This is a genomic window from Streptomyces sp. NPDC048734, assembly GCF_043198675.1.
In the GTDB taxonomy this organism is placed as follows: domain Bacteria; phylum Actinomycetota; class Actinomycetes; order Streptomycetales; family Streptomycetaceae; genus Streptomyces.
Genome location: NZ_JBICUZ010000002.1, coordinates 277,289 through 334,959 on the forward strand (window position 1 = coordinate 277,289; position 57,671 = coordinate 334,959).

General features: G+C 72.2%; 48 protein-coding genes (1 of these 48 cut by a window edge). 19 read left to right on the forward strand and 29 right to left on the reverse strand.

The annotated features are described in order from the left end of the window. From ACGFQC_RS06470 to ACGFQC_RS06495, 6 genes are all read right to left on the reverse strand, one after another. On the reverse strand, positions 1–737 hold the 5' portion of the coding sequence (locus ACGFQC_RS06470; protein WP_363092455.1) for an ABC transporter permease. It extends 193 nt beyond the left edge of the window; 737 of the gene's 930 nt are visible here — the first part of the coding sequence; it begins with the start codon at positions 735–737; its stop codon lies off the left edge, out of view. Positions 738–927: 190 nt separating this feature from the next. Further along, complete coding sequence (locus ACGFQC_RS06475; protein ID WP_363092454.1) at positions 928–2,547, reverse strand: ABC transporter substrate-binding protein; 1,620 nt, start codon at positions 2,545–2,547, stop codon at positions 928–930. Between the two features lie 604 nt (positions 2,548–3,151). Next, the gene (gene typA / locus ACGFQC_RS06480; protein WP_363092453.1) at positions 3,152–5,059 is read right to left on the reverse strand and encodes a translational GTPase TypA; all 1,908 of its coding nucleotides are present in this window, start codon (positions 5,057–5,059) and stop codon (positions 3,152–3,154) included. Positions 5,060–5,221: 162 nt separating this feature from the next. After that, positions 5,222–7,435 carry an ABC transporter family substrate-binding protein gene (locus ACGFQC_RS06485; protein ID WP_363092452.1) on the reverse strand — a complete coding sequence of 738 codons (2,214 nt, stop codon included), beginning with the start codon at positions 7,433–7,435 and terminating at the stop codon, positions 5,222–5,224. A gap of 531 nt (positions 7,436–7,966) precedes the next feature. Further along, positions 7,967–8,905 carry a class I SAM-dependent methyltransferase gene (locus tag ACGFQC_RS06490; protein ID WP_363092451.1) on the reverse strand — a complete coding sequence of 313 codons (939 nt, stop codon included), beginning with the start codon at positions 8,903–8,905 and terminating at the stop codon, positions 7,967–7,969. 187 nt (positions 8,906–9,092) lie between these two features. After that, positions 9,093–10,367 carry a hypothetical protein gene (locus ACGFQC_RS06495; RefSeq protein ID WP_363092450.1) on the reverse strand — a complete coding sequence of 425 codons (1,275 nt, stop codon included), beginning with the start codon at positions 10,365–10,367 and terminating at the stop codon, positions 9,093–9,095. Positions 10,368–10,458: 91 nt separating this feature from the next. Here ACGFQC_RS06495 and ACGFQC_RS06500 point away from each other — a divergent pair, with 91 nt between their 5' ends. Continuing rightward, positions 10,459–12,231, forward strand: coding sequence for a hypothetical protein (locus ACGFQC_RS06500; RefSeq protein ID WP_363092449.1), 1,773 nt, complete (start codon positions 10,459–10,461; stop codon positions 12,229–12,231). Positions 12,232–12,257: 26 nt separating this feature from the next. Here the strand turns inward: ACGFQC_RS06500 and ACGFQC_RS06505 are convergent, their stop codons facing one another. The 7 genes from ACGFQC_RS06505 to ychF all read right to left on the reverse strand — a co-directional run bounded on the left by ACGFQC_RS06505 (position 12,258) and on the right by ychF (position 20,797). Beyond that, positions 12,258–14,900: a SpoIIE family protein phosphatase gene (locus ACGFQC_RS06505; protein WP_363092448.1), complete on the reverse strand. Its 2,643-nt coding sequence runs from the start codon at positions 14,898–14,900 to the stop codon at positions 12,258–12,260. A 346-nt stretch (positions 14,901–15,246) separates the two neighbouring features. After that, entirely contained in the window at positions 15,247–15,654 is a 408-nt protein-coding gene (locus tag ACGFQC_RS06510; RefSeq protein ID WP_363092447.1) for an ATP-binding protein, read from the reverse strand. 202 nt (positions 15,655–15,856) lie between these two features. Continuing rightward, positions 15,857–16,300, reverse strand: coding sequence for a (deoxy)nucleoside triphosphate pyrophosphohydrolase (locus ACGFQC_RS06515; protein ID WP_363092446.1), 444 nt, complete (start codon positions 16,298–16,300; stop codon positions 15,857–15,859). Between the two features lie 54 nt (positions 16,301–16,354). Continuing rightward, positions 16,355–16,522, reverse strand: coding sequence for an SPOR domain-containing protein (locus ACGFQC_RS06520; protein ID WP_363092445.1), 168 nt, complete (start codon positions 16,520–16,522; stop codon positions 16,355–16,357). A gap of 516 nt (positions 16,523–17,038) precedes the next feature. After that, positions 17,039–17,791: a GntR family transcriptional regulator gene (locus ACGFQC_RS06525; protein WP_363092444.1), complete on the reverse strand. Its 753-nt coding sequence runs from the start codon at positions 17,789–17,791 to the stop codon at positions 17,039–17,041. A 147-nt stretch (positions 17,792–17,938) separates the two neighbouring features. Further along, on the reverse strand, positions 17,939–19,156 hold the full coding sequence (locus ACGFQC_RS06530; protein WP_363092443.1) for a DUF4190 domain-containing protein: 1,218 nt from the start codon (positions 19,154–19,156) through the stop codon (positions 17,939–17,941). A 552-nt stretch (positions 19,157–19,708) separates the two neighbouring features. Beyond that, positions 19,709–20,797: a redox-regulated ATPase YchF gene (gene ychF / locus ACGFQC_RS06535; protein ID WP_363092442.1), complete on the reverse strand. Its 1,089-nt coding sequence runs from the start codon at positions 20,795–20,797 to the stop codon at positions 19,709–19,711. A gap of 541 nt (positions 20,798–21,338) precedes the next feature. Here ychF and ACGFQC_RS06540 point away from each other — a divergent pair. Then, the gene (locus ACGFQC_RS06540) at positions 21,339–21,725 is read left to right on the forward strand and encodes a DUF6542 domain-containing protein (protein WP_363092441.1); all 387 of its coding nucleotides are present in this window, start codon (positions 21,339–21,341) and stop codon (positions 21,723–21,725) included. Here the strand turns inward: ACGFQC_RS06540 and ppgK are convergent. Next, entirely contained in the window at positions 21,722–22,471 is a 750-nt protein-coding gene (gene ppgK, locus ACGFQC_RS06545; RefSeq protein WP_363092440.1) for a polyphosphate--glucose phosphotransferase, read from the reverse strand. The two genes, ACGFQC_RS06540 and ppgK, sit on opposite strands and share 4 nt — an antisense overlap. Positions 22,472–22,500: 29 nt before the next feature. After that, positions 22,501–23,526: a 4-hydroxy-3-methylbut-2-enyl diphosphate reductase gene (locus ACGFQC_RS06550; protein WP_363092439.1), complete on the reverse strand. Its 1,026-nt coding sequence runs from the start codon at positions 23,524–23,526 to the stop codon at positions 22,501–22,503. Between the two features lie 101 nt (positions 23,527–23,627). Here ACGFQC_RS06550 and xseA point away from each other — a divergent pair, with 101 nt between their 5' ends. From xseA to ACGFQC_RS06565, 3 genes are all read left to right on the forward strand, one after another. Then, positions 23,628–24,851, forward strand: a complete 1,224-nt coding sequence (gene xseA / locus ACGFQC_RS06555; RefSeq protein ID WP_363092438.1) for an exodeoxyribonuclease VII large subunit — start codon at positions 23,628–23,630, stop codon at positions 24,849–24,851. Then, complete coding sequence (locus tag ACGFQC_RS06560; protein WP_363092437.1) at positions 24,848–25,078, forward strand: exodeoxyribonuclease VII small subunit; 231 nt, start codon at positions 24,848–24,850, stop codon at positions 25,076–25,078. Before xseA ends, ACGFQC_RS06560 begins: the two co-directional genes overlap by 4 nt. Positions 25,079–25,244: 166 nt before the next feature. Beyond that, positions 25,245–25,835 (forward strand): malonic semialdehyde reductase, encoded by a 591-nt coding sequence (locus tag ACGFQC_RS06565; protein WP_363092436.1) that lies wholly within the window; start codon positions 25,245–25,247, stop codon positions 25,833–25,835. A gap of 116 nt (positions 25,836–25,951) precedes the next feature. On the opposite strand, the gene ACGFQC_RS06570 is transcribed toward ACGFQC_RS06565, so the two are convergent. Continuing rightward, on the reverse strand, positions 25,952–26,479 hold the full coding sequence (locus tag ACGFQC_RS06570; protein WP_363093087.1) for a DUF4245 domain-containing protein: 528 nt from the start codon (positions 26,477–26,479) through the stop codon (positions 25,952–25,954). Between the two features lie 124 nt (positions 26,480–26,603). Here ACGFQC_RS06570 and glpX point away from each other — a divergent pair, with 124 nt between their 5' ends. Then, complete coding sequence (gene glpX, locus ACGFQC_RS06575) at positions 26,604–27,638, forward strand: class II fructose-bisphosphatase (RefSeq protein WP_363093088.1); 1,035 nt, start codon at positions 26,604–26,606, stop codon at positions 27,636–27,638. 193 nt (positions 27,639–27,831) lie between these two features. Here glpX and ACGFQC_RS06580 read toward each other — a convergent pair whose 3' ends face one another. Both ACGFQC_RS06580 and ACGFQC_RS06585 read right to left on the reverse strand, forming a co-directional pair. Beyond that, positions 27,832–28,206 (reverse strand): WhiB family transcriptional regulator, encoded by a 375-nt coding sequence (locus ACGFQC_RS06580; RefSeq protein ID WP_363093089.1) that lies wholly within the window; start codon positions 28,204–28,206, stop codon positions 27,832–27,834. A 105-nt stretch (positions 28,207–28,311) separates the two neighbouring features. Then, positions 28,312–29,001 carry a DUF1707 domain-containing protein gene (locus ACGFQC_RS06585; protein ID WP_363093090.1) on the reverse strand — a complete coding sequence of 230 codons (690 nt, stop codon included), beginning with the start codon at positions 28,999–29,001 and terminating at the stop codon, positions 28,312–28,314. 168 nt (positions 29,002–29,169) lie between these two features. On the opposite strand from ACGFQC_RS06585, the gene ACGFQC_RS06590 reads away from it, so the two are divergent. The 4 genes from ACGFQC_RS06590 to ACGFQC_RS06605 all read left to right on the forward strand — a co-directional run bounded on the left by ACGFQC_RS06590 (position 29,170) and on the right by ACGFQC_RS06605 (position 35,529). Continuing rightward, entirely contained in the window at positions 29,170–30,837 is a 1,668-nt protein-coding gene (locus ACGFQC_RS06590) for a fumarate hydratase (protein ID WP_363093091.1), read from the forward strand. A gap of 151 nt (positions 30,838–30,988) precedes the next feature. Beyond that, a complete protein-coding gene (locus ACGFQC_RS06595) occupies positions 30,989–32,374 on the forward strand; it encodes a class II fumarate hydratase (protein ID WP_363093092.1) in 1,386 nt (461 codons plus the stop codon). A 72-nt stretch (positions 32,375–32,446) separates the two neighbouring features. Further along, complete coding sequence (locus ACGFQC_RS06600) at positions 32,447–33,139, forward strand: DUF402 domain-containing protein (protein ID WP_363093093.1); 693 nt, start codon at positions 32,447–32,449, stop codon at positions 33,137–33,139. Positions 33,140–33,435: 296 nt separating this feature from the next. Further along, positions 33,436–35,529 carry a SpoIIE family protein phosphatase gene (locus ACGFQC_RS06605; RefSeq protein WP_363093094.1) on the forward strand — a complete coding sequence of 698 codons (2,094 nt, stop codon included), beginning with the start codon at positions 33,436–33,438 and terminating at the stop codon, positions 35,527–35,529. 248 nt (positions 35,530–35,777) lie between these two features. Here ACGFQC_RS06605 and ACGFQC_RS06610 read toward each other — a convergent pair whose 3' ends face one another. Further along, positions 35,778–38,192: a transglycosylase domain-containing protein gene (locus ACGFQC_RS06610; RefSeq protein ID WP_363092578.1), complete on the reverse strand. Its 2,415-nt coding sequence runs from the start codon at positions 38,190–38,192 to the stop codon at positions 35,778–35,780. A gap of 294 nt (positions 38,193–38,486) precedes the next feature. On the opposite strand from ACGFQC_RS06610, the gene ACGFQC_RS06615 reads away from it, so the two are divergent. The 5 genes from ACGFQC_RS06615 to ACGFQC_RS06635 all read left to right on the forward strand — a co-directional run bounded on the left by ACGFQC_RS06615 (position 38,487) and on the right by ACGFQC_RS06635 (position 43,717). Further along, positions 38,487–39,434, forward strand: a complete 948-nt coding sequence (locus tag ACGFQC_RS06615; RefSeq protein WP_363092579.1) for an SPFH domain-containing protein — start codon at positions 38,487–38,489, stop codon at positions 39,432–39,434. Then, complete coding sequence (locus tag ACGFQC_RS06620) at positions 39,431–39,697, forward strand: hypothetical protein (protein WP_363092580.1); 267 nt, start codon at positions 39,431–39,433, stop codon at positions 39,695–39,697. Before ACGFQC_RS06615 ends, ACGFQC_RS06620 begins: the two co-directional genes overlap by 4 nt. A gap of 470 nt (positions 39,698–40,167) precedes the next feature. After that, on the forward strand, positions 40,168–40,692 hold the full coding sequence (locus tag ACGFQC_RS06625) for a PadR family transcriptional regulator (RefSeq protein WP_363092581.1): 525 nt from the start codon (positions 40,168–40,170) through the stop codon (positions 40,690–40,692). Further along, positions 40,689–41,378: an ABC transporter ATP-binding protein gene (locus ACGFQC_RS06630; protein WP_363092582.1), complete on the forward strand. Its 690-nt coding sequence runs from the start codon at positions 40,689–40,691 to the stop codon at positions 41,376–41,378. Before ACGFQC_RS06625 ends, ACGFQC_RS06630 begins: the two co-directional genes overlap by 4 nt. Further along, positions 41,375–43,717: an FtsX-like permease family protein gene (locus ACGFQC_RS06635; RefSeq protein WP_363092583.1), complete on the forward strand. Its 2,343-nt coding sequence runs from the start codon at positions 41,375–41,377 to the stop codon at positions 43,715–43,717. The genes ACGFQC_RS06630 and ACGFQC_RS06635 overlap by 4 nt, the downstream gene beginning before the upstream one ends. 289 nt (positions 43,718–44,006) lie before the next feature. Here the strand turns inward: ACGFQC_RS06635 and ACGFQC_RS06640 are convergent, their stop codons facing one another. Continuing rightward, on the reverse strand, positions 44,007–44,966 hold the full coding sequence (locus tag ACGFQC_RS06640) for a hydrogen peroxide-inducible genes activator (RefSeq protein WP_363092584.1): 960 nt from the start codon (positions 44,964–44,966) through the stop codon (positions 44,007–44,009). A 133-nt stretch (positions 44,967–45,099) separates the two neighbouring features. Here ACGFQC_RS06640 and ACGFQC_RS06645 point away from each other — a divergent pair, with 133 nt between their 5' ends. Further along, the gene (locus ACGFQC_RS06645; protein WP_363092585.1) at positions 45,100–45,654 is read left to right on the forward strand and encodes a peroxiredoxin; all 555 of its coding nucleotides are present in this window, start codon (positions 45,100–45,102) and stop codon (positions 45,652–45,654) included. Between the two features lie 6 nt (positions 45,655–45,660). Next, positions 45,661–46,194 carry an alkyl hydroperoxide reductase gene (locus ACGFQC_RS06650; RefSeq protein WP_363092586.1) on the forward strand — a complete coding sequence of 178 codons (534 nt, stop codon included), beginning with the start codon at positions 45,661–45,663 and terminating at the stop codon, positions 46,192–46,194. A 25-nt stretch (positions 46,195–46,219) separates the two neighbouring features. On the opposite strand, the gene ACGFQC_RS06655 is transcribed toward ACGFQC_RS06650, so the two are convergent. From ACGFQC_RS06655 to ACGFQC_RS06690, 8 genes are all read right to left on the reverse strand, one after another. After that, a complete protein-coding gene (locus ACGFQC_RS06655) occupies positions 46,220–47,623 on the reverse strand; it encodes an AI-2E family transporter (RefSeq protein ID WP_363092587.1) in 1,404 nt (467 codons plus the stop codon). Between the two features lie 137 nt (positions 47,624–47,760). Then, on the reverse strand, positions 47,761–48,486 hold the full coding sequence (locus tag ACGFQC_RS06660) for a transglycosylase SLT domain-containing protein (RefSeq protein WP_363092588.1): 726 nt from the start codon (positions 48,484–48,486) through the stop codon (positions 47,761–47,763). Between the two features lie 59 nt (positions 48,487–48,545). Next, entirely contained in the window at positions 48,546–49,232 is a 687-nt protein-coding gene (locus ACGFQC_RS06665) for a transglycosylase SLT domain-containing protein (protein ID WP_363092589.1), read from the reverse strand. Between the two features lie 408 nt (positions 49,233–49,640). After that, positions 49,641–50,966: a PhoH family protein gene (locus ACGFQC_RS06670; protein ID WP_363092590.1), complete on the reverse strand. Its 1,326-nt coding sequence runs from the start codon at positions 50,964–50,966 to the stop codon at positions 49,641–49,643. 503 nt (positions 50,967–51,469) lie between these two features. Beyond that, complete coding sequence (locus ACGFQC_RS06675; RefSeq protein ID WP_363092591.1) at positions 51,470–52,243, reverse strand: isoprenyl transferase; 774 nt, start codon at positions 52,241–52,243, stop codon at positions 51,470–51,472. A 1,000-nt stretch (positions 52,244–53,243) separates the two neighbouring features. Next, positions 53,244–54,068, reverse strand: a complete 825-nt coding sequence (locus tag ACGFQC_RS06680) for a methyltransferase domain-containing protein (RefSeq protein ID WP_363092592.1) — start codon at positions 54,066–54,068, stop codon at positions 53,244–53,246. Between the two features lie 11 nt (positions 54,069–54,079). Continuing rightward, a complete protein-coding gene (locus tag ACGFQC_RS06685; RefSeq protein ID WP_363092593.1) occupies positions 54,080–54,955 on the reverse strand; it encodes an LLM class flavin-dependent oxidoreductase in 876 nt (291 codons plus the stop codon). A 40-nt stretch (positions 54,956–54,995) separates the two neighbouring features. Then, positions 54,996–55,595, reverse strand: a complete 600-nt coding sequence (locus ACGFQC_RS06690) for a dihydrofolate reductase family protein (protein WP_363092594.1) — start codon at positions 55,593–55,595, stop codon at positions 54,996–54,998. 178 nt (positions 55,596–55,773) lie between these two features. On the opposite strand from ACGFQC_RS06690, the gene ACGFQC_RS06695 reads away from it, so the two are divergent. Further along, the gene (locus ACGFQC_RS06695; RefSeq protein ID WP_363092595.1) at positions 55,774–56,220 is read left to right on the forward strand and encodes a DUF192 domain-containing protein; all 447 of its coding nucleotides are present in this window, start codon (positions 55,774–55,776) and stop codon (positions 56,218–56,220) included. Between the two features lie 10 nt (positions 56,221–56,230). On the opposite strand, the gene ACGFQC_RS06700 is transcribed toward ACGFQC_RS06695, so the two are convergent. After that, on the reverse strand, positions 56,231–57,052 hold the full coding sequence (locus ACGFQC_RS06700) for an NAD(P)H-binding protein (protein WP_363092596.1): 822 nt from the start codon (positions 57,050–57,052) through the stop codon (positions 56,231–56,233). An 87-nt stretch (positions 57,053–57,139) separates the two neighbouring features. On the opposite strand from ACGFQC_RS06700, the gene ACGFQC_RS06705 reads away from it, so the two are divergent. Next, positions 57,140–57,559 carry a helix-turn-helix domain-containing protein gene (locus ACGFQC_RS06705; RefSeq protein WP_363092597.1) on the forward strand — a complete coding sequence of 140 codons (420 nt, stop codon included), beginning with the start codon at positions 57,140–57,142 and terminating at the stop codon, positions 57,557–57,559. Positions 57,560–57,671: the final 112 nt, after the last annotated feature.

A 57,671-nucleotide genomic window follows, 5' to 3' on the forward strand; every position in this document is an offset into this window, starting at 1 on the left:
ATGAGCGTGCCGAGGTCGGTCCCGAGGAAGGTGACGACGGGGATCAGCGAGTTGCGCAGGAGGTGCACGCCGACGATGCGGCGCCGGGGCAGGCCCTTGGCGACGGCGGTGCGGATGTAGTCCGAGCGCAGGTTCTCGGCGACCGACGTGCGGGTGAGGCGGGCCACGTAGGCCAGCGACAGCGCGCCGAGGACGGCTGCCGGCAGCAGCAGCTCGTTCATGTTCGCCTCTAGGGACACGTTCGGTTCGATGAGGTCGAGCTGGAACGCGAAGAAGTACTGGGCCAGGCGGCCGAGCACGAAGGAGGGCACCGAGACCAGCACCAGGGTGATGAACAGCAGGACGCGGTCGCGGACGCTGTTGGGGCGCAGACCGGCGATCACACCCAGGACGATGCCGATGACCGTGGTGAACACCGTGGCGAACAGGGCGAGCTGGACGGTGACCGGCCAGGCCTCGGCGATCACGTCGGAGACCTCGCGTCCGGAGGCGATCTGCCGGCCGAAGTCACCTTGCACCAGACCGGCCAGATAGTCCCAGTACTGGACCCAGAGCGGTTTGTCCAGACCGAGTTCGGCCTTCAGGCGGGCGATCTGTACGGGGTCCGAGTACTGTTCGCCGGCGAGAGCGCGCACGGGGTCGCCGGGCAGCGCGTACATCATCAGGAACACCAGAGCGGTGGACCCGATGAAGACGGGGATCATCTGGAGCAGTCGTCTGGCGACATAGTGCCCCATGGGTGCCTCCATGGTCGGGGGGTTGAATCGCGGGATCCTCCGGAGCACCGGGAGGTGAGTCCCACACGTCCGGCGCGCAGGGCCCGGGTGGGCCCTGCGCGCCGGACGGTCGTACTGGGCGACGCCGCGCGGTGCGTGGACCGGGGCCGTCAGGACAGGCTGTCGTACCGGACAAGCCGTGTGGCGTACGTCACTTGGCGGTGACGTCGTACAGCTTGTACTGGCCGTGCCAGTCGATGTCGACGCCGTCGACCTTCTCGCCGTAGCCACCGTTCATCTCGTAGAACCACAGCGGGATGGACGGCATGGTGTTCAGCAGGTCCTTCTCGATCTGCTGGTAGGCCTTGACGTAGGAGGCGAGGTCCGTGGAGGCGTCGGCCTTGGTCATGGCGTCGTCGACGGCCTTGTTGGAGAACTTACCGTTGTTGGACTCGGCCTTGGAGTGGTACAGCTCCTTCAGGAAGTTGCCGTTGAGCGGGTAGTCGCCCAGCCAGCCACCCCGGTACATCGACTTGACCTGGTTGTTGTCACGCGCCTCGAGGTCGGTGGCGAAGTCGGCCTTGGCGTCGCCCGCGCATGCCACACCGGTCGCCTTGGTGATGGAGTTGCAGACCGCGGTGACCCACTCGGCGTGACCGCCGTCGGTGTTGTACTGGATGTAGACCTTGTTGCCCGGGACCCCGCCGCCCTCCTTGATGAGCTGCTTGGCCTTGGCCGGGTTGTAGGTGAAGACGTCGGTGCCCAGGTCCTGCTTGCCCTGCGCGCCCGGCGCCACCCAGCCGTCGGCCGGGGTGCGGGTGCCCTGCAGCACGGTCTTGGTGATCGTGTCGCGGTCGATCGCCATCGACAGACCCTGGATGACCTTCACGTCGACGCCCTTGAACGTCTTCGAGTAGAAGGCCGGCACGAGCGTCTGGATGCCCGCGTACGGCTTGGCGATGGCGCGGTCGCCGAGGTCCTGCTCGTACTTGGACAGGTCCGTCGGGCCGACCTGGTCGATGATGTCCAGGTTGCCGGAGAGCAGGTCCTGGTAGGCGGCCTCGGGCGTGGAGTAGGCCTTGTACTGGACGCCGGCGTTCTTCGCCTTGTTGGCGCCCTTGTAGTCGGCGTACGCCTTGACCTGGAAGAGCTTGTTGTGCTCCCACTTCTCGAACTGGTACGGGCCGTTGCCGACCGGCTTCTCCGCGAACGCCTTCGGGTCCTTGAAGAAGGACTCGGGCAGGGGGGCGAAGGTCGAGTAGCCGAGCTTGTACTCGAAGTACGGCAGGGCCGACGTGGTCTCGATGGTGAAGGTGGTGTCGTCCACGACCTTCAGACCGGACATCGTCTTGGCGGTGGGCTTGGCGCCCTCCTTCGCCGGGTGGACGTCCTCGTAGCCGACGATGTCCGCGAACCAGAAGGAGTTCTGCTGGGCGTTGTCGACGTTGGCGGACCAGTTCCAGGCGTCCACGTACGACTTGGCCGTGACGGGGGTGCCGTCGTGGAACTTCCAGCCGCTCTTGAGCTTGACGGTCCAGGTCTTGGAGTCCTCGGACTTGATGGACTCGGCGTTCAGGTACTCGATACCGCCCTTCTCGTCAAAGGTCAGCAGACCGGCGAACAGGGCGTCGAGGATGTAGCCACCATTGGACTCGTTGGTGTCAGAAGGAATGATGCCCTTCTGCGGCTCACCGACGTTGATGGAGACGTACCGGCTCGAGCTCGAGCCCTTCCCCTCGTCGTCCTTGTCATCGCTGCCACCACAGGCGGTCGCGCCCAGCGCCACAACCGCGGCTATCGCGACCCACTTGGAGCTTTTCGCACCGCGCATGGGTTCCTCCTCTGAGAGAGTCCATTGGTTCACCGCTCGGGGGCACACGAAGGTCCGCCGCTGCCGGCGACCGAGTTGGTGTGCGCCCCCCGCTCGTGAGTCGGAGCCACACTGCGCCACACTGCGCGTGCTCCGTCGACCCGAGCTCTACGCGCCTAACTATCTGCCATGCGCGGTGGCCGAACCACACCCCTGAGGTCTCGGTTCGATCACACCTGACGTGCACTTCTTCCAAAATCCGGACAAACAGTTTGCAGAAAGATCCCTGCGAAACGGACTTGTTACACATCTATCGGGGTCGAGTGTCCGCATTCCGGACGCAAGGGTGGAAAAAATCACTTGCAAACTCCGCCGGAGTCTGCTGAGGCGCCGGATCTGCCTGATGCCGTGTCAGTTGGAGACGGTCGGCCGGTGATGCCACAAGACGCACGGAACGTCCACCCACACAGCACATTAGTAGGAAACCGGCGTGTCGTGCGGCGCCGGGACAAGTCCGAGGGTTTTCCCTACGTGGCCCTCGCTCCCGCGGGCGCGCCGGGAAAACGCGCGGGCCGGGCACCCCGCACGAGTGCGGGGTGCCCGGCCCGGTCGGCCGGTCGGCCGGTCAGCCGTGCTTGGCGCGGCTCGCGGTGCGGGCGCGGTCACGCTGGTCGAGGACGACCTTGCGGATGCGAACCGCCTCCGGGGTCACCTCGACGCACTCGTCGTCGCGGCAGAACTCCAGCGACTGCTCCAGCGACAGCTTGCGCGGCGGGACGATCGCCTCGAACGAGTCGGCCGAGGAGGACCGCATGTTCGTGAGCTTCTTCTCCTTCGTGATGTTCACGTCCATGTCGTCGGCGCGCGAGTTCTCGCCGACGATCATGCCCTCGTACACCTCGGTGCCGGGCTCGGTGAACAGCACGCCGCGCTCCTGGAGGTTCGTCATCGCGAACGCGGTGACGGCACCGGCGCGGTCGGCGACCAGCGAGCCGTTGTTGCGGGTCGTCAGCGTGCCGAACCACGGCTCGTGGCCCTCGTGGATGGAGTGGGCGATGCCCGTGCCGCGCGTGCCCGTCAGGAACTCGGTGCGGAAGCCGATGAGGCCGCGGGAGGGGACCACGAACTCCATGCGGACCCAGCCGGAGCCGTGGTTGGACATGTTGTCCATCCGGCCCTTGCGGACGCCCATGAGCTGCGTGACGGCGCCCATGTGCTCCTCGGGCACGTCGATCGTCATGCGCTCGACCGGCTCGTAGACCTTGCCGTCGACGAGCTTGGTGACGACCTGCGGCTTGCCGATGGTCAGCTCGAAGCCCTCGCGGCGCATCTGCTCGACCAGGATGGCCAGCGCCAGCTCGCCGCGGCCCTGCACCTCCCAGGCGTCGGGGCGCTCGGTGTCCAGGACACGGAGGCTGACGTTACCGATCAGCTCGCGGTCGAGGCGGTCCTTCACCTGGCGGGCGGTCACCTTGCGGTCCTTGACCGCCGCCTTGTTGTCGGCGCCCTTGCCGGTGCCGCCACGGCCGACCAGCGGCGAGGTGTTGGTACCGATGGTCATCGAGATGGCCGGCTCGTCGACCGTGATGAGCGGCAGCGCGACCGGGTTCTCGGGGTCGGCGAGGGTCTCACCGATCATGATGTCCGCGATGCCGGCGACGGCGCAGATGTCACCCGGGCCGGCCTTCTCGGCGGGCTTGCGGGTGAGCGCCTCGGTCATCAGCAGCTCGGTGATGCGCACGTTGGCCATCGTGCCGTCGCGCTTGATCCAGGTGACGGTCTGGCCCTTGCGCAGCTCGCCCTGCTCGACGCGCAGCAGCGCGATGCGGCCGAGGAAGTTGTCGGCGTCCAGGTTGGTGACGTGCGCCTGGAGCGGAGCCTCCTCGTCGTACTCCGGAGCCGGGACGTGCGACAGGATCGTGGTGAAGAAGGGCTCCAGGTTGTCGCTGTCCTTCGGGACCGTGCCGTCCTCCGGCTTGGTCAGCGAGGCGACGCCGTCCCGCGCGCAGGCGTAGACGATCGGGAACTCGATCTGGTCCTCGTCGGCGTCGAGGTCGAGGAAGAGGTCGTAGGCCTCGTTGACGACCTCGTCGATGCGCGAGTCCGGGCGGTCCGTCTTGTTGATGCACAGGATGACGGGCAGGCGGGCCTGGAGCGCCTTGCGGAGCACGAAGCGGGTCTGCGGCAGCGGACCCTCGGAGGCGTCCACCAGCAGGACGACGGCGTCGACCATCGACAGACCACGCTCGACCTCACCGCCGAAGTCGGCGTGACCGGGGGTGTCGATGATGTTGATGGTCACGACGTCCCCCCCGTCCTTGGGGTGGTACTTCACCGCCGTGTTCTTGGCGAGGATCGTGATGCCCTTCTCACGCTCCAGGTCGTTCGAGTCCATCATGCGGTCGTCGAGCGACTCTGCGGCGTGCGCGGCGAAGGCGCCGGCCTGCTTGAGCATGGCATCGACCAGAGTCGTCTTGCCGTGGTCGACGTGGGCGACGATGGCTACGTTGCGAATGTCGTGGCGCGTGGCCATAAAGCGGCGATCTCCCGGAGTGTGAGGGCGGCCCTGCTGCGTACGTCTGTGTTACGCGGGCCCTGCCGGGCTTGACACGCCACGGCCTCACCCCATCGTACGTGGCCCGGCGGGGGACGGCCTCCGCAGGGCCGAACGGTTCATCCGGTGATCACCGCGCGCTCACTTCTCCGAGGGGCTCGCGGAGGCCTTCGCACCCTTCTTCAGGAAGCCCATGTCCTCGTAGACGGGGGTCTGGAAGCCGAAGGCACCGGCGTTGACCACGGTCTTCCGTACGGCCGTGAGCTGGGGGCGCTGGTAGAGGGGAATCGATCCGGCGGCCGCCCAGATACGGGCGTCGGCCTTGCGGATCAGGGACCGGCCCTCCTCCTCGTCCAGGGTGGAGACCGCCTGATCGAACAACTGATCGATATGGTCGGTGCCGACCCTCGTGTAGTTCTGCTGGACGCTCAGCGACCCGTCGGCGCCCGGCACCGGCTTGGCGTAGATCGGGCGGGCGTCGGTGGCCGGGAAGACGGAGGCGGGCCAGGAGTACAGGGCCAGGTCGTACTCGCCGGAGGCGATGTGGTCCTTGAAGTAGCTCTCGTCGGAGACCTTGGTGGTCTCGCTACGGATGCCCACCTTCTCCAGCATCCGCGTGATCCGCCCGGCCACCAGGTGCAGGGACTCCGAGCCGGGGCCGGTCGGCAGCACGAACCGCAGGGTGAGCGCCTTGCCGTCCTTGGCCAGCGTCTCGCGCGCGGCACCGGCCGGGGCGGCGGTGCCCATGGGCGCGTAGGCGCCGGGCACGCCGGGCCGGTTGAGGTACTGCCTGCCGTCCTGGGCGAGCCGCCTGCCGTGGTCCTCGTGGCCGGGGCCGTGGTCCGCGCGTGCCTTGCCGTCCTGACCGACGATGTACGTGCCGTCGTCGCCGCCCTCGGACTTGTCGTCGCGGTCGGACTTCTCGCCGTCCTCGGGCTTCCTCTCGCCGTCCTCGGGCTTCTTCTCGCTCTCTGACCCGGCGGCCTTCTCGCCCTTCTCGCCCTTGTCCACCGGGCCGCCGGCCACCCAGCCGGCGTCCGCGAGCAGTGCCTGCGCCTCCTCGGTGTCCTGGCCGCCGAGCGTGCCGCTGTTGTCGGCGTACGCGGCCTGCCCGGCGAGCGCCAGGTGGCTGCCGACCGGCTCGGCGGGCAGGCCGAGCGGCTTCAGCACCGCCTTCGCCAGCTCCTTGCGGTCGAGCGCCCTGGCCACCGCCCGGCGCACCCGCTCGTCGGCGAGGGGCCCGTCGGCGCCGTTGAGGGCCAGCTGCGTGTAGGCGGGCTCCAGGGACCTGCGCACCTCGTAGTCGCGCAGCTCCTTCTGCTGCCGTTCCCGGGCGGCGACGGACCTGCGGAGCTTCTCGCGGGCGTGGATCTCCTCGTCGGCCGCGTCCTCGTCGGTGCCGTCGGCGACGGCCGAGGAGCGCGGTGCCTTCGCCGCGGTGCGGCCGGCGCCGGACCCCGGGAGCGGCCCGGCGGCGCCCGCCGCGCTGTCGACGGCGCGGGCGGCGGCCGGGTCGATCTCGGCCAGGTCGAGATCGCCGTCGGCGAGCCGGGCGGCCCGCTCGTCGCGCGGTACGGCGGTCAGCTCGATCTCGGTGAGCTTGGCGGGCCTGCCCCACCAGCGCGGGTTGCGGGTGAGCCGGATCCGGTCGTTCTCGCGGTCGACCTCCTTCACGGCGAACGGCCCGGCGGTGACCTTCAGCTTGCGCCGTGCCCCGTCGTTGAAGGCGTCGGGGGTGCCCATGACGTCCTTCGGGTACAGCGGGGAGAACAGCGACCGCCAGTCGGCGTAGGGGCGGGCGAAGGTGACCCGGACCTCCAGGTCGTTGTCGCCCCGCTCGATCTTCTCGATGCGGTCGTAGCCGGCGTTGCGGGCGGTCCAGTAGGCGCTGTCCTTGCCGGACAGGGCGCGCCACTGGGCGGCGAAGTCGGCGGCGCCGATCTCGCGGCCGTCGCTCCACACGGCCTGCTGGGCGAGCCGGTACAGGACGACCTGCTTGGGCTCGGTGTCGACGACCTCGGCGGACTCCAGGAAGTCCGGGTTCGGCCGGGGCCGCCCGGTCGCGTCGATCCGGTACATCGACGGCAGGACGGCCTGGGCGACCCGGGTGGTGGTGGCGTCGGCGTCCGACTGGAAGGTGTTGAAGGTCTCCGGTACGGCGTCCACGGCCCAGCGCAGGGTGCCGCCGTCGGTGATCCGGTCGCGTGCGGCGGGGGCGATGTCCTGGGCGGCCGGCGGTTCGCCGGCCTCGTCCTCGGAGGAGCAGGCGGACAGCAGGGGCACCGCGAGCGCGCCCGCGGTGAGGAAGGCGACCGAGCGCATGAGCGCGCGGGGTCCGGGGCCGTCGTGGGACATCTCTGCTTACCTCCGGGAGCCGCGGGCGCAATGATCACTTTTGGCGGTATATGGAGCTGATCACATCTATGCGGTCACTGAAGAGGAAAGGATTCGGCAGCGGTCGACGACACGGCGACGGCGGCCGGGAAGCCCACCCGTGCGGCGCAACGCGCCCGGGGCGCACCCGTGCGTCCCGGGCGTTCGGCGCGTGTTCCTCCGGGTCGGCCGGTGCGGCGCGCGGCACTCGCCGGTGCGTGACCGTGCCCCAGGGCGCCCCTCCGCCGACGGAAGCGAGGCACGTCCTGTCCGTGCCCGGCGCGGTGAGGCCGGTGCGGTGAGGCCGGTGCGGTGAGACCGGTGCGGGGAAGCCGGTGCGGCGCTGCCCCGGCGGCCTGCCCCGGCCTGCCGCCGCCCGGCCGGGGCAGCCGGGCGGCGGGCTCGACACGCGCCGCGCGTACGACCCGCGCGTGTGGCCCGCTCGTGTGGCCCGCTCGTGTGGCCCGCCCACGGGATCAGACGGCGGAGCCCCCGGAGCGAGGGCCGCCGGATTCAGGCGGAGGCCCGCAGATACCCCGAGTGCGCCACGCTCCCGAGGAACGTGAACCGGGTGTCGCCCGCCATGTGCTTGTCGAACGCCTCCTTGATGCCGGGCCACTTGGGGTGTCCGAAGTCGTCCAGCACGACGATGCCGCCCGGCGCGACGATCCGCTCGGCCCACTCCAGGTCCGCCGCGACACCGGCGGCGGAGTGGTCGCCGTCGACGACGATCACGCCGTAGGAGCGGTCGGAGACCAGGGCGCGCACCTCGGGGTCCTCGGAGAAGCCCTGCCGGATCCGGGTCGCGGCGCCGGCCGCGCCCGCCAGGGAGAGGTTGGTGCGCACGGCGGCCTCCCGCACCGGGGTGCCCGAGGCGTCGTCCGACATGGTGGTGCCCGGCTGCAGCTGCGTGCCGGCGAGCGGGTCGACGATCGTCAGGCGGGGGTCGCGGCCTGCGCGCTCCATCATGCGGATGAGGGCCGCGCCGAACATCCCGTACAGGGTGCCGATCTCCAGCATGTCGTCGTTCGGCGGATCGAGCAGCGGTACGGCGGACAGCTTGCCGACGATGTTCATCGTGCCGCCGGCGATCCGGCCCACGCCGAGCGCCTCCAGGGCGAGGAGCAGCCGGAACGCCTGGGCGGCACCGCGCTCGGCCTCGTCCCGGTTCCCGGTCACCGCGGCCAGCTCGTCGACCAGCTGGTCCAGGTGGGTCGCGGACGGCATGCGCGCCATGCCGCGTCCGGTGCCGTCGAAGAAGAGTTCCAGGGGGCGCTGCCGGTTGCGGAGCGTCTGGAGTTCGTTCCGCATCGCGTCGAGGGAGACGTCGGCGGTGGCGCGCCCGTTGTCGCGGACGGCGCGGCGCACCTGACGTTCGATGCGCTGGTCGATGAGTTCGGCCACCGGGCGCAGGGCGCGGCGGACGGCCTTACGGGTGAGGAGCGATCGCATCAGAGTGTGACCCTTACAGGGATGGGGGCTGTGGACGCTAGGGCGCTCACAGCCCCCGCACAACCAACGCCGGTGGCCCCGGAGGCGAAGGCCGCATGACGTCCGGGCGACGCGCCGATGGCGTCGCAGGTGGCGCGGCGACGGCCGCGCCCCCACGGCACGACGGCCCGGTCACCGGCGCCGGGCGTCAGCGCACCCACCCGTCGCGGTACGCCGTCCAGTCCGCCTCCTCGGCCGCGAAGTCCACGTACAGCGCGACCCCGAAGTTCGCGCGGTCGGCGTCCGTGCGGGACAGGCCCAGGCGGACGCCCCGGACCCCGGCGGGGACGGTCTCGGCGTGGTTCCAGTGGCCGAACCGGTTCTCGTGGTAAAAGGGCAGGCCCATCAGCAGGTCGGTGGTGGGCGGGGTGACCTCCAGCGCGAGGGAGGTCTGCTGGGCGACGTAGCCGCCGTAGGTGCTCTCCAGCGGCTGGATGGTGTCGTACGACATGACGGCGATCTGGTCGACGCGGCGGGCCACCTCACCGAAGAACTTCTGCGACCACCACTTCGGGTGGCCGGTGGTCGCGCCCCAGAAGGAGTGGAAGCCGGGCACCGGGTCGATCTGGTGGGCGGCGACGGACAGGGGCGCGTCCCGGGCGGCGGTGACGCGGTGCAGGGCGTCGAGGAGGGTCAGGTAGTTCCGGTCGCCGGAGTGCAGGGGCTCCAGGTCGAAGTGGACGCCGTCGAACCCGGTGGCGAGGATCTCGCGGGTGGACCGTACGACGGCCGCACGCGTCGCCGCGCGCTCCAGCCGCATGCCGTACGGGCTCTCGCTGGCGAGCACGTCACCGAGCCAGGCCTGGACCCGGACCTGCGGCATCTCCCGGTGGACGGCGGCGATGAACCAGCGGGCGTTCGGGTACGACGACACCGGAAGCGTGCCGTCGTGCTCCAGGGGCCCGGAGTGGACGTACAGGTCGCGGATGCCGGTGTCCTTCAGACGGTCGGCCAGGGCGGTGACGTCGGCGTCCTTCTTGCGGCCGTCCACCCAGGCGTGGCCGAGCCAGAGGGCGTCCTTGCCGCGGGTGTGGGTGCCGTCGGCCGGGTCGCCCATGTAGTTGACGCGCAGGGCGGTGAGGGCGACGAGGACCGGGAGCACGACGAGGAGGAACGGGACGGCCAGGGCGACGCGCACCGTCCGGCGCCGGCGCCGACGCCGGCGGAGGGCAGCCGCCTCGGCGGCCTCGTCGACCTCGGCGGTCGTGTCGGCATCGGTGGCCGTCCCGGCCTCGGTGACCCCGGTCGTCTCAGTGGCCGTCCCGGCCTCGGTGACCCCGGTCGTCTCAGTGGCCGTCCCGGCCTCGGTGACCGTCCCGGCCTCGGCGGTCGTCCCGGTATCGGCGGTCGTCCCGGCGTCGGTGGCCGGTGCGTCCGTGTCGGGCGTCGCCTCCGCGTCCGTACCGGTCGAGTGGTCCGTCACCTGTTCCCCCTCCGTGTCGCCCGTCCCCTCGTGCCCCGTCCCGGGTGCATCCCGGTCGCGTGGCCGCAGGGGCGGCCATACGCTCCCGAATGTGACGTCGTCCAAGCTCCGGAACCGGCCGCGGCGGGCCGGTGCGCAGGTGTCCGTGCGGGTGTTGCACGCCGTGCTGGGCGGAGCGACGGGCATCGTGTGGCTGGTGTTGCCGGGGATGACGACACGAACGGACGTTCCGGTTGCGATCACCCGTCCCCCCGCTTCCGCCGCGTCTGCCGTCTCCGCCGTCTCCGCCCCGGCCGCCGCGCCCGCGGAGGGCGGGACGTCCGCCACGGACCTGGTCCTGCCGCTCGTCGCGGTCGGCGCGGCCGGGGCCCTCGCGGGGTACGGCTACCTGCGCCGCGTCCGTCGCGCCCGCACCCGGACGACACCGGGTGGCGGTGCCGCCGCCCCCTCCCCGCACGCGGAGACGGGCGTACCCGAGGAAGGGGTCCGCGCGGCCCTCGTCGCGGCCGACGACCGGGTCCGCGCCGCCCGCGACGAACTCGGCTTCGTACGCGAGCTGTTCGGCCCGGAGGCGGCGGCTCCCTTCACCGGCGCCCTGCGGGAGGCCGAGACGGAACTGGCGGCGGCTTTCCGGATGCGGCAGCGTTACGACGACGGCGTACCGCGGGACGCGGCGGCCCGGCGGCAGGCGCAGGCCGGGATCGTCGGGCGGTGCGCGGAGGCGGTGCGGCGGCTGGACGCGGCGGCCGACGGCTTCCGGCGGCTGCGGGGGCTGGAGCGGGGAGTGGGCGGGGCGCTGGGAGTCGCGGAGGCGCGGTTCCGGGAGCTGACCGGTCGGACGGCGGCGGCGGAGACGGTCCTCGGCGGCATGCGGGCGGCGTACGCGGTCACGGCGAGCGCGTCCGTCGTCGGGTACGTCGAACAGGCCAAGGACCGGCTGGTGTTCGCCACCGTCCGGCTCAACCAGGCCCGTCAGGCGGACGACTCGAGCCGTCCCGGGGAGGCGGCCCGGCACCTGCGCGCCGCCGAGGGCGCCATCGCCCAGGCCGACGTCCTCGTCGAGGCGGTGGAGCGGACGGCCGCCGAACTGCGGGAGGCAGCCGGCCTGGTCCCGGCCGCGCTGACGGACGCGGAGGCGCGACTGGCTCCGCTGCGGGACACGGCCGGCCCCGGCGACGAGGCCTTCACCCACCTGCTGCACGCCGACTCGGTCCTGTCCTCCGTGCGCCGGGAACTGACCTCGGGCCGTCCGCACGACCCCCTCGGCATGCTCCGCCGCATCACGACCGCCACCTCGCGAGCGACCGGCGGCCGAGCCGACGCCCCCACGAACCCGGTGCCGGCCTCGGACCCGACGGCCGACGCCCCCGCGAACCCCGCGCCCTCCTCGGACCCGGCCGTCACCCACGCGACCCCGCCGAGCGCCCCGGGCGGGACCGGTACGCCGTCGCCCCCGAACCCGCCGTCGGCCCCGGAGCGGGAGCGGGTCGGCGTGGCCGGGGCCGTCGACCGGCTCGTCGCGCGCAGTGCCACCGCCGCGGCGGACGACTTCGTCGCGACGCACCGGGGGGCGGTCGGTGCCGCCCCCCGGACCCGCCTCGCCGAGGCCCGTCGGCTGCTGGCCGCGGGCGACCACCCGGGGGCCGACGCCCTGGCGCTGGAGGCCCGCGACCTGGCCGAACAGGACGTGCGGGTCCGGGGCAACCCGTACGCCGCGGCACCGGCCGCCCCCGACGCGGCCCGCCCGGTGCCCACGGCGGGCACGGCCGGTGCCGTCCTGGGCGGCATCCTCCCCGCCGACGACCCGGAGAACGCCGATCCGGCGGGCTTCGCGGGACGACCGCCCGGGACACCGCCCGGGTAGGGGCGACGGTCCGGCGGGGCCGCCCGTCAGAACAGGCTCAGCAACGCCTCCGCCGGGTCCGCGAGGCCCGTATCGCCTCCGGGGAGAGGGAGTTCGAACCAGACCGTCTTGCCGCGGGGGGTGCGGCGGGAGCCCCAGGCCGCGGAGAGCAGGCCGACGAGCTGGAGGCCCCGGCCGCCCTCGTCGGTGTCGCGGGCGCGGCGGCGGCGCGGCTGGACGAGACCCGCGTCCCACACCTCGCAGACCAGCGTGCGGTCCAGCAGCAGCCTCAGTCTGATCTCGCCCTCGCCGTAACGGAGCGCGTTCGTCACGAGTTCGCTGACGAGCAGTTCCGCGGTGTCGACCAGCGGTTCCATGTCCCAGCCGATCAACTGTCCGCGGGCGTACTCGCGGGCCCGGCCCACGCTGCGCGGCTCGCGCGGCAGGGTCCAGTCGCCGACGGACCCGGCGGGCAGACCCTGGACGCGAGCCATCAGCAGCGCGATGTCGTCCTCGCCGTGGTGGGTGTCGAGGGTGTTGAGGACGTGGTCGCAGACGTCCTCCAGGGGGCTCGCGGGGTCCGTCAGGGCGCCCACGAAGGCCTGGAGGCCCTCGTCGAGGGGGTGGTCGCGGGATTCGACGAGTCCGTCCGTGTAGAGGGCGAGCAGCGCGCCCTCGGGGAGTTCGACCTCGACCTCCTCGAAGGGCTCCCCGCCGACGCCGAGCGGCATGCCGGGCGGCACGTCGAGCATCAGCGCGGCCTCGCCGGGTTCGACCAGCACGGGCGGCAGATGGCCCGCGTTGGCGAAGGTGCACCTGCGGGTCACCGAGTCGTACACGGCGTACACGCAGGTCGCCAGGTACACCTCGGACAGGTCGGCCTCGCGGGGGCGGCGGGCGGCGCGGGTGGCCTGCTGGACGCCGCCGGGGGCGCCGAGGCCGCGCGCGATCTCGTCCAACGCGGAGAGCACCTCGGCCGGTTCCAGGTCGAGGAGGGCGAGGGTCCGTACGGCGGTGCGGAGTTCGCCCATCGCGACCGCCGCCCGCAGCCCGCGCCCCATCACGTCCCCGACGACCAGCGCCGTACGGTGGCCGGGGAGTTCGATGACGTCGAACCAGTCGCCGCCGACCTCGCTGGGGCGGCCCGAGGCGACGCTGCCGGGCAGGTAGCGGCAGGCGATGTCCAGGCCGGAGGCGACCGGGTCGCCCGGCGGCAGCAGCGACCTCTGGAGCATCAGCGCCCGCTCGTGCTCACGCCGGTACAAGCGCGCGTTGTCGATGCAGACCGCCGCCCGCGCCGCCAGCTCCACCGCGAGGTCCCGGTCCCGGTCCCCGAAGGGCTCGCTGCCCTTGGTCCGCGAGAACTGCGCGAGGCCCACGACCGTGTCGTGCGCGACCATCGGAACGGCGAGGGTGGACTGCACGAGGCCGCCCTCCTCGCCGGGGATGGCCCCCGGACGGGCGGTGCGCAGGGCGTCCGCGCAGGGCGAGTTGAACGGGAAGTGGTGGACCGCGCCGACCGTGACGTCCGAACCGCTGCCGGGGAACGGCGCGTCGGACACGGCGGACGAGAAGGCGACGCGGCGCAGTTCGGCACTGCCGTCGGCGAGGCCGGGCGGGGTCTCGTCGCCGGCGAGGAGCCCCTGGTAGAGGTCGACGGTGGCCAGGTCGCAGAACCCGGGCACGACGACGTCGAGGAGTTCGCGCGCGGTGGTCTCGAGGTCGAGGGAGTTCCCTATGCGGGCCCCCGCCTCGTTCAGCAGGGCGAGGTTGCGCCGTGCGGCGGCGGCCTCGCGGGCGGCCGCGCGGCGGGCGGTGATGTCGACGCCGAGCCAGGCGATGCCGATCGGCCGGCCGGAACCGCTGTGCACGCGGTACAGGTTGATGGACCAGTGCCGGCGTTCCTCGGAGCCCGGCACGAAGCCCGTGACGTGCATGTCCGTGATGGAGTCGCCGGTCTCCAGCACCCGGCGCAGCACCGCGCTGACCCGCTCGGCCTCGGGCCTCGGCAGGTAGTCCTGAACGCCCTTGCCGCGGTGGTCGTCGGGGGTGCCGCCGAAGATGGACGCGAACCGCTCGTTGGCCCGGCGGACCCTCAGTTCGGGGTCGATCAGCAGGAAGCCGAACGGGGATTGACCGAATATGGCCTGTGAGGCGGCCAGGTCGGTCTCGATGCTGCGCAGGGTGCGGACGTCGACGACGATGCAGACGGCGGCCCTCTCGCCCTCCTGGGTGCGCGTCGGCATGACGTACACCTCGGCCAGGCCCTGTTCACGGCGCGCCCCGCCCCCGCTGGCGGGCAGCCGGAAGGGGACGACGCCGGTCCACTCGCGGCCGTCGAGGATCTCGGCCATCTTCCGCTGGCCGCGCTCGCGCTGACCGGCGTCGACGAACGCGTCGATCGGGTCCATGCCGACGGCCCGGTCGGCGGGGATGCCGAAGATCTGCTCGGCGCGCAGACTCCACTGGTCGACGAGTCCGTCGGGGCCGATCGAGAAGGAGGCGACCTTGATGTAGTCGTAGATGGAGCCGGGCGGACTGCTCTGCCACAGCGCGTCACCGGCCGGCGTCTCGCCCTCGCCGTCGGCAAGGGTGCGTCCGGCGTCGCCCGCGAGCGCACCCGCAGTCCTCGCCCTCGCGCCGTCCGACGGGTCCTCGGACTCCGTGGCCTTCGCTGGTATCTCGCTCACGCGAACCGTCCCCTCCAGCTCACCGCGCCCGGCACCGGTCACCGGTTGCGGCTGCCCGCAGTATCCAGCACTACGGCGCCGCACGACACGGTGTTCACGATCACAGCACGGTCCAGGCTTTTTTCGGACCGTCCCGCGACAACACTCCCAGTCTTCTAACCAGCGGACACGTCGTCGAACCACCCCGGACGGCATGGTTCGCCGGACTGGTGTCCGGGCGGTCGGCGGCGGGACCGCGAAAGCCCGGATTCCCGGCCCGCTTCAGGCCTCGTTCCGGGCATCGACTCGGGCATCGACTCGGGCACGGGCATCGATTCCGGACTCCGGATCCGTGCGGGCGCGTACGTCAGCCGGGGACCGCCAGTTCGAACCACACCGTCTTGCCCGTGCCGCCGGGCCGGCTCCCCCAGCGGCGCGAGGAGGAGGCGACCAGTTGCAGCCCGCGGCCGTTCTCGTCATCGGGCCGGGCGGCACGTTCGCGGGGCGGGTCCGGCACCGGGTCGGAGACCTCCACGAGCAGCATCCCGGGGAGACCGGCGGGCCGCACCAGGCGGACTCCGATGGGACCGGTGGCGTGCCGCAGGGCGTTCGTCACGAGCTCGCTGACCAGCAGGGCGGCGACGTCGACGAGGCTGTCGAGGCCCCAGCGGCACAACTGCCCCCGTACCGCGGCGCGTGCGGCGCGCACCGCGCCGGGTTCCGCGGGGAACGTCCACCCGGAGCAGTCGCCTTCGGTGTCGATCACGCCGATCACTTCCCAGGTCGGCGAAGCACACCCACGTCCGATTAAGGGGTGTTGATGGTGACATACCCGGTATGCGGCGCGAAGTACCGTGCGGGACGGCGCACAGTGGTGCCGAGGGTGCACGGAGAGCGCGCGGGAGGGCGCGACGGCGATCGCGGGAGAGAGTGGCGGCGATGAGGTGACGGCGGCGACGGGGCGACGGCGACGGCGATCAGTGCGGGTCGGCCGCCACCGTCCCCGGCGGCTCCACGGATCCGCCGCCCAGCCGCGCGGCCACCTCCCGTACCGCCGGGACGTCCTGGTCGAGCCAGTCGACGTCCCAGATCTCCTCCGGCGCGAGCCAGCGCAGGCCGTCGTGGTCCTGGAGGGGGGCGGGAGGAGCGGAGACGGGCTCCAGACGGGCGGTCCACACCTGCAGGGCGTAGGGCGGCCTCAGCGGCCACTCCCCCGGGACGCGCTCCAGGGCTCTCGCGTCGACGCCTAGTTCCTCGCGCAGTTCGCGGACGAGGGCCTCCTCGGGACGCTCGCCCGGCTCCACCTTGCCGCCGGGCAGTTCCCAGCGCCCGGCGAGTTCGGGGGGCGCGCTGCGGCGTGCGGCGAGCAGGCGGCCGCCGTCCAGGAGGGCGGCTCCGACCACCACGATCCGTTCCGTCATGCGCGGGAGCCTACGGGAGCGGTCGGGGCGTCGGTTCCGTGCGCCGTCGCCGTGCTAGGCGATGCGTTCGACCCAGTAGAGCTGCTTGTGGCCGCGGCTGTCGAGGCTGTCCGCGATCTTCTGGGCCTCGGCTCGGGTCGCGTACCGGCCGACGCGGTAGCGATTGCCGTTGTCGTCCTGGCGTATGACGAGCCAGGGCAGAGAGACCGTGCTGTCGTTCATCGCGCCCCACGCCCCCTTCTCGCCCCGGCCGGGCCGGATCCCGTCCGTGGCGCGACCCTCGTCCCGCCCTGTGAGGAAACCGCAATCCGCATATGCCCGAGCGTACGCCCAACCTTTACGGAGCGAATACGGCTTTTCACAAACAGGTACGCAACCAGCCAACGCGCAGGGGGCGCACGGAACCGAACGCGCCGCCCGCCCATCGCGATGTCTCCGGTCGGCGCGCTGCCGGGTACCCGGCGGGCGACCTGCGGGAACGCGCGAGAACGACCGGATTACGACGGCTCGCGGGCGGCCGCGCGGCGGGCCGTTTCCGGGGGCAACTGCCAGGGGGGTGTGCGCTGTCACCGCAAAGGTGTGCGCCACTTCACCCCGGGCCCGGGCGGCGCCCGCCGGCGCACCGGGGCCGGGCGGCCCCGGCAGCACAGCGGACGGCGGCTCCGGCACCCCGTCCGGGACAGCGGCACCGGCATCACGGCGGACGGCGCCCCCGCCCCCACCGGCAGGGGCGGGCGGCTATCTCACCGGCAGGTGGTAGGAGACCCGGTAGCGGTCGGCGGGGATGACCACGTCCGCCGTCTCGACCGCGCGGCCGGAGGCGTAGTAGGTGCGCTGGACGACCAGGACGACGTGCCCCGGTACGCCGCCCAGGGCGAGGAGCTCCTCCGCGAGGCCGGGACGGGCGCCGACGTCCTCGGTGACGTTGTCCACGACGACGTCGATGGCGCGCATGCGCTCGACCACGCCCATGCCGCCGAGCGGCCCCTCCTCGGGCAGCATGACGGGCGTGCGGCCGGTGACCGCGAGGGGCTCCCAGGAGGTGGAGAGCATCATCGCCTCGCCCGCCTCCCGGAACACGTACCTGGTGCGCATCACTCGGTCGCCGGGCTTGATGCCGAGCCGCTCCGCCACGGCCCGGCCGGCCTCCACCTGCTCACTGCCGGACTCCCAGGTGCCACGCGCCCGGGCGTCCGCCTGCTCCTGCCGGAACGGGGTCGCACCGGACTCCGGGCGGTACCCGGAGCGGGCGATCCGGCGCGGCACCGGCCGCTCGCGCACGTAGGTCCCCGAACCGGAGCGGCCCTCGACCAGGCCCTCCGCCATCAGCACCTTGCGCGCCTCCAGCGCGACGGTGTCGGAGACGCCGTACTCCTCGCGGATGCGGGCCTGGGACGGGAGGCGGGTGTGCGGTGGCAGCGAGCCGTCGACGATCTGCTTGCGGAGATCGCCCGCGACCCGCAGGTACGCAGGCTGCTCACCGAATGTCACTGGCCGCTCCCATCAGCTTGTACAGACAGCAACAGCGTGGCAACCATCAGTTGTCCTGTGCAAGCAAAGGCCAGGGAATCACTCGAAGTGATGACTTATCCCGGGGAAGGGCTTTACGCAGGCGGTTTCTCCCCGCTATGGACGCGATCACACGTTCAGGCCGCCGTCGCTTCCCCCGGTGCCCCCGTCCTCGCCGTCCTCCTCGTACGCGGGCGGCCTGGTGACCAGCCCCAGAGCATTGCGGGCGGTGACGGTCGCGGCGCCGTCGACGTACGAGTAGGCGGTGTCGTAGTGCTCGTAGAAGGTGTCCGCGTCGGCTGCGGTCGCTGCCGCCGTCCACTCCTTGCCCGCCTTGCCCATGTCCTTGACCAGGGCGGCGACGGGCTCGCGGGCGCCGGTCCGCCAGGTGTGCCCGTCCAGCGCCCCGGCCTGCTCGGCGGTCGCGTCGGCGACGTCGCCGGCCCAGGTCCTGTTGGCGTCCAGGTCCTCCTCGGCGTAGTCCTCGGGCTCCTCGTAGAGCGCGTCGTCGAGGGCGTTCATCGCCTCGAGGAAGGCCAGCTGGTCGACGGTCAGGGTCGTGGCGTCGGAGCGCAGCGAGCCGGTCAGCGGGGACCGCTCGTCGGTGTGGGTGAAGACGCAGACGATCTGGCGGTCGCCCCACTCCCAGCTCTCACGGGTGGGCGTGAGGTGGTAGACGTCGATCTCCTCGGTCAGCGCCCAGGTGTCCATCGTGTACTCGGCCTCGAGGGTGTGGCACTCGTCCTCGGCCTCGTCCGCCACTCGGTCGTCGCCCGGGTAACTCCCGTCGGCCAGCGGGACGGTGCCGAACACCTCGCCCTCGTGCTCGCCGGCGCAGTCCACGGTGTCGACGTCGTAGACGTCCCCGCCGACGGAGTCGCCCGGCACGTCGAAGCAGTCGCCCTTGACCAGGGAGAGGCTGGAGTTGCCCCGCGCGCCCTCCTTGAAGCCCTCCCAGAAGGAGGAGGCGCCCCCCGTGGCGAGCGCCAGCACCCACAGCGCGAGCCCGAGCGAGGACAGCACGGCCCCGCCGATCGCCATGCCCGAGCCGCGCTCCCCGCGCTTCCTGATCTGCACCAGCGCGATGATCCCGAGCACCAGGCCGACGGCCGGCAGGAAGCACAGCACGCCCAGGACGAGCGCGGCGATCGCGACCCCGTTGACCGGCGCGGGCCGGTTGAGGGGCAGGTACCCCTGCCCCCAGACCGCGTACGGCGCCCCCGCGTACGGTCCCTGGGGCGCCTGCGGGCCGTACGGCTGCTGCGGATACGGGCCCGGCCCCTGCGGCTGCGGAGGCCCGTACGGGTCCTGAGGCTGCTGGGGCCCGGAGGGCGGGGGTATGGACACGAGTACCGTGCTCCTGGATCGGACGGGGCGGGCGGGTCGGACAGGGCGGGCCGCGCGGGCTGCACGCCGTGCTGCGGAACTGACGTACGAGTGCGCATGGTAAGCGCGGTGCGAGCGGGGGCGGTACGGCGGTCGCGAACACGACGATCCGGGCGGTGAACGCGCTTGCCTCCCCGTGGGCGGGGAGGCCGGGGCCCCGGCCTCCCCGGCCGGGCGCGCCACCGGGCCGAAGGCACTCGACGGCACCGGCACGCCGTCCGTCCGCCGCTCGGCCGAGGGGGCACATGACGACGGGCCGGGTGCCGGGGCGGACGGGCTCGCCCTCGCCCGCCGCCACCCGGCGTCCCCCGTTACGGGCACTCGGCGGGTACGGACGTCATGAGAACGCCGGGAGGCGCGTCACTCCCGCCACATGCGCTCCACCCCGCCGTTGCACGGCCGGACGACCCGTCAGAAAGCCCCGGACCGCCCCGGCACGGGAACCCGTCCCAACACGGGAACAGCAAGGGGCCGGCTCCCGAAAAAGCCGGCCCCCGGTGTCACCTCACCCGCTCACACGTTGAAGCGGAACTCCACCACGTCCCCGTCCTGCATCACGTAGTCCTTGCCCTCCATGCGGGCCTTGCCCTTGGCTCGGGCCTCGGCGACCGAGCCGGTCTCCACCAGGTCGGCGAAGGAGATGACCTCCGCCTTGATGAAGCCCTTCTGGAAGTCGGTGTGGATGACGCCGGCGGCCTCGGGAGCGGTGGCGCCCTTCTTGATCGTCCAGGCGCGGGATTCCTTGGGGCCGGCCGTGAGGTAGGTCTGCAGGCCCAGGGTGTCGAAGCCGACGCGGGCGAGGGTGGTCAGGCCCGGTTCCTCGGCACCGACCGACTCCAGCAGCTCCATGGCGTCGGCCTCGTCGAGTTCGGCGAGGTCCTGCTCCAGCTTGGCGTTGAGGAAGATCGCCTCGGCGGGGGCGACCAGGGCCCGCTGCTCGTCCTTGAAGTCCTCGTCCATCAGCTCGTCCTCGTCGACGTTGAAGACGTAGAGGAAGGGCTTGGTGGTGAGCAGGTGCAGGTCGTGCAGCAGTTCGTTGCGCTCGGTGCCCTGGACGATCCCGTGCGAGAAGAGCGTGTCGCCCCTCTCCAGGATCTCCTTGGCCTCCTCGACGGCCTTCACCTTCGGGCCGATGTCCTTCTTGATGCGCGACTCCTTCTGGAGCCGGGGAAGGACCTTCTCGACGGTCTGGAGGTCGGCGAGGATCAGCTCGGTGTTGATCGTCTCGATGTCGTCCTTCGGCGAGACCTTGCCGTCGACGTGCACGACGTTCTCGTCCTTGAAGGCGCGGATGACCTGGCAGATCGCGTCGGACTCGCGGATGTTCGCCAGGAACTTGTTGCCCAGGCCCTCACCCTCGGACGCGCCGCGCACGATGCCCGCGATGTCGACGAAGTCGACCGTCGCCGGGAGGATCCGCTGCGAGCCGAAGATCTCCGCGAGCTTGGTGAGCCGGGCGTCGGGGACGCCCACGACACCCACGTTCGGCTCGATCGTGGCGAACGGGTAGTTGGCCGCCAGCACGTCGTTCTTGGTCAGGGCGTTGAACAGGGTCGACTTGCCGACATTCGGCAGACCGACGATTCCGATCGTGAGCGACACGTTGCGACTTCCCGTAGTGAGAGGGCCAGGGGGCCAGAGGGCTGGCCGATCCACCAGTTTACGGCGTGCCCGCGCCCGCCCCGGCGGACCTGTCGAACGCTTGGCCAAGGTCGTCCCTCCGGCGTGTCCCGTGCCCGATTCAGCACATAAACCGACCTAAGTTGGACCGGTGGAGCAACACAGGACGCGACCCCCGCAGAACGGAACGCGACGCGGCGGCCCGCCCCTGCCGCCGCAGACCGGCCGCGGCGGGGCCGGCGGCGCCCGCCGCGGGAGGGGGCCGCTGGGCGCCGGCCGGGGAGACGCGCCGCGGGGTTCCGATGCCGGTGCGCCCCGCGGCTCAGGGCCCGGTGCGCCCCGCGGCTCAGGTCCCGGTGCGCCCCGCGGGTCGGGGCCCGGTGCGCCGCCCCGGTCCGGCGGTGCGCCGCGGCTCCCGAAGCCGGCCCGCGCACCTGCTTCGCTCCCGCGCCCGGCAACGGCCCGGCGGCTGCCGAATCCCCGGCTCACCGGTCTCGGCACCGGCCTGTTCAGCACGCTGCTGATGCTGACGCTCGGCTGGCTCGACCTGCTGCTGGGTGCCTCGCAGACGGCGTACGGCGTGCTGTTCCTGCCGGTGTGCGTGCTGTGCGGGCTGTGGGTGCGGCGGGCCGACCTGCTCGCCGCGCCCGTCGTGGTGCCGATCGCCTTCGCCGTGGGCGTCCTGCCGCTGGCGAAGGACGGCGACGGACCCGGCGCCCGGCTGATGGCGCTGGCCACCGCCCTGGCCACCCAGGTGGGCTGGCTGTACGGCGGCACGCTCCTGGCCGCGCTGACCGTGCTGGTGCGCCGGGTGGTCCTGGTGGCCCGGCGCCGGGCCGTCGCCCGCCGCCAGGTGTGCTGTTCGGCGGTGGCTCCGGCCCCGGTGGGCGGGGCCGGGCAGGACCGCTAGCGGCTCTCCTTCGCCGCCCGCATCGCCGCGCCGACGATCCCCGCGTTGTTCTGGAGCTGCGCCGGGACGATCTCGGCCTTGATGCCGTCGATGTGGTGCAGGAACTTCTCGGACTTGCGGCTGACGCCGCCGCCGATGATGAACAGCTCGGGCGAGAAGAGCATCTCGACGTGCGCGAGGTACTTCTGGACCCGGCGCGCCCAGTGCTCCCAGGTCAGCTCCTCGTCCTCCCTGGCCTTGCTGGAGGCGCGCTTCTCCGCGTCGTGGCCGTGCAGTTCGAGGTGGCCCAGTTCGGTGTTGGGGACGAGGACTCCGTCCACGAAGACGGCACTGCCGATACCGGTGCCGAAGGTGAGGAGGATGACCGTGCCCCGGCGGTCGCGACCGGCGCCGAAGGCGACCTCGGCGACACCCGCCGCGTCGGCGTCGTTGACCACCGTCACCGGCAGCCCGCCCAGCCGCTCGCCGAACAGGGCGCGCGCGTCCGTGTCGATCCAGCTCTTGTCGACGTTGGCCGCCGTACGGATCGTGGAGCCGCCGGTGACCACGCCCGGGAAGGTCAGGCCGACCGGGCCCGTCCAGCCGAAGTTCTCGATCACCTGCCGCACGCCGTCGGCGACGCCGTCGGGCGTCGCCGGTTGCGGGGTGAGCACCTTGAAGCGCTCCTGGGCGAGGTCGCCCCTGTCCAGGTCCACAGGGGCGCCCTTGATCCCGGATCCACCGATGTCCACGCCGAAGATCTGCATGGCCCCACGGTACGACGGCGGACGGGCCGTCACTCGCCCGAGGTCGCCGCCGGGCCGCTCCCGCCCCGCCCGGCCACCAGCGCGGCGGCCTCCTCGCGCAGGTCGCGGCGGAGTTCCTTGGGCAGCGAGAAGACGATGTGCTCGTCGGCGGCCTTCACCAGCTCCACGTCGCCGTAGCCGCGCTCGCCGAGCCAGCCGAGGACCTCCTCGACGAGGACCTCGGGGACGGAGGCGCCGGAGGTGACACCGACCGTCGTCACCCCTTCCAGCCACGCCTCGTCGATCTCGCTCGCGAAGTCCACCAGGTAGGCCTCGCGGGCACCGGCGAGCTTGGCGACCTCGACGAGCCGCTTGGAGTTCGAGGAGTTGCGCGAGCCGACGACGATCACCAGCTCCGCCTCGGCGCCCATCTGCTTCACCGCGAGCTGACGGTTCTGCGTGGCGTAGCAGATGTCGTCGCTGGGCGGGGAGATGAGCTGCGGGAACTTGTCCTTGAGGGCGTCGACGGTCTCCATCGTCTCGTCGACGGAGAGGGTGGTCTGCGACAGCCAGACGACCCTGGAGGGGTCGCGGACCTCGACCTTGGCGACGTCCTCGGGCCCGTCGACGAGCTGGATGTGGTCGGGGGCCTCGCCGGAGGTGCCGATTACCTCCTCGTGGCCCTCGTGGCCGATCAGCAGGATGTCGTAGTCCTCGGCGGCGAACCGGACGGCTTCCTTGTGGACCTTCGTGACGAGCGGGCAGGTCGCGTCGATGGTGGCCAGCCGGCCGCGCTCGGCCTCCTGGTGGACGACCGGGGCGACGCCGTGCGCCGAGAACATGACGATGTTGCCCGGCGGGACCTCCTCCGTCCGTTCGACGAAGACGGCGCCCTTCTTCTCCAGGGTCTGCACGACGTACTTGTTGTGGACGATCTCGTGCCGGACGTAGACGGGAGCGCCGTACTGCTCCAGGGCTTTCTCGACGGCGATCACGGCGCGGTCCACTCCCGCGCAGTAGCCCCGGGGGGCGGCGAGCAGGACACGGCGGCCAGACGAAGCGGTCATGCGTCCCATCGTAAGGCCGGGCCCGACGGCCCGGAGATCGCGTACGGGTCCCGGGCCGACGGGGCCGCCGGGTGCGGGGTGTTGTCGGCGCCGGCCACTACCCTCGCGGCATGGCTGTCAATACGTCCGCCGAGGCCCCGCTGCCCGTAGGCGAGGTCTCGCGGCTCATCGGCGGGTGGATCGAGCGGCTCGGCGCGGTGTGGGTCGAGGGGCAGATCACCCAGTTGTCGCGGCGCCCCGGCGCGGGCGTCGTGTTCCTGACGCTGCGCGACCCGTCGCGCGACGTCTCCGTGAGCGTGACCTGCTTCCGGCAGGTCTTCGACGCGGTGGCGGACGTCGTCGGCGAGGGCGCCCGCGTCGTCGTGCACGCCAAGCCGGAGTGGTACGCCCCGCGCGGGCAGCTGTCGCTGCGGGCCGTCGAGATACGGCCCGTGGGTGTCGGGGAGCTGCTGGCCCGGCTGGAGCAGCTGAAGCGGTCGCTGGCGGCCGAGGGGCTGTTCGCCGCCGAGCGGAAGAAGCCGCTGCCCTTCCTGCCGCAGCTCGTCGGACTGGTGTGCGGGCGGGCCTCGGCCGCGGAGCGGGACGTGCTGGAGAACGCCCGGCGCCGCTGGCCCGCCGTCCGCTTCGAGGTGCGCAACGTCGCGGTGCAGGGCGTGCACGCCGTGGCCCAGGTCGTCCAGGCCGTGCAGGAGCTGGACGACCTGGAGGACGTGGACGTGATCGTCGTCGCGCGCGGGGGCGGCAGCGTGGAGGATCTGCTGCCGTTCTCCGACGAGCAGCTGGTGCGGGCGGTGGCGGCCTGCCGTACGCCGGTGGTGTCGGCGATCGGGCACGAGCCCGACAACCCGCTGCTGGACCATGTGGCCGACCTGCGGGCCTCCACGCCGACCGACGCGGCGAAGAAGGTGGTGCCGGACGTCGGCGAGGAGCTGGAGCGGGTGCGGACGCTGCGCGGCCGGGCGAGGAGGTGCGTTGAGGCGTTCGTGGAGCGCGAGGAGCGCGGGCTGGACCACGCGCTCGGCCGGCCGGCGCTGCGGGATCCGCACCGGATGGTCGACGAGCGCGCGGACCACGTCTCCTCGCTGGTCGACCGCTCGCGGCGGACGCTCGGGCACCTCCTGGACCGCGCCGACTCCGAGCTGTCGCACACGCACGCGCGCGTGGTGGGCCTCTCCCCCGCGGCGACGCTGAAGCGGGGGTACGCGGTGCTGCAGAGGGCCGACGGTCACGTGGTCCGGGATCCGGGCGAGGTGGCGGCGGACGAGGCGCTCCGGGCGCGGGTCGCCGCAGGTGAGTTCACGGTTCGAGTCGACGATCAGGGAATGGGTGCATGACGGGCAGGACGGACGAGGCGCTGGGGTACGAGCAGGCGCGCGACGAGCTGATCGAGGTGGTGCGCCGCCTGGAGGCCGGGGGAACGACGCTGGAGGAGTCCCTCGCCCTGTGGGAGCGCGGGGAGGAGCTGGCCAAGGTGTGCCGGCGCTGGCTGGAGGGCGCGCGGGCCCGGCTGGACGCGGCGCTCACCGAGGAGGAGGAAGAGGGGGCCGCCCAGGAGGAGTAGGCGGGGGCGCGGGCCGGGGCGGAGGGAGCCGGCCGGTGACCGCGGGTGTGAAGCGGGTCACTGACACCCGGGGTTTTGTTGAAAGTTGAATTTCCTTGGCGTACCGTCGAGCACGTCAACCGGCCCCGACCCGGGCCACCGACGCACACTTCGAGGAAGATCCCCCATGTCTCTCGTTCTTGACCCCGCCGCCCAGGACCTGCTGTTCCGCGAGGCCCACACCGCCAACACCTTCACCGACGAGCCGGTGACGGAGGAGCAGGTCCAGGCGATCTACGACCTGGTCAAGTTCGGTCCCACCGCCTTCAACCAGACCCCGCTGCGCGTCACCCTGGTCCGTTCCGCCGAGGCCCGCGAGCGCCTCGTGCAGCACATGGCCGAGGGCAACCGGGCCAAGACCGCCACCGCGCCGCTGGTCGCGATCCTCTCCGCGGACAACGAGTTCCACGAGGAGCTGCCGACCCTGTTCCCGGCGTTCCCGCAGGCCAAGGACGTCTTCTTCGCCGAGCGTCCGGCCCGTGAGGGCTCCGCCACGCTGAACTCCGCCCTCCAGGCCGCCTACTTCATCGTCGGCGTCCGCGCCGCCGGTCTCGCCGCCGGCCCGATGACCGGCTTCGACGCCGAGGGCATCCGCAAGGAGTTCCTGGACGACGACCACACCCCGCTGATCGTCGTCAACATCGGCAAGCCGGGCGAGGGCGCCTCCTACCCGCGCTCCCCGCGCCTGTCGTACGAGCAGGTCTTCACCACCGTCTGAGACACGGGAACCCGTCCGAGACGCGAGACCCCGGTCCCGACCGCACCCCGAGCACGACGAAGGCACCCGGCCGATCGGCCGGGTGCCTTCGTCGTGCTCGGGGTGCGGTCGGGGGCTCACGCCGGCTTCAGCGCGCCCGCCATCTCGGCCAGCCGGGCGAACGACGCCGTACCCGCGACGACCGTGGTGGCGCCGTCGGTGCCCTCCAGCACCAGGGCGTCGTAACGGCCGCCGGTGTAGCGGGTCCAGGTGCGGCCGCCGATCTCCTCGGTCGTCTTCGTCTCACGGGCACCCTGGCTCGCGTCGTCGACGAACGGGGCGCGCGCCTGAGTCGACTGCTCCACCGCCACGTACTCCCCGTCGGGAGAGTGGAAGCCGAGGTGCCAGGAGTCGAACTCGGCGCCGTCGAAGCGCACCGAGGTCGGTTTCCAGTCCGAGGACAGCCCCTCGGGCGCGGCCACCGGGTACGAGGCCGCGCGGCGCGCCGTCAGCAGCTCCACGCGGTAGTCGACCCGCTTCACGTCGGGAGCGGCACTGTCGTCGTGCGGGATGAAGAAGTACATCACCAGACCGGCGATCATGATCAGGCCCAGCGAGAGCACCATGTCCCGGACCGTCTGCATCTTGCTTTTCGAACCTGCCACGCCCCTATCGTCGCAGGTGCCGGGTGCGCTCATCCGTGGGGCCCCCTGCTCATTTTGTCGTACTGACGATAGAGTCGAGCCGAACCCTCATCCGGCCGTCGTCGTATCAGAAAGGTGCGCTCCGATGACCGAGCATCATCACCTGCCGTCCGAACTCGATGTCCCCTCCGAGGCCCCGGACCGCAACCTCGCCCTGGAACTGGTCCGGGTGACCGAAGCCGCCGCCATGGCCGCGGGCCGCTGGGTGGGACGCGGCGACAAGAACGGCGCCGACGGCGCCGCGGTGCGCGCGATGCGGACCCTTGTCTCCACCGTCTCGATGAACGGCGTCGTCGTCATCGGCGAGGGCGAGAAGGACGAAGCCCCGATGCTCTTCAACGGCGAGCGCGTCGGTGACGGCACCGGACCCGAGGTCGACATCGCCGTCGACCCGATCGACGGCACCACGCTGACGGCCAAGGGCATGCCGAACGCGATCGCCGTCCTCGCGGCCACCGAGCGCGGCGCCATGTTCGACCCGTCCGCCGTGTTCTACATGGACAAGCTGGTCACCGGCCCCGAAGCCGCCGACTTCGTCGACATCGACGCCCCCGTGTCGGTGAACATCCGCCGGGTCGCCAAGGCCAAGCGGGCCACCCCGGAGGACGTCACCGTCGTCATCCTGGACCGGCCGCGGCACGCGGGGATCATCGACGAGATCCGCCGGACCGGCGCCCGCATCAAGCTCATCTCCGACGGTGACGTCGCCGGTTCCATCCTCGCGCTGCGCGAGGGCACGGGCGTCGACCTGCTCCTCGGCGTCGGCGGCACCCCGGAGGGCATCATCTCGGCCTGCGCCGTGAAGTGCCTGGGCGGCACCATCCAGGGCAAGCTGTGGCCGAAGGACGAGGAGGAGCGGCGGCGGGCGATCGACGCCGGACACGACCTCGACCGCGTGCTGACCACCGAGGACCTGGTGACCGGGGAGAACGTGTTCTTCGTCGCCACCGGCATCACGGACGGCGAGTTGCTGCGGGGCGTGCGGTACCGGTCCGAGACGGCCGTCACCGATTCGATCGTGATGCGGTCGAAGTCGGGGACGGTGCGCAGGATCGACTCCGAGCACCGGCTGAGCAAGCTGCGGGCCTACAGCGCGATCGACTTCGACCGGGCGAAGTAGCCCCGCGGCCCGCCGGACGGGACCGCGGGCGGCGGGCGCGTGCGAGCCCGCCGCGGCCGGCCGCGCCCATGCGGCAGAGCCGCGCGTCGATCCGGCCCCGCGCCCCCCGGGGCTCGGCGGCCGCCCCGTCGAAAAGGGCGCCCCCGGTGCGGTGGGGGCGCCCTTTTCCCGTGGGCGTCGTTCCAGCCGGCTGCTAGCCGGCTGCCGCTATGCGGTCCGCCGGTCTGGCAGCCTTCTTCAGCTCCACGTCCCGGCGACGGCGGCGGGCCAGGGCCACCCGGCGTTCCGCCGCGGTCAGGCCGCCCCAGACGCCGTAGGGCTCCGGTTGCAGCAGGGCGTGTTCCCTGCACTCCACCATCACCGGGCAGCGCGCGCAGACCCGCTTGGCCGCCTCCTCGCGGGACAGGCGGGCCGCGGTGGGCTCCTTGGAGGGGGCGAAGAACAGGCCTGCCTCGTCGCGCCGGCACACCGCTTCGGTGTGCCATGGCGCGTCCTGGTCCCTGTCTCGCGCCGGCAACAGCTGGGCCGGCACGGCAGCGACCTGGGACGAATGCGGCGATTGCAGCACGGTCTACTCCTGACGACGGCTTCGCGAGCGAGAGACGATGCAGCAAGGCCTACCCGCTGTGCGTGCGCCTATGCACTGAGTTGACGGCCGCCGCCGTCGCGGCCGTCAACGGTCCAGGTGCTTGCGCACACTCCTGTCGACCTTGCGGTGGACCCGGTCGAGGATGTCCGCGACGATCTTGCCGCGCCTGGGCCGGGCCTCGACGCTGCCGAGGACGGACCAGCCGTCGACGTAGACGACGGGGGCGCCGGGGTCGGGCGAGTCGAGGGTGTGCACCTCGAAGGTGCCCAGGACGCCGCCGCCGCTGCCGCGCAGCGACACGTTCTCCGGGACGCGGATGTCGACGCTGCCGAAGACCGAGAACGCCTTGACGACGACCTGCTGGTACTCGAAGACCGCCTCGCTCAGGTCGATCTCGACGCTGCCGAAGACCGCGTACGCGTGGATACGGCGGCCCGCGCGCCAGCGGCCCCTGCGGACGGCGGCGCTGAAGACCGCGACCAGGCTGTCGTCCGGATCGGCCGGGACGGCTCCGGCCGTCGGGCGGTCGGGGGCCGGGACGGGGGACGAGGCGGGCGGCCGGTGCGCGGCGGGCAGGTCCCGGATGAACGCGTCCAGTTCGCCGACCGTCTTCGCGGCCAGCACGCCCTCGACGCGCTCGGCGTGCTCGTCGGCGGTGAGACGCCCCTCGGCGAGAGCCTCGCGCAGGATGTCGGCGATGCGGTCGCGGTCGGCGTCCGAGGCACGCAACTCGCTCACCGCGGCGCGCGGTCGGTTCTGCTTCTCAAGGTCCACGACAGCAGCGTACCGAAACACGATAGATCGCGATAGCCCTCCTCCGCGGCCGGCCGGCGCCGAACTGAGCCTTACCTCACAGGCTCGCCGCCGACCGCAGGTCCTACGCTGGTGGACGCTTGCCAATGGAGGCCGGCCGTGCTGTCTGTCGAGTGAGGAATGGGCGAGATGCCTGAGTTCGCGTACACCGATCTGCTCCCCATGGGAGAGGACACCACCCCCTACCGGCTGGTGACCTCCGAGGGTGTCTCCACCTTCGAGGCCGACGGGCGGACGTTCCTCAAGGTGGAGCCGGAGGCGCTGCGCAAGCTCGCCGAGGAGGCGATCCACGACATCCAGCACTACCTGCGCCCGGCCCACCTCGCGCAGCTGCGCCGGATCGTCGACGACCCCGAGGCGTCGGCCAACGACAAGTTCGTCGCGCTGGACCTGCTGAAGAACGCCAACATCGCGGCCGCCGGCGTGCTGCCCATGTGCCAGGACACCGGCACGGCGATCGTCATGGGCAAGCGCGGCCAGAACGTCCTCACCGAGGGCGGCGACGAGGAGGCCCTCAGCCGGGGCATCTACGACGCCTACCTCAACCTCAACCTGCGCTACTCGCAGATGGCTCCGCTCACCATGTGGGAGGAGAAGAACACCGGCTCCAACCTGCCGGCCCAGATCGAGCTGTACGCCACCGACGGCGGCGCCTACAAGTTCCTCTTCATGGCGAAGGGCGGCGGCAGCGCCAACAAGTCCTTCCTCTACCAGGAGACGAAGGCCGTCCTGAACGAGGCCTCCATGATGAAGTTCCTGGAGGAGAAGATCCGCTCCCTCGGTACGGCCGCCTGCCCGCCTTACCACCTGGCGATCGTGGTCGGCGGCACCTCCGCCGAGTACGCGCTCAAGACCGCCAAGTACGCCTCCGCGCACTACCTGGACGAGATCCCCGCCGAGGGCTCGCCGCTCGGGCACGGCTTCCGGGACAAGGAGCTGGAGGAGAAGGTCTTCGAGCTGACGCAGAGGATCGGGATCGGCGCGCAGTTCGGGGGCAAGTACTTCTGCCACGACGTGCGGGTCGTGCGGCTTCCGCGGCACGGGGCCTCGTGCCCCGTCGCGATCGCCGTGTCCTGCTCCGCCGACCGGCAGGCCGTCGCGAAGATCACCGCCGAGGGCGTCTTCCTGGAGCAGCTCGAGACCGACCCGGCACGGTTCCTGCCGGACACGACGGACGAGCACCTGGACGAGTCCTCCGACGTGGTGAGGATCGACCTGAACCAGCCGATGGACACGATCCTCGCCGAGCTGACCAAGTACCCGGTGAAGACCCGGCTGTCGCTCACCGGTCCGCTCGTCGTGGCCCGCGACATCGCGCACGCCAAGATCAAGGAACGCCTCGACGCCGGCGAGGAGATGCCGCAGTACCTGAAGGACCACCCGGTGTACTACGCCGGTCCGGCCAAGACGCCCGAGGGCTACGCGTCCGGCTCCTTCGGCCCGACGACGGCCGGCCGCATGGACTCCTACGTCGAGCAGTTCCAGGCCGCCGGCGGCTCCAAGGTCATGCTCGCCAAGGGCAACCGCAGCAAGCAGGTCACCGACGCGTGCGGCACCCACGGCGGCTTCTACCTCGGCTCCATCGGCGGCCCGGCCGCCCGGCTCGCCCAGGACTGCATCAAGAAGGTCGAGGTCGTCGAGTACGAGGAACTCGGCATGGAGGCGGTCTGGAAGATCGAGGTCGAGGACTTCCCGGCGTTCGTCGTGGTGGACGACAAGGGCAACGACTTCTTCCAGGATCCCGCTCCGGCGCCGACGTTCACGAGCATCCCGGTGCGGGGGCCGGGGCTGGCGTAGGGCCACGGGGGGCGGCGGGGTGTTCTCGCCACCGCCGCCCCTTCCCGACCCGTCCCCGGGGGCTCCGCCCCGGACCCCCGCTCCCCGGACGCCGGAAGGGCTGGATCAGCCGCCCCGGAACAACCCGGCCGCCCCGTTCGCTGTACCCCGTATGACCGAATACCGCACCGAGCACGACTCCATGGGCGAAGTCCGCGTCCCGGCGGACGCCAAGTGGCGGGCCCAGACCCAGCGGGCCGTCGAGAACTTCCCCGTCTCGGGGCAGCGCATCGAGCGCGCCCACATCGAGGCGCTGGCCCGGATCAAGGGTGCCGCCGCGAAGGTGAACGCCGAGCTGGGCGTGCTCGACGAGGAGATCGCCCGGGCGATCCAGGAGGCGGCCGGCGAGGTCGCCGAGGGCAGGTGGGACGAGCACTTCCCCGTCGACGTGTTCCAGACCGGGTCCGGGACGTCGTCGAACATGAACGCCAACGAGGTCGTCGCCACCCTGGCGACCGAGCGGCTCGGCCGGGACGTCCACCCGAACGACCACGTGAACGCCTCGCAGTCGTCCAACGACGTCTTCCCGTCGTCGATCCACATCGCCGCCACCGCCGCCGTCACCCGTGACCTGATCCCCGCCCTGGAGCACCTGGCCGCCTCCCTGGAGCGCAAGGCGGAGGAGTTCTCCGACGTGGTGAAGTCGGGGCGCACCCACCTCATGGACGCCACGCCCGTGACCCTGGGGCAGGAGTTCGGCGGGTACGCCGCGCAGGTGCGGTACGGCGTCGAACGGCTGACGGCCTCCCTCCCCCGGCTCGCCGAACTGCCGCTGGGCGGCACGGCGGTGGGGACGGGCATCAACACGCCGCCCGGTTTCTCCGCGGCCGTCATCGAGGAGGTCGCCCGGGTCACGGGGCTGCCGCTGACGGAGGCGCGCGACCACTTCGAGGCGCAGGGCGCGCGCGACGGCATCGTGGAGACCAGCGGGCAGCTGCGGACGATCGCCGTGGGACTGACGAAGATCGCCAACGATCTGCGGTGGATGGCTTCGGGACCGCGGACCGGGCTGGCGGAGATCTCGCTGCCCGACCTGCAGCCGGGGTCCTCGATCATGCCGGGCAAGGTCAACCCGGTGATCCCGGAGGCGGTGCTGATGGTGGCCGCGCAGGTCGTCGGGAACGACGCCACCGTGGCGACGGCGGGCGCGGCCGGCAACTTCGAGCTGAACGTGATGCTGCCGGTCATCGCCAAGAACGTGCTGGAGTCGGTCCGGCTGCTCGCCAACGTGTCGCGGCTGCTGGCCGACCGGACCGTGGACGGGATCGTCGCCCACCGCGAACGCGCCCGCGAGTACGCCGAGTCGTCGCCGTCGGTCGTCACCCCGCTGAACAAGTACATCGGGTACGAGGAGGCCGCGAAGGTCGCCAAGAGGGCGCTGGCGCAGCGCCGGACGATCCGCGAGACGGTGCTCGACGGCGGGTACGTGGAGCGCGGTGACCTCACGCTCCGGCAGCTCGACGAGGCGCTCGATGTCCTGCGGATGACACGGCCGTAACCTTTCGCGGCCGGCGCGAGAACCGTGACGCGTACCGCGGCGTCGTATGTCCATGGCACCTAATATCTGTGCATGGCAGACGGTGGAGCGGTGAGGCGCGTGGGAACGGGTGGGGCGGCGGGCTTCTGGCGGGCCGGGGACCAGATCCTGTGGCGGTACCGGGAGAACGGCGGCGCGGGTGTCCACATCGCCCGCCCCGTCACCGTCGTCCGGGACGACGAGGAGCTGCTCGCCGTGTGGCTGGCCCCCGGCACCCAGTGCGTCAGACCCGTGCTCGCCGACGGCACTCCCCCGCACCAGGAGCCGCTGCGCACGCGCTACACCAAGCCGCGGACGGTGGTGCCGGGCCGCTGGTTCGGCACCGGTGTGCTGAAGCTGGCCCGGCCCGGCGAGCCCTGGTCGGTGTGGTTGTTCTGGGAGCCGGGCTGGCAGTTCAAGAACTGGTACGTCAACTTCGAGGAGCCGCTGGTCCGCTGGGACGGCGGGGTGGACTCCGAGGACCACTTCCTGGACCTGTGCGTCTATCCCGACCGCTCCTGGGGCTGGCGCGACGAGGACGAGTTCGCGCAGGCTCAGCAGGACGGACTGATGGACGTGTCGGTGGCCGAGCGGGTCCGGGAGGCCGGCCGGTCGGCGGTGGAGGTGGTCCGTGCCTGGGGCGCGCCGTTCGCCGACGGCTGGGAGGACTGGCGCCCGGATCCGGCCTGGAGCGTACCGTCGTTGCCGCAGGACTGGCATCGAACGCCTGCGCGCCTGTCCACATGAGACCCTTGCCGCGCCCCCGGGCGGCAAACGTAGGATCGTCCTCCGCAAGGGCGCTCCCACCGTAACTCCCGGATCGGGCGCCAGGTCTGACCGAACGTCACCGAGGGGCGGCAGGACGTGAGCGAGGGGTACGAGGGCAGTACCGGCAGGGGCCGCGGTGGGCCCACCGGTGGCACAGGAACAGCCTCTGACCACGCGGAGAATCCGTTCCGGGGACACGTATTCCGGGTATCGGATTCTCTGCGGGACCGACTGCACGCGCGGCGCGCAGCCCCGGACGGACGGATTCGACACGCGTGACGGAGCAGCCCACCTCCTACGAACGCCCTCAGGGCGTGGACCCCACGGACGACCGCGGGGCGCTCCTGCGTGCCCAGGAGTCCGCGCCCGGGGCCGCCGCCTTACCGCCCGCCGACCGGGCCCGTACCGACGGCACCCCGGGCACCACCGCGCCGGGCGGCCCGGCGCCCTGCCCCCAGGGGAAGGATCAGGCCGTTTCCGACGCCGAGCACTCACAGCCCGCGGTGGCCGCCGAGCCGGACGCGCACCGGCCGCGCCCCGCGCCCGAGGCCGTACCGCTGCAGCCGGGCGCCGAGACGCGCCCGGACGGCCGGGACCGGCGTACCGGGCAGGCGCCCGTGTCCGGCCGGCAGCCCACGCCGATGCGGCGGGACGGCGACCGGCTGCGCTTCGTGGGCGCGGCGACCCGGCGGATCGCCCGCGGCCTGGACCTGGACGAGATCGTGATGGGGCTGTGCCGGGCCACCGTGCCGACCTTCTCCGACGCGATCCTGGTCTACCTGCGTGATCCGCTGCCGGTCGGCGACGAGCGGCCGGTCGCCGACCGGGTCGTGCTGCGGCTGCGGCGCACCGACCGCATCCCCGAGGAGCGCGAACCCGAGCCCGGGTTCGCGCAGCTCGGTCTGCCGCCCCCCGAGGCGCCGGAGCTGTCGGAGTTGTCGGCGGCGATCGCGGAACTGTGCGAGGTGCGTCCGGGCGGGGCCCTCGCGGAGGTGCTGCGGGGGGTGCGTCCGGTGTTCGCGGACACCCCGGCGGCGACCGCCGCGCTGCCCGAACTCCTCGGGCCCGACAGCCGGCTGGACGTTCCGGGCGGCCAGCGGGCGATCCTCGCGCCGTTGCGCGGCCGGCGCCGGGTGATCGGGGCCGCGGTGTTCATCCGCCGCCCCGAACGCATCCCGTTCGACGCGGACGACCTGCTGGTGGCCGCGCAGCTCGCCACGCACAGTGCCCTGGGCATCGACAAGGCGGTGCTGTACGACCGGGAGGCGTACATCGCCGACGAGCTCCAGCGCACGATGCTGCCGGAGACCCTGCCGCGGCCCACGGGCGTGCGGCTGGCCTCCCGCTACCTGCCCGCGGCGGAGACCGCGCGGGTGGGCGGCGACTGGTACGACGCGATCCCGCTGCCGGGCAGCCGCGTCGCCCTGGTGGTGGGTGACGTCATGGGTCACTCCATGACCAGCGCCGCCATCATGGGCCAGCTCCGCACGACGGCCCAGACGCTGGCCGGGCTGGACCTGCCCCCGCAGGAGGTCCTGCACCACCTGGACGAGCAGGCCCAGCGTCTGGGCACCGACCGCATGGCGACCTGCCTCTACGCCGTCTACGACCCGGTGGCGCACCGCATCACCATCGCCAACGCCGGTCATCCCCCGCCCATCCTGTTGCACCTGGGCGGCCGGGCCGAGGTGCTGCGGGTGCCGCCGGGCGCCCCGATCGGGGTGGGCGGCGTCGACTTCGAGGCCGTCGAGCTGGACGCGCCCGCCGGTGCCACCCTGCTGCTGTACACGGACGGTCTGGTGGAGTCGCGGCTGCGGGACGTGGCGACCGGCATAGAGCAGCTGCGCGAGAAGCTCGCCGCGACCGCGCAGCTGACCGGTCCCGACCATCCGCCGCCGTTGGAGGCGCTGTGCGACGAGGTCCTCGACATGCTCGGTCCCGGCGACCGGGACGACGACATCGCGCTGCTCGCCGCCCGCTTCGACGGGATCGCGCCCAGTGATGTCGCGTACTGGTTCCTGGAGCCGGAGGACGCGGCTCCGGGGCGGGCCCGGCGTCTCGCCCGGCGGGCGCTGGCCCGCTGGGGCATGGAGGAGATGACGGACTCCGTCGAGCTGCTGGTGAGCGAGGTGGTGACCAACGCGGTGCGGTACGCCACCCGGCCGGTGTCGCTGCGGTTGCTGCGCACCGACGTGCTGCGCTGCGAGGTCGGCGACGACGTGCCGCAGCTGCCCCGGCTGCGGCAGGCCCGTGCCACCGACGAGGGCGGCCGCGGGCTGTACCTGGTGAACCGGCTGGCCCGGCGGTGGGGGGCGACCCGGTTGAGCACCGGGAAGGTGGTCTGGTTCGAGCTGAACCAGGGCGCGTAGGCCGCCCCGGCGGCAGGACAGCGGTACGACGGCGGAGGGGGGGGGCCCCCGGCGGGGGGGGGGCCCCCCCCCCGGCGGGGCCCCCCCCCCCCCGGGGTGGCGCCCCGGGGGGGCCCGGGGGGGGGGGGGGGGGGGGGGGGGGGCGCCCGGGGGGGGGGGCCCCCCGGGGGGGGGGCCCGGGGGCCCGGGGGGGGGGGGGCCCGGGCGGGGGGGGGGGGGCCCCCCCTCCGCGTCGTTCTCCGCCCCCGCTATTGGTCGCCGAACTGCGGATCCAGCGGGTTCTCGGGTTCGCCGGTCGTCGGCGCCCCCGTGGTCGGTGTCTCCGACGGGGTCTGCGTGGTCGGGGTCTCCGACGGGGTCTGCGTGGTCGGTGTCTCCGACGGGGTCTGCGTCTTCGACGGCTTGCTCGACGAGGGTGTCGTGCTCGGTGTCTCCGAGGGTTCCGGCGGCGGCGACGGTGAGGGGCTCGTGGTGACGGTGGGCTGGACCGCCGCGCCCTGGTCGGTCTCCAGGTCGAACCTGCTGACCTTGCTCGAGACGCCGAAGGTGTACGCCGCCCAGATCCGCGCCGGGTAGCCACCGCCGTTGACGCGGCCCTTGCCGGGGAGCAGGCCGGTCGCCCCGGTCATGGTGACCTGGGGGTGCGGCGGCTGGGCGGACTCGCCGAACAGGCCGACCGAGGTGACCAGGTCGGGCGTGTAGCCGGTGAACCAGGCGGACTTGTTGTCGTCGGACGTGCCCGTCTTGCCCGCGACCTTCTGGCCGTTGCGCAGGGGGTTGTCCCGCACGGACTCCTGGGCCGTGCCGTCGTCGACCACGCCGGTGAGCACCGAGGTGACCGTGTCGGCGGCCTCGCGGCTGATGACCTGCTCGCCGATCGGGTCGGCCGGCTTCACCGCGTGGACGCTGTTCTCCGCCGACTTGATGAGCGTCGGGGTGACCTTCCTGCCGTGGTTGTCGAGGGTCGCGTAGACGCCGGCCATCTGCAGCGGGCTCGCGCCCATGGTGCCGAGGGTCTGCGCGGGCACGGCCTTCAGGTCCGTGGTGTCCATGCCGAGGTCGGAGGCGGTCTTGAGGACCTTGTCCATGCCGACGTCGACGCCCAGCTGGGCGAAGACGGAGTTGACGGACTTGTTCATCGCCGTCTGGACGGTGACGTCGCCGTAGTCGACGTCGTCCTCGTTCTCCGGGGCGAAGCCGATGTCGCTGCCGACGACGGGGCGCTTGCTGGTGCCGTCGTAGACCGTGTTCACGCTGATCTTCTGGTCGTCCTGGGTCACCGCGCCCTGGTCCAGGGCGGCGGCCAGGATCACCGGCTTGAAGGTGGAGGCGGGCTGGTAGTCGGTGCGGGTGGCGTTGTTCGTGTAGTGCTTGACGTAGTCCACACCGCCGTACATCGCCACGACCGCGCCCGTCTTCGGGTTCACCGAGACGGCGCCCGCCTGGATGTCGCCGTCGACCGGGCGCTTCTTCGCGTCCAGCTTGCTGGTCAGCTGTTCCTTGACGGACTTCTCCAGCGCCCTCTGCTTCTTCTTGTCGACGTTGAGGGTGATGTTCCAGCCGCCGGCGCTGACCATCGCCTCGGCCTCCTGGCTGCTGTCGGCGACGCCCTGTTCGACGAGCTGCCTCTGCAGCTCGCTGTTGGCCGCCTTCACCAGGTAGCCGACCTGGCCCTCCTGGCCGGGGGCGGGCTTGGGCTCCTCGGGGACCGGGAACTCCATGGCGTCGCGCTTGGTCTTGTCCAGCCAGTCCTCCTCGACCATGTTGTCGAGGACGTAGTTCCAGCGCTGCTTGACCAGTTTCTTGCCGGTGTCGCTGGCGGAGGTCCAGTCGTACTGGCTGGGGGCCTGGAGCAGGGCCGCGAGGTAGGCGCCCTGGGGGACGGTGAGCTCGTCGGCGTCGACGCGGTAGTAGGCCTGGGCCGCCGCCTGGATGCCGTAGGCGCCGCGGCCGTAGTAACTGGAGTTGATGTAGCCGGCCAGGATGTAGTCCTTGGACTTCTCCCGGTCCAGCTTGAGGGAGATGACCAGTTCCTTGAGCTTGCGGGTGACCGTCTGTTCCTGGGTCAGGTAGTAGTTCTTGACGTACTGCTGCGTGATCGTCGAACCACCCTGGGCACCCCTGCCCATGACCGTGTTGAGGACGCCGCGCGCGGTGCCCTTCAGGTCGACGCCGGCGTCGTCGTAGAAGGTCTTGTTCTCGGCGGCGACGAAGGTGTGCTGGACGTCCTTGGGGACGTCGGAGAGGTCGACGTTCTCGCGGTTGAGCTTGCCGTCGCGGGCCAGCAGGTTGCCGTCGCTGTACTTGTAGACGTTGCTCTGGAGCTGGGCGTCGGCGTTGGCGGTGTCCGGGATCGGTGTCGTCATGTACAGGACGATGAAGGCGCCGATGACGAGCACGCAGAAGCCCAGGAAACCGCCGAGCATCTTCTTCCAGGTGAACAGCCTGCGTATGCGGCCCTTGCCGCCCTCGGTCCCCCCGCCGCCCTTCCCCGCGCCGCGGCGGGCCGCCGCGCGCCCGCCGGCCGCGGTGCGCGTCGCACCCTGCGCCGACGGCACGGCGTCGGTGCGCGACTCGGGGGCCGCCGTCCGCGACGAGCGGTTCCCGGGCGCCGCGCGACGACCACCACGCTGTCGCGCTCGTCTCTCTTCCGCTCGTCCCATGAGTCCGCTCGCTCCGCTTCCTACTCGGCAGTCGCACCAGTGCCCGGAGGCAGGTCAGCTCAGAAAGCTAACACCGCTCTCTGTGACGAACGGGTCTCGATCCGGCCCCACGGGGGCGTGAGAATCAGCACCCCCGACGGGGGAACCGGCGCACCGTTCCACCGGAACCGACGCCCGAGGGCCGTCAAGGGTTGCCACCGCACGATAAAGTGATATCACTTAGATAGACATCAGCTCATCCGCGGGCGGCCGGCGGACCACCGGTCCGTCCGCCCGCGAGGAACGGGGGGACCCATGTCCACGAACGAGTCCACGCACGACCCGTCGGCCACCGCCGACGTGCCCGAGATGCCCGCCCCGCGGGTGCGCGAGTTCCCGGCCCGCAGCGTGGGCGGCGGCCTCGCACTGCTGTCCGGCCTGGTCGGACTGCTGGCCGGCGCCGCCCTGGTCGCCGCCGCCACCACCGTGACCGCGGCCGGCGGCAAGGCCGCGCTCATCACCGGCGGCGTCCTCGTCGCGCTCGCCGCGTTCCTCGCGATGTGCGGGCTGAACACGGTGGCGCCGGGCGAGGCCCGCGTGGTGCAGCTGTTCGGGCGCTACCGGGGGACCATCCGTGAGGACGGCCTGCGCTGGGTGAACCCCTTCACCTCCCGCGAGAAGATCTCGACCCGCGTCCGCAACCACGAGACCGCCGTCCTCAAGGTCAACGACGCCTACGGCAACCCCATCGAGCTGGCCGCGGTCGTCGTGTGGAAGGTGCAGGACACCGCGCAGGCCTCCTTCGAGGTGGACGACTTCGTGGAGTTCGTCTCCACCCAGACCGAGGCCGCGGTCCGGCACATAGCCATCGAGTACCCCTACGACGCCCACGACGAGGACGGGCTCTCGCTGCGCGGCAACGCCGAGGAGATCACCGAGAAGCTCGCCGTCGAGCTGCACGCGCGCGTGGCGGCCGCCGGTGTGCGGATCATCGAGTCCCGTTTCACGCACCTCGCCTACGCCCCGGAGATCGCCTCCGCGATGCTCCAGCGGCAGCAGGCCGGCGCGGTGGTCGCGGCGCGGCGCGAGATCGTGGACGGCGCGGTCGGCATGGTGGAGGCGGCGCTCGGCAGGATCGCCGAGCAGGGCATCGTGGAGCTGGACGAGGAACGGAAGGCGGCGATGGTGTCCAACCTGATGGTGGTGCTGTGCGGGGACCGGGCACCGCAGCCGGTGCTCAACGCGGGGACGCTCTACCAGTGACCCCACCCGAGGAGGGGGCCGCCCCTCGGCGTCGGCCGCAGCAGCGCAAGCAGGTGCTGCTGCGGCTCGATCCGCTGGTGCACGACGCGCTGGCCCGGTGGGCCTCCGACGAACTGCGGTCGGCGAACGCGCAGATCGAGTTCCTGCTGCGGAGGGCGTTGAAGGAGGCGGGCAGGCTGCCCGGGGAGGCCGGCCCCCTGCCCCGCCGGGGACGCCCTCCGGGCCCTGCCGGAGGCTCCGCCCCGGGACCTCCGCCGGCCTGACCGCCCGGACACCCCGAAGCGGAGGCCCGTCGGGCCGGTCTCGGCATCCGGCCGCCGCGCACCGGACGGCCACACGCCGGACAGCCACGCGCCGGGCCGTCGCACACCGGACCGCCGCGCACCGGACCGCCGTGGACCGGACCGCCACAGCATCCGGCCGCCACGCACCGGGCCGCCACGCACCGAACCGCCGCGCGCCGGACGGCCACGCGCCAAGCCGTCGCACACCGGGCCGCCACGCACCGGGCCGTCGCACACCGGGCCGCCACGTACCGAACCGCCGTGGACCGGGACGCCACGGCATCCGGCCGCCACGTACCGAACCGCCGTGAACCGGGCCGTCGCGCACCGGGAAGACTGCTGTAGCGAACCTGTGACAATCGCCCCCACCTGCGCCGCCGCACGGCCCGCCACCACCTCTGCACTCCGGGTATACACGCCGCGTATACACCGTGTGTACAGTCCTCCTCATGTCCATCGGTCACACACTCCTCGGACTCCTGGAGTCCGGGCCCCGTCACGGTTACGACCTCAAGCGGGCCTTCGACGAGAAGTTCGGTCACGACCGGCCGCTGCACTACGGCCAGGTCTATTCGACGATGTCCCGGCTGCTGAAGAACGGCCTGGTCGAGGTCGACGGCATCGAGGCCGGCGGCGGCCCGGAGCGCAAGCGGTACGCCATCACCGACGCCGGGGTCACCGACGTCGCCCGCTGGCTCGCCACGCCCGAGAAGCCCGAGCCGTACCTGCAGTCGACGCTCTACACCAAGGTCGTCCTCGCGTTGCTCACGCACCGCGACGCGGCCGACATCCTGGACACGCAGCGCTCCGAGCACCTGCGCGGCATGCGCATCCTCACCGACCGCAAGCGCCGGGGCGACCTCGCCGACCAGCTGATCTGCGACCACGCCCTGTTCCACCTGGAGGCCGACCTGCGCTGGCTGGAACTGACCGCCGCGCGTCTGGACCGGCTGCGAGAGGCGGTGACCGCGTGAGCGCCCCCGCCGGTTCGCTGCTCGCCGCGGAGAACCTCCGCAAGGCCTACGGTCCGACGCTCGCGCTGGACGGTGCCGAGTTCTCCATCCACCCCGGCGAGGTCGTCGCCGTCATGGGCCCCTCCGGGTCCGGCAAGTCCACGCTGCTGCACTGCCTCGCCGGGATCGTGACGCCCGACTCCGGCTCGATCACGTACGACGGGCGGGAACTGGCGACGATGAGCGACGCCCGGCGCAGTGCGCTGCGGCGCTCGGAGTTCGGGTTCGTGTTCCAGTTCGGGCAGCTCGTGCCGGAGCTGACCTGCGTGGAGAACGTGGCGCTGCCGCTCAGGCTGAACGGCGCCCCGCGCAAGCAGGCCGAGCGGGCCGCCCTGGCGTGGATGGAGCGGCTGGAGGTCGACGACCTGAAGGGCAAGCGGCCCGGCGAGGTGTCCGGCGGGCAGGGGCAGCGGGTGGCCGTGGCGCGCTCGCTCGTCACCGACCCCCGGGTGCTGTTCGCCGACGAGCCGACCGGCGCGCTGGACTCCCTCAACGGCGAACGCGTGATGGAGCTGCTCACTGAGGCCGCCCGGTCGGCCAACGCGGCCGTCGTCCTGGTCACGCACGAGGCCCGGGTGGCCGCCTACTCCGACCGCGAGATCGTCGTACGGGACGGGAAGTCGCGGGACATGGAGCGCGTCGTATGAACGTCCGCCAGTGGTCCAGGGACCTGGGCCTGGGGGTCCGGTTCGCCTTCGCCGGCGGACGGGAGGGGTGGATCCGGGCCGTGCTGACGGCGGTGGGCGTGGGGCTCGGCGTCGCCGTCCTGCTGCTGACGACGGCGGTGCCGAACGCCCTCGCGGCGCGCGACGACCGTGAGGACGCCCGGCTCGACTGGCCGTTCGGGGCGACCCAGCCGGCCAGGGGCGACGACACCCTGCTGATCGCCGACTCCGACACGACGTTCCGCGACAAGGACATACGCGGCCGGATCGTGGAACCGGAAGGAGCCCGGGCCCCGCTGCCGCCCGGCGTGAGCCGGTTCCCCGCGAAGGGCGACATGGTGGTCTCGCCCGCGCTGAGGAAGCTGCTCGCCTCCGACGGCTCGGCGTTGCTGCGGGAGCGGCTGCCGTACCGCGTCGTGGGGACGATCGGGGAGGCCGGGCTGATCGGCTCCCAGGAACTCGCCTACTACACGGGCGCCTCCGGACTCGCCGCGCACCTCGACGACAGCGTGGGGGCGATCCGGCTGAAGGAGTTCGGGAACCCCGAGCCGACGGAGGAGGAGACCGACCCGGTGCTGCTCCTGCTCGTCCTCGTCGTCATCGTGGTGCTGCTCATGCCGGTGGCCGTGTTCATCGCCGCGGCCGTGCGGTTCGGCGGTGAGCGGCGCGACCGCAGGCTCGCGGCCCTCCGGCTGATCGGCAGCGACGGGCGGATGACGCGGCGCATCGCGGCGGGCGAGGCGATGGCCGGCTCGCTGCTGGGCCTGGTCCTCGGCGCGGTCTTCTTCCTGATCGGCCGCCAGGTGGCCGGTTCGGTCGAGGTGATGGGCATCAGCGTGTGGCCCAGCTACCTCGACCCCTCCCCCGCGCTGGCCGCGCTGATCGTGCTGGCGGTGCCGACGGCCGCGGTCCTGGTCACCCTCTTCGCGCTGCGGGGCGTGGTGATCGAACCCCTCGGCGTGGTGCGCACGGCCCGGCCCGCGCGGCGACGGCTGTGGTGGCGGCTGCTGATGCCGGCGGCCGGCCTCGCGATGCTCTACCCCATGATCGGGCAGGGCCGCGAGAACGGGGACTTCAACCAGTACCTGGTGACCGGCGGCGTCCTGCTCCTCCTCGTCGGGGTCACCGCCCTGCTGCCCTGGCTCGTGGAGTCGGTCGTGGCCAGGCTCGGCCCGGGCGGCGTCGCCTGGCAACTGGCCGTGCGCAGGCTGCAGTTGAGCAGCGGTACGGCGGCCCGGATGGTCAACGGCATCGCGGTGGCGGTCGCCGGGGCGATCGCGCTGCAGATGCTGTTCGCGGGCGTGGACGGTGACTACACCAAGTCCACCGGCCAGGACGTCGCCCGGGCGCAGATGCAGGTCCAGGTGCCGGACGGCGCCCCGATGGCCGAGACCGCCCGGAAGTTCGCCGACACCAAGGGCGTCCGCAAGGTCACGGCGCTGTGGGAGGGCTACCTGGGCGACTCCTCCTGGAACAGTGAGAACGGCCCGAGCCTGAGCGCGGCGCTGACCGTGGGCGACTGCCCGGCCCTGCGCGAGCTGGCGAAGCTCCCCTCGTGCGGGGACGGGGACGTCTTCGTGGTCGACGGCGTCGAGTACGCCCCGGAGGGCCCGCAGCTGAGCAGGCCCGGCAAGAAGCTGTACCTGGAGCAGTCCACGCCGGAAGGCAGCCGGGAGACCGTCTGGACCGTCCCCGCGGGCGTCACCACGGTCCGGTCGCTCAAGGGGCTCACCGAGTGGGAGCGCGGAGGCTTCCTGCTCACCCCGAGCGCACTGCCCGAGGCGGCCGAGAAGCTGGTCAGCGGGCAGCTGTACCTCTCGTTCGACGAGTCCGTGCCCGACGCGTACGACCACGCCCGCAACACGGCGTTCCACGTGGATCCGATGACCCGCCCGATGAACTGGTACTCCACGAAGCAGGACGAGAAGTTCACCTCCATCCGCACCGGTCTGCTCGTCGGCTCCGCCTGCGTGCTGGTGCTGATCGGGGCGAGCCTGCTGGTGTCGCAGCTGGAGCAGTTGCGCGAACGCCGCAAGCTGCTGTCCGCGCTGGTCGCCTTCGGCACCCGCCGCCGCACGCTGAGCATGTCGGTGCTGTGGCAGACGGCGATCCCGGTCGGGCTCGGTCTGCTGCTGGCCTCGGTGGTGGGCATCACGCTGGGCGGGGTGCTGCTGCGGATGACGGGCACGCCGGTGAGCGTCGACTGGTCGAGCGTGCTGGCGATGACCGCCACCGGTGCCGCGGTCGTCCTCGGTGTGACGCTGCTGAGCCTGCCGCCGTTGCTGCGGCTGATGCGGCCGGAGGGCCTGCGCACGGAGTGAGCACGCGGCGCCGGACGGGCCGGGGGTGCCCCGCCGGGACGGCAGGGGCGTCCTCGGCCCGTCCAACGCCGGTGCGCCGTGCGGCCGCCGCGCCGTACAGCCGGTGCGCCGTACAGCCGGTGCGCCGTACAGCCGGTGCACCGTGCGGCGGCGGCCGCCGCGCCGTACAGCCGGTGCGCCGTACAGCCGGTGCACCGTGCGGCGGCGGCCGGTGCGCCGTACAGCCGGTGATCCGCCGTCGCGGGCCTCGGTCCGCCGTGCCCGGCGCTCCTCCGGCCGCACGGGGGCGTCACGCGTCCGCGGCGAGAACGCGCACCGGCAGTGGCGCCAGCGCCTCCCGCAGGGAGTCCGCCAGTTCGGCGTACTCGGCGCCGCGGGCCGCGCCGGAACGCATGGCGAGGGCGATCCGGCGGGTGGGGGCGGGGTCGGCGAAGCGGCCGGTGAGGAGCTGCGTACTGCGACTGGTCTCGACGGTGACGGCGGTGCGCGGCAGCAGGGTGCAGCCCAGGCCGCCGGCGACGAGCTGGACGAGGGTGGAGAGCCCGGCGGCCGTGGTGGTCACCGGGGCGTCCTCGCGGCCGGCCTCCCGGCAGATGTCCAGGGCCTGGTCGCGCAGGCAGTGCCCCTCGTCGAGGAGCAGCAGGTTCAGTTCCCTGAGGGCCTCGCGCGCGATGCCCTCGCGTCCGCCCAGCCGGTGGCCGAGCGGGGTGACGAGCACGAAGTCCTCGTCGAAGAGCGGGAGTTCGGTGACGCCGGGCATGCCGAGGGGGACGGCGAGCAGCAGCAGGTCGAGGCGGCCGGTGTGCAGTCCGTCGACCAGGCTGGCGGTCTGCTCCTCGTGGACCTGGAGGTCGAGCGCCGGGTAGCGGTCGTGGACCAGGCGCAGGACGGTGGGCAGCAGGTAGGGCGCGACGGTGGGGATGACCCCGAGCCGCAGCACCCCGGTGAACGGCGCCCGCACCGCGTCCGCCTCCTCCAGCAGCGCCCCGACCTCGGCCAGCACCGCCCTGGCCCGTACGGCGAGACGCTCACCGGCCGGGGAGAGCAGCACCTTGCGCGTCGTACGCTCCAGGAGGGTCACGCCCAGGGTCTCCTCCAGCGCGGAGACGGCGCCGGACAGGGCGGGCTGGCTCATGCCGATGGCGGCGGCCGCGTCCCGGAAGTGCAGGTGCTCGGCGACGGCCGCGAAGGCCCGCAGTTGCGCCAGACTGGGCAGCCGCCTCTTGGCCCCGCCATTACCCGTGGTCACTGATAACCTCCTCCGATCAACCCGACCGAGTGTAGCGATTTCTGTAATCAATGCACCCTGTGTCAGCATCAGGCTCGTCCAACCCATGGGGAGCGTCCGCGATCCGGACGCTTCTTCGCTGCAAGGAGAGCGTGTGCTCACTGTCGGTGACAAGTTCCCCGAGTTCGAACTGACCGCCTGCGTCTCGCTGGAGAAGGGTGCGGAGTTCGAGCAGATCCACCACAAGTCCTACGAGGGCAAGTGGCTGGTCGTGTTCGCGTGGCCCAAGGACTTCACCTTCGTGTGCCCGACCGAGATCGCCGCGTTCGGCAAGCTGAACGACGAGTTCGCCGACCGCGACGCGCAGATCCTGGGCTTCTCCGGCGACTCCGAGTTCGTGCACCACGCCTGGCGCAAGGACCACCCGGACCTGACCGACCTGCCGTTCCCGATGCTGGCGGACTCCAAGCACGAGCTGATGCGGGACCTCGGCATCGAGGGCGAGGACGGCTTCGCCCAGCGTGCCGTCTTCATCGTCGACCCCAACCGTGAGATCCAGTTCACGATGGTCACCGCGGGCTCCGTCGGCCGCAACCCCAAGGAGGTCCTGCGGGTCCTGGACGCCCTGCAGACCGACGAGCTGTGCCCGTGCAACTGGACCAAGGGCGAGGACACCCTCGACCCGGTCAAGCTGCTGGCCGGGGAGTGACCTGAGATGTCCCTCGACACCCTGAAGTCCGCGATACCGGACTACGCCAAGGACCTGAAGCTCAACCTCGGCTCGGTCATCGGCAACTCCGACCTGCCCGCCCAGCAGTTGTGGGGCACCGTGCTGGCGACCGCGATCGCCTCGCGCTCCCCGATCGTGCTGCGCGAGCTGGCGCCGGAGGCGAAGGCGAACCTCTCGCCCGAGGCGTACGCGGCGGCGAAGTCGGCCGCCGCGATCATGGCGATGAACAACGTCTTCTACCGCACCCGCCACCTGCTGTCGGACCACGAGTACGGCAACCTGCGGGCCGGGCTGCGGATGAACGTGATCGGCAACCCCGGGGTCGACAAGGTCGACTTCGAGCTGTGGTCGTTCGCGGTGTCCGCGATCAACGGTTGCGGCATGTGCCTGGACTCGCACGAGCAGGTGCTGCGCAAGGCGGGCGTCGAGCGTGAGGTGATCCAGGAGGCGTTCAAGATCGCCTCGGTGATCCAGGCTGTCGGCGTCACCCTCGACACGGAGGCCGTCCTCGCCGAGTGACGGCGGGTTCGGCCCCGGGCCCCGTTCACCCCTCGGGGTGGGCGGGGCCCTGTCGTTCCCCGCCCCCGGCGCCGGGGGCCATCGCCGGCCCCCCGCCGCCGTCGGGATCGGCCCCGTCCACGAGGGCCGCGGGGCCGGCCGGCCGGACCGGAGCCGCGTCGACCGCGGTGGCGCCCCTGGGCTGCGGGGCCGTCCGCAGGGCCGGTTCGCGCGAGTAGGCGTGCAGGTAGCCCACCACCGTGTTCGTCACCGCCACCAGCGGTACGGCGACCACCGCGCCGCCGATGCCGGCGACCATGCCGCCGGAGGCGACCGCGAGGACCACCGCGAGCGGGTGGACGCGCACGGCGCGGCCCAGGATGAACGGCTGGAGGATGTGGCCCTCGATCTGCTGCACGGCGAGCACGACCGCCAGCGTCATCACCGCGGTGAACACGCCCTGCGTGACCAGGGCGACGACGACGGCGAGCGCCCCGGAGGCGACCGCGCCGACCAGCGGGATGAAGGAGAACAGGAAGATGAAGACGGCCAGTGGCACGGCCATGGGCACGTCGAGGAAGTAGATGCCGAGGCCGATGAAGATGGCGTCGATCAACGCCACCACCACCGTGCCGCGCACGTACGCCGTGAGCGTCGCCCAGGCCCGCGGTCCTGCGCCCGCGACACCCGGCCGGGCGGCGGCGGGGACCAGCTTGAGGGTCCACTGCCAGATGCGCTTGCCGTCGTAGAGCAGGAACAGCGTCGAGAAGAACGACAGCAGGATGCCGGTGAGGGCCTCCACGACGACGGTGACGCCCTCCAGGCCGGCGGAGGTGATCTCGTCGGTGTTGGCGCCGACCGCCTCGCGCAGGTTCTTGGCGATCCCGTTGATCTGCTTGTCGGTGACGTGGAAGGGGCTGTCGAGGAGCCAGCCGCGGAGGTCGTCGATGCCGTCCTGGACCTGGTCGGAGAGGTTGTCGATGTTCTCCATGACCTGCCAGGTCACGAACCAGCCCATCAGGCCGATGACGACGAACCCGAGGATCCCCGTCAGCGCGGTCGCGGGCCCGCCGGGGACACCCAGCCGCTTCAGCCGGGCCACGGTGGGTTCGAGGAGCGCGGTCAGCAGCAGGGACACCACGAAGGCCAGCACGACCAGTTGGACGGCGGTGATGACCTTCATCAGGACCCAGACGGTCCCGGCGAGCACCAGCAGCCGCCAGCCCGCCTCGGCGGCGACCCGGACGCCCCACGGCACCACCTGCGCCGGGTCGGGGCGCGGCGCGGGCGGCGGCAGTTCCGCGGTGGGCTCCGCCGGCGTCTCGGGCGCCGCCGGCCCGGGGCCGGCGGCGCTGTCCCGGTCGGCCTCGGCCCGACGTTCGTCGAGCCGTTCACCCATCTCGCTCAGACCGGCACCGAGCCGTCCGAGCCACCCTGGCACTCTCGACATGATCCGCCTTCTTCCCCCGTCTCTCCCCACCACTCACCCCTGGAGTCGTCGGCATCGACCGTACAGGGCGAAAGCCCCTCCCCCTAGGACGGGGAGGGGCTGCGCGGGGTTGCGGAGGACCGGCTCGGTACGAGCCGTCAGTACGAGCCGTTGGCCTGCCAGTAGGCCCAGGCGTCGCAGGGACTGCCGTAGCGGTCGTTCATGTAGTTCAGGCCCCACTTGATCTGGGTGGCCGGGTTGGTGCGCCAGTCGGCGCCGGCCGACGACATCTTCGATCCGGGGTAGGCCTGGACGAGGCCGTAGGCGCCGGAGGAGGGGTTGACGGCCTTGTAGTTCCAACCGGACTCGTGGTCCACGATGTTGCTGAAGCACTGGAACTGCCCGCTGGGAATGATCTGGCGGGCGATGGCCTGCACCTCGGCGACCGAGTACGACCCCTGCTGGGTGAAGGTGGCGCTGCCCGCGGCCGACCGCGTCGCGGTGTCGGCCTTCGCCTGCGCGCGCTCCTCGGCCTCTTTCTCGGCCTTTTCGGCCTCTTTCTCGGCCTTCGCCTTGGCAGCGGCGGCCTTCTGCTTGGCGACCGCGTCCTTGGCGGCCTGTCTGCGGGCCGTCTCCTCCGCCGTCTTCTTGGCGGTGGCGTCGGCGGCGACGGCCTGGGCGTCGGCCTGCCGGGCCAGCGAGGCCGTCTGCACCTGGGCCTGCCCGCCTGCGGGTAAGTCGGCGAGCAGTACCGAACCGCCGGTCGCCTGGGCGTCGTCGGCGGTCTGCACGGCGTCGCCCTGGGCCACGCCCATGACGGCGCCGACAGTGGTGACCGCGGTCGCCGAGGCCACGGCGAATCCCCTGGCCGATATCGGACTCACACGGATTCCTTCTGCAGTGCCGTCAGATGGAGGGGAACGGCGGCGGGAGCCGCCCGCGCTCAGTACCAGTGGTTGGCCTGCCAGAACGACCAGGCGTCGCACGGGCTGCCGTAGCGCTCGTTCATGTAGTTCAGGCCCCACTTGATCTGGGTGGCCGGGTTGGTCCGCCAGTCGGCGCCCGCGGACACGTACTTGCCGGCGGGCAGTGCCTGGAAGAGGCCGTAGGCGCCGGAGGAGGGGTTGACGGCCTTGTAGTTCCAGCTGGACTCGTGGTCCACGATGTTGCTGAAGCACTGGTACTGGCCACCGGGCACCATCTGCTGCGCCATCGCCTGGATCTGGGCGATGGTGTAGGAGCTCTGGACGGCGAAGGTCGTGGAGCTGCGGCTCGCGGCGGCCTTGGCCTCGGCGCGTTCCTTGGCCTCCTCGGCCGCCTTCTCGGCGGCCTCCTTCTTCGCGATCGCGGTCTTGGCGGCGGCCTTGCGGGCCGCTTCCTCAGCGTCCTTCTTGGCGCTCTCGTCCGCGGCGATGGCCTGGACACTGGCCTGCTGCGTCAGGGAAGCGGTCTGCACCTGGGCCTGCTGGCCCGCGGGGATGTCAGCGAGGAGCGTCGTGGCTTCGCTCGCCGTCGCCTCCGCGTCGTTGGACTGCGCGACGCTGCCCGAGGCAACGCCGACGACGCTTCCGACGGCGGTGACCGCGGTGGCCGAGGCCACTGCGAATCCCCGGACCGAGATCCGGCTCACACGGTTTCCTTCCAGCATCGCCCGCTTCGGTGACCCTGGCGGACGCAATCGTGCCCCTGAACACTGGCCTCCCAACTGCGGGGTCACGGGAGGCGCGGGCCCGGTGGGCAACTCCCTGTCCGGGAGAGCCGCGTGATGCTCGGGCGGCATACGACGAAGCTATGGAGTTGGGGTGGTGCCGTATCGCTGGCGATACATGGGTGTCGTATGCGGGGCCTGACAGGATGGAGACTCTGCCGTAACCCGACGCCGGGTGGCAATTCCGAGTTGCGTGTGAAAGCTCACATCCTGTTTCGCCCTGGGTGTTTCCTCGTTCGCCCACATACGGAGGCGCCGCCCGACTAGGCTCACAGCCTTTGCCGAGCGGCGCCAACTGTCCGGCAGCGCCCGCGAGACGGGGCGGTCCGGTCAGATGTGACCGTCCTCCAGCATTTCGGTCACAAGGGCCGCGATCTGGGACCTCTCGGACCGGTTCAGGGTGACGTGCGCGAAAAGCGGATGCCCCTTCAGCTTCTCCACGACGGCGACGACTCCGTCGTAGCGGCCGACCCGGAGATTGTCCCTTTGTGCCACATCGTGGGTCAGAACGACCCGCGAATTGGCTCCGATCCGGGACAGAACGGTCAGCAGGACGTTCCGCTCCAGCGACTGGGCCTCGTCCACGATCACGAACGCGTCGTGCAGCGAGCGGCCGCGGATGTGGGTGAGCGGCAGGACCTCGAGCATGCCGCGGGCGGTGACCTCCTCGATGACCTCGCGGCTGGTGACCGCGGACAGCGTGTCGAAGACCGCCTGTGCCCAGGGGCTCATCTTCTCGGCCTCGGAGCCGGGCAGGTAGCCCAGTTCCTGCCCGCCGACCGCGTACAACGGGCGGAAGACCATCACCTTCTGGTGCTGGCGGCGTTCCAGGACCGCCTCCAGACCGGCGCACAGCGCGAGCGCCGACTTGCCGGTGCCGGCCCGGCCGCCCATCGACACGATCCCGACGTCCGGGTCGAGCAGCAGATCGAGCGCGATGCGCTGCTCTGCGCTGCGGCCCTTGATGCCGAACGCCTCCCGGTCGCCGCGCACCAGCCGCACGCCGCCGTCGGCCGCGACCCGGCCGAGCGCCTTGCCGCGCTCGGACTGGATGGTCAGGCCGGTGTGCACGGGCAGCTCGGAGGCTTCCGGGACGTACACGCGTCCTTCCTCGAAGAGGATGTCCACCTGTTCGCCCGGCAGCGTCAGTTCCGACATTCCGGTCCAGCCGGAGGAGTCCGTGATGGCCAGTTCGGCCCGGTACTCCTCGGCGAGCAGCCCCACGGAGGACGCCTTGATCCTCAGCGGGAGGTCCTTCGACACGACGGTGACGTCGAACCCCTCGGCCTGGAGGTTGCGGGCGACCGCGAGGATGCGCGAGTCGTTGTCCCCCAGGCGGTAGCCGGTGGGCAGCACGCTGGGGTCCGAGTGGTTGAGCTCGACACGGAGGGTGCCGCCCAGCTCCCCGATCGGAATGGGGGCGTCGAGACGGCCGTACTTCACCCGGTAGTCGTCGAGCAGGCGCAGGGCCTGCCGGGCGAAGTAGCCGAGTTCGGGATGGTGCCGCTTGGCCTCCAGCTCGGTGACCACGACGACGGGGAGCACGACCTCGTGCTCGTCGAAGCGGTTCATGGCGTGCGGGTCGGCCAGCAGGACGCTGGTGTCGAGAACGTAGGTGCGCCGGTCTGGCTTGTGGCGCTTTGCGCTGGTCACCACGGAAGGACGTACCCCCTCGGATGAGGTCGGGGAGCGACGGAGTGGAGCTGGACCGGAATTCGACCGCCTGCACGGGCCGAGAACCGGCCCTCCGCTGCGTCCGTGCGGACCGCACGATCGGGCTGGTGCAAAGGGCCTCCCGGGCGGACGGCCCCGTGCCGTCCGCTGAGATCCGACACCCGTGGTTCGGGCGTCGACCTGCTTGGTTTATGCCCTCGAAGATGCGCCGCCATGCCACGGCATATGACGGCGCGTTGATGAACTCCTCGTTACTTCTGCTCCGGACGGGGTACCCGGGGGCTTTCACCGGGGGGTGGGCCGGGGGCAGGGAGGTGCGGCCGGGGCCGCGGGTACGGCCGGCCTGCCGCGGTGTGTTCGGTGCGTGCGGCCGTACTGCCGTCGGCGCGTGCCGCCGTCGGCGCGTGCCGCCGTCGGCGCGTACGGCGGCCGGGCCGTCGGCGCGTACGGCCGGAAACGGCCGTCGTGCCGGTGGCGCGGTCGGCTCAGCCGCCGAAACGCCGGTGCCGGGCCTCGTAGTCGCGCAGGGCGCGCAGGAAGTCGACCTTGCGGAAGGCCGGCCAGAACACGTCGCAGAAGTAGTACTCCGAGTGAGCGGTCTGCCACAGCATGAATCCGGACAGCCGCTGCTCGCCGCTGGTGCGGATCACCAGGTCGGGATCGGGCTGGGCACCGGTGTAGAGGTGGCGGCCGATCATGTCGATGTCGACGGACTCGGCGAGGTCCTCCATCGAGACGCCCTTGTCCTGGGCGTCGAGGATCATCGAGCGGACCGCGTCGGCGATCTCCTGGCGGCCGCCGTAGCCGATGGCGACGTTGACGAGTATTCCGTCGATGTCGGCGGTGGCCTCTTCGGCCTCCTTCAGCGTGCGCTGCATGCCGGCCGGCAGGAGGTCGGGCGTACCGACGTGGTGCACGCGCCAGCGGCCGTCGGCGGCGAGGGTGCGGACGACGTCCTCGATGATGCCGAGGAGGGGGACCAGCTCCTCCTCGGCACGGTCGAAGTTGTCCGTGGACAGCAGCCACAGAGTGACGACGCCGACGTCCGTCTCGGAGCACCAGCCGAGGAACTCCTCGATCTTGTCGGCGCCCGCCCGGTGGCCGTGCACGGTGGTGGAGCCCGCGGCCTTCGCCCAGCGCCGGTTGCCGTCCATGATCACGCCGATGTGCTTGGGCACCTGAGCGTGGTCCAGGTGGCCTTCCACCCGGCGCGCGTACAGCCTCACCAACAGGCCGCGCAGCTTGTCGCGCAGGTTCACGTGATTGTCAGCCCCTCCGTGCGGTGGCGGTCCCCGCGGGCGGCAGCCTACCCCCAAGGGAGCCGGGGTGGGCGGGCGGGGTGCGGGCGTGGTGCGGATGTGTCGGCGGATGCGTGCGTCGGGCGCCGCGGGGGCGGGTCCGATGCGGCGCGGTGTGCGGGAGGTCCTTGCGGGGTGCGGGAGGTCCTTGCCGGACCCCGTCCTCCGCGAGCACAAAAAACGGGCCGGTCCGTGGGGGGGATACGGACCGGCCCGAGGGGGGGTTTCCACCATAACCCTTCGTGAGGGATGACGGGTGCATCGGCGCGCCACAATTACTCTCCGGAGTCGTCCGGCGACGGGGCGCTGACGACTCGGGGTGGGATTCGCAGGTGGTTCACGACCAAAAGGCGGCGGAATCCAGGCGGACCGACTCGGACGCCGATGAAAGCGGAGGTTTTCGCGCCGGTTGAGGCCTGACCGCACCGCGCGGCCGACTTCCCTCCGACGGGCTAACCCCGGCCGCGCGTCCACTTGACGCGGCACGTCACCGCGCAGCCCCCTCCGCTGCACGGTGACGCCCGCGCAGCTTTGCTGGCGCGAATTGCCTGGCGTCGAATCTACCGGAGGCGGGGCGGCGGTCCGGACCAACTCCGATAACGATGTGGAAACCCTGTGGAGATGGCGAGGCGATGTGTGGGTGAGTGGGCCGAATGACCGTTTCGTGCAGGGCTGTTGTCCCGGTGCGGGTCCGAGCGACGGCCGGCCCCGCGAGGTTCGAAGGGGGTCGGCGGGCGCAAACACGCAGCGGCTCCCGGAGCGAGCGGGAGGAGAGCGGGAGAGGAGCGGGAGTCGGGCGAACAGGTCCAGCAGGTGGACCAAGCGCTTTGAGAGTGGCCGGAGTTGGCGGTCAGGAAGGTGGCGGCCGACCGCACGCCCGACGGCCGGGCACGCGGTCGGAGTGTAGGGACGCCAGCACAGGGCAGCGTCGGGACGCACCACGGAGCAGCGTCGGGACGCGCTACGGGGCCGGTCTGCGGGCATCGACGAGGTGACGGGTGCTGTGCGCCACGAAGGGGCCCTCGGACTCGATCCGCTCGTGCAGGGAACGGAGTTGTTCCTCGTACCGGTCCACGGTGAAGCCGGGCACCATCCACACCACCTTGCGCAGGAAGTGGACGACGGCGGCGATGTCGTGGAACTCGACGCGCAGCCGTTCCGTCCGCAGGTCGACGATCTCCAGGCCGGCCGCCTCGGCGTCGGCGCGTTCGCGGTCGGGACGGCGGACCGCGCTCACCTCGGCGGGCAGCGGACCGAGGAAGTGCTCGACCAGCTCGAAGACACTGCGCGGGCCGACGTGCTGGGCGAAGTAGCCGCCGCCCGGTTCGAGGACGCGCGCGATCTCGGCCCACATCGGCCGCACGGGGTGCCGGCTGGAGACGAGGTCGAAGGCGGCGTCCGCGAAGGGCAGGGGCTCGTCCTCCGCGACGGCGACCACCGCGACGCCGCGCGGCCGCAGCAGGGTCGTGGCCTTGGCGATGTTCGCCGGCCGGCCTTCGGTGGCGACGGCGAGGACGGGGGCCTTCGGGGCGGCCCGGCCCAGGGCGAAGTCCAGGACCTCCCCTCCCCCGGTCTGCACGTCGAGCGCCGCGCGGGCGCCGGCGAGCCGTCCGGCGAGGGACACCGCGTACCCCCAGGAGGGCCGCGCCTCGGTGGCCCGCCCCTCGAACCAGGAGAAGTCCCACCCCTCGGTGGGCACGGCCAGTCCCTCGGCGACCAGGTCCTCGAAGCGGCGGGGCCGGTGCTCGCCGTCGCGCGACGGCGACCGCCGGGGGCCGTTGTCCATGGTCGACATGGTCACTTCACCAGGGGCCGTACGTCGTCGCCCACGAACCGGATGAAGCCCTCGGGGTCGGGTTCGTCGGCGGTCGGCAGGAGGACGACCGTGTCGGCGCCCGCCTCGGCGTACCGCATGACCCGCTCGGCGACCTCGGCCGCGTCCCCGGCGACGCCCAGGCCGGGGACGTCGGAGAGACCGGTCGCGACCAGCTCGCGCTGGAGGCGGGCGGCGGCGTCCTCGCCGGTGGCGGTGAAGAGATAGACGACGATCTTGTGCTGGGCGGCGTCCCGGCCGGCCGCCGCCCTGCCCTCCGCCACCAGCCGACGGGCCTCGCGCACGCCCTCCGGGGTGAAGACCTCGTTGAGGACCGTGCCGTCCGCGACCTCGCCGGACAGCCGCAGGGTGCGCGGGCCGATCCCGCCGACCAGCACCTCGGCCCCGCCCGGCGGCGGCCAGTCGAGGGCGACGTCGTCCAGCGTGACGTACCGCCCCCGGGTCGTGATCCGCTCGCCGTTCAGCAGGCCGCGCAGCGCGAGGGTGTACTCGCGCAGCAGGGTCAGCGGGGAGGCGTGGCGGGCGCCGACCTGGCCCATCCAGTCCTGGACGCCGTGGCCGATGCCGAGGCTGACGCGGCCGGGGAACATCCGGTGCAGGGTGGCGGCCTCCATCGCGGTGACGGCGACGTTGCGCAGCGGCACCGGCAGCAGACCCACCCCGATGCGGACCCGCTCGGTCCAGGCGAGCGCGGCCGCGGCGGCCGAGATCCCGGCCTCCCGGAAACAGTCCTCGAAGACCCACAGCTCGTCGAGTCCGGTGGCGTCCGCGAGACGGGCGATCGTGCGGAGCCGCTCCGGAGGCAGCTGCGGGCGGAAGATGGCGCCGAGTTCGGTCATGATCCCTTCCTATCCGGGCGTCCCCGGCCGGACAACTCCATTACGGCGCCGTCGAGTCGACGGGGGCTTGCGCACCGCTCCCGTCGCGTTCGTGGTGCAGCAGGACGACGCCGTTGCCGAAGGCGCGGGTCTCGACCAGGCGGAGACCGGCCGGGGCGGAGCCCTCCGCGAACAGCGGGGTGCCGCCGCCGACGATCACCGGATGGACGTAGATCCGGAACGCGTCGACGAGCCCCTGCCGCAGGAAGGCGGCCCCCACCTGCGCGCCGCCGAGGACCAGGGTCCCGCCGGGCCGCTCCTTGAGGGCGCACACCTCCTCCGGTACGACGTCCCGCACGACGGTCGTGTTCCAGTCGGCGTGCTCCATCGTCCGCGAGTACACGATCTTCGGCATCTCCCGCCAGATCCCGGCGAACTCGGCCATGGGGGCGGTGGCTTCGGGGTCCTGGTCGGCCGTGGGCCAGAAGCCGGCCATCAGCTCGTAGGTGACCCGGCCGCTCAGGAAGGCGCCCGCCTCTCGGAGGCTGTCGTTGAAGTGCTGGTGCAGTTCCTCGTCGACGCGGTGCCAGGAGATGTCCCGGCCGGGTCCCTCCATGTACCCGTCGACGGAGACGGAGGCGGTCAGGACGATGTCACGCATGGCGGTGCTCCTCGCTGGTGCTCGGGTCCCTCTTCTCACGGTGCCACGGGAGGGGGTGTGGCGGGGGCGGGGCGGGGATACGGTCGTCGCGCGGCGGGCAGGTCATGGGCCCACCGGGTTCACCGGGTTCACGGGGCCCACGAGGCCCCCGGGGCAGGTCGACGGATCGGAGCTGGGGATGGGACGGCGGTTTCGGGACGGGCGGGGGCGGCTGGTCGTACCGGGTGAGGGCGGGGCGGCGGTGACGGTCCCGTTGGAGATCGCGGCCTCGTACCGCGCCCGGACGAGGGGCCTGCTGGGGCGGGACGCGGTCGAGGGCGCGCTGCTGCTCTCCCCCGCCGGCAGCGTGCACACCTTCGGCATGCGGATGCCCATCGACGTCGCCTACCTCGACCGCCACCTGACCGTCCTGACCGTCCGCACCATGCGCCCGGGACGACTGGGCCTGCCCCGGCCGAGGTCACGGCACGTGCTGGAGGCGGGGGCGGGGGTCATGGCGGGGTGGGGGGTGCGGGCGGGGGTGGTGGTGGAGGTCGAGTCCGACGCCGGGTCCGGGACCGGGAAGTCCGGGACCGGGAAGTCCGGGACCGGGAGGACCGGGACCGGTTCCGGCCGCCCCGTGTGAGGGAACGCCGCTAGCGGCTTGCTCCCGGCCGGGTGGCGGACGCGGCTGCAACGGCCGTGGCCAGTGGGTCGCGGGCCGGGCGGCCGAGAAGGTCGGTGAGGTCGGGGGCGGTGCCGTCCAGGAAGCCGTGCCGGATGCCCGTGGCGATCGAGGCGAGCATGGGCGGCTGGAACGGCAGGAGCCCCGGCGTGTCCTCGAGGAGCCTGCGCCGGTACTCGCCCAGCCCGATGGCGCGGTGCGGGACCCCGAGCCGGTCGGCCACCCGACCCGCCGTGATCGGCGTACCGACAAGGTCGTAGACGTGCCCGGCGTGCCGGGCCGGATCCGCCGCGACGGCCGCCGCGGCGTCGGCGAGGTCCTCCCGCGCGACCGCCGCCAGGGCACCGTCCCCGAACGCGGACTCCACGCCGTCCTCGGTCCACATCAGCAGGCCGCCGAAGAGTTCGGCGTACAGGCCGTTGCGCAGGATCGTCCACGGCAGTCCGCTCGCCCGCACCAGGCGTTCGGTGGCGCGGTGGGCGAGCGCGAAGCCGAGATGGTCGCCGGCCGTGGTCAGGCTCGTGTAGACGACGTGGCGGACGCCGTCGCGGACGGCGGCGTCCAGGACCGCCGCGTGCCGCCCGACGACCCGGTCGTCCTCGGCGTAACCGGCGGAGACCAGCACCAGGGTCGACACCCCGGTGAGATCGAGGCCCGCGTGGTCGTCGAAGTCGAGGTGCCGCATCCCCGCGCCCGGCGTGCGGCTGCCGCCCGTCGCGGCGGCGCCACCGGCCCGCAGCGCCGCGAGGGTGGCCGAGCCGAGGTTTCCGCTTGCTCCCGTCACCAGGATCATGTCGATCGCCGTCTTCCGTCGTGGTTCTCATCGGTAACTACGCTTGATCCTCGACCGCACACCCACCGGCTTCAAGAAGGCAGTTCGATGTCACTCACGCACACCGGGGTAACCGCCCCCGCCGACCTCGACCCCTGCGGCCGCGAAGACCACCCCGACTGCGGCATCCGCGACGTCCTGGACCGCATCGGCGACAAGTGGTCGGTGCTCGTGATCGTCGAACTCGCGGGCGGACCGCGCCGGTTCCGCGAACTGCAGCGCGCCGTCGACGGCATCTCCCAACGCATGCTCACCCTCACCGTCCGCAGACTCGAACGCGACGGCCTCGTGCTGCGCACCGTGTACCCGACCGTCCCGGCCCGGGTCGACTACCGCCTGACCGAGACCGGAGCCGGCCTGACCCACCTGGTCAAGGCACTCGCCGACTGGTCACTCGCCCACCGTGCCGCCATCGCGGAAGCACGGCACGCCTACGACCGGACCCACCCCGGCCACGACATCCGCTGACGAGGAACACCGTCACCGCACACGGCACACCGCACACCGGGCGTCCGGCGCGGACGCACCGTCGACGACGTGACGGCCTGCGGCAGTTGACGGGCGGTCCATGCGACTCGGG

Bases quoted from the DNA above. Each gene is read 5' to 3' on its own strand.
- ACGFQC_RS06475 (WP_363092454.1), bottom strand. From the start codon at position 2,547: ATGCGCGGTGCGAAAAGCTCCAAGTGGGTCGCGATAGCCGCGGTTGTG.
- ACGFQC_RS06685 (WP_363092593.1), bottom strand. From the start codon at position 54,955: ATGACCGAACTCGGCGCCATCTTCCGCCCGCAGCTGCCTCCGGAGCGG.
- ppgK (WP_363092440.1), bottom strand. From the start codon at position 22,471: ATGCAGATCTTCGGCGTGGACATCGGTGGATCCGGGATCAAGGGCGCC.
- ACGFQC_RS06515 (WP_363092446.1), bottom strand. From the start codon at position 16,300: ATGACGGAACGGATCGTGGTGGTCGGAGCCGCCCTCCTGGACGGCGGC.
- ACGFQC_RS06520 (WP_363092445.1), bottom strand. From the start codon at position 16,522: ATGAACGACAGCACGGTCTCTCTGCCCTGGCTCGTCATACGCCAGGAC.
- ACGFQC_RS06485 (WP_363092452.1), bottom strand. From the start codon at position 7,435: ATGTCCCACGACGGCCCCGGACCCCGCGCGCTCATGCGCTCGGTCGCC.
- xseA (WP_363092438.1), top strand. From the start codon at position 23,628: ATGGCTGTCAATACGTCCGCCGAGGCCCCGCTGCCCGTAGGCGAGGTC.
- ACGFQC_RS06650 (WP_363092586.1), top strand. From the start codon at position 45,661: ATGTCCCTCGACACCCTGAAGTCCGCGATACCGGACTACGCCAAGGAC.
- ACGFQC_RS06600 (WP_363093093.1), top strand. From the start codon at position 32,447: ATGGCAGACGGTGGAGCGGTGAGGCGCGTGGGAACGGGTGGGGCGGCG.
- ACGFQC_RS06490 (WP_363092451.1), bottom strand. From the start codon at position 8,905: ATGCGATCGCTCCTCACCCGTAAGGCCGTCCGCCGCGCCCTGCGCCCG.
- ACGFQC_RS06560 (WP_363092437.1), top strand. From the start codon at position 24,848: ATGACGGGCAGGACGGACGAGGCGCTGGGGTACGAGCAGGCGCGCGAC.
- ACGFQC_RS06635 (WP_363092583.1), top strand. From the start codon at position 41,375: ATGAACGTCCGCCAGTGGTCCAGGGACCTGGGCCTGGGGGTCCGGTTC.
- ACGFQC_RS06690 (WP_363092594.1), bottom strand. From the start codon at position 55,595: ATGCGTGACATCGTCCTGACCGCCTCCGTCTCCGTCGACGGGTACATG.
- ACGFQC_RS06625 (WP_363092581.1), top strand. From the start codon at position 40,168: ATGTCCATCGGTCACACACTCCTCGGACTCCTGGAGTCCGGGCCCCGT.
- ACGFQC_RS06595 (WP_363093092.1), top strand. From the start codon at position 30,989: ATGACCGAATACCGCACCGAGCACGACTCCATGGGCGAAGTCCGCGTC.
- ACGFQC_RS06550 (WP_363092439.1), bottom strand. From the start codon at position 23,526: ATGGGACGCATGACCGCTTCGTCTGGCCGCCGTGTCCTGCTCGCCGCC.
- ACGFQC_RS06565 (WP_363092436.1), top strand. From the start codon at position 25,245: ATGTCTCTCGTTCTTGACCCCGCCGCCCAGGACCTGCTGTTCCGCGAG.
- ACGFQC_RS06705 (WP_363092597.1), top strand. From the start codon at position 57,140: ATGTCACTCACGCACACCGGGGTAACCGCCCCCGCCGACCTCGACCCC.
- ACGFQC_RS06610 (WP_363092578.1), bottom strand. From the start codon at position 38,192: ATGGGACGAGCGGAAGAGAGACGAGCGCGACAGCGTGGTGGTCGTCGC.
- typA (WP_363092453.1), bottom strand. From the start codon at position 5,059: ATGGCCACGCGCCACGACATTCGCAACGTAGCCATCGTCGCCCACGTC.
- ACGFQC_RS06590 (WP_363093091.1), top strand. From the start codon at position 29,170: ATGCCTGAGTTCGCGTACACCGATCTGCTCCCCATGGGAGAGGACACC.
- glpX (WP_363093088.1), top strand. From the start codon at position 26,604: ATGACCGAGCATCATCACCTGCCGTCCGAACTCGATGTCCCCTCCGAG.
- ACGFQC_RS06615 (WP_363092579.1), top strand. From the start codon at position 38,487: ATGTCCACGAACGAGTCCACGCACGACCCGTCGGCCACCGCCGACGTG.
- ACGFQC_RS06680 (WP_363092592.1), bottom strand. From the start codon at position 54,068: ATGGACAACGGCCCCCGGCGGTCGCCGTCGCGCGACGGCGAGCACCGG.
- ACGFQC_RS06700 (WP_363092596.1), bottom strand. From the start codon at position 57,052: ATGATCCTGGTGACGGGAGCAAGCGGAAACCTCGGCTCGGCCACCCTC.
- ACGFQC_RS06540 (WP_363092441.1), top strand. From the start codon at position 21,339: ATGCTGACGCTCGGCTGGCTCGACCTGCTGCTGGGTGCCTCGCAGACG.
- ACGFQC_RS06655 (WP_363092587.1), bottom strand. From the start codon at position 47,623: ATGTCGAGAGTGCCAGGGTGGCTCGGACGGCTCGGTGCCGGTCTGAGC.
- ACGFQC_RS06695 (WP_363092595.1), top strand. From the start codon at position 55,774: ATGGGACGGCGGTTTCGGGACGGGCGGGGGCGGCTGGTCGTACCGGGT.